This is a genomic window from Burkholderia sp. 22088, assembly GCF_052045915.1.
Classification (GTDB): domain Bacteria; phylum Pseudomonadota; class Gammaproteobacteria; order Burkholderiales; family Burkholderiaceae; genus Burkholderia; species Burkholderia cepacia.
The window spans coordinates 1-57497 of record NZ_JBQEPY010000008.1 but is presented as its reverse complement, the minus strand read 5'-3'; the positions used below and the strand labels follow the sequence as shown (position 1 = coordinate 57497).

At 67.6% G+C, this 57497-nt stretch carries 48 protein-coding genes (1 of these 48 running past the window's edge); 12 read left to right on the top strand and 36 right to left on the bottom strand.

What is annotated here, in order from left to right; all coding sequences use genetic code 11:
* Positions 1–182, bottom strand: the 5' portion of a protein-coding gene (locus ACTJLD_RS16710; protein ID WP_060067964.1) for a YceH family protein. The gene continues 526 nt to the left of window position 1, outside the view; 182 of the gene's 708 nt are visible here — the first part of the coding sequence; it begins with the start codon at positions 180–182; its stop codon lies beyond the left edge, outside the window.
* 409 nt (positions 183–591) lie between these two features.
* On the opposite strand from ACTJLD_RS16710, the gene ACTJLD_RS16705 reads away from it, so the two are divergent.
* On the top strand, positions 592–1356 hold the full coding sequence (locus ACTJLD_RS16705; protein ID WP_091920736.1) for an SDR family oxidoreductase: 765 nt from the start codon (positions 592–594) through the stop codon (positions 1354–1356).
* Between the two features lie 13 nt (positions 1357–1369).
* On the opposite strand, the gene ACTJLD_RS16700 is transcribed toward ACTJLD_RS16705, so the two are convergent.
* The 3 genes from ACTJLD_RS16700 to ACTJLD_RS16690 are packed head-to-tail and all read right to left on the bottom strand — an operon-like array spanning position 1370 to position 3803.
* Positions 1370–2077 carry an MOSC domain-containing protein gene (locus tag ACTJLD_RS16700; protein WP_176100424.1) on the bottom strand — a complete coding sequence of 236 codons (708 nt, stop codon included), beginning with the start codon at positions 2075–2077 and terminating at the stop codon, positions 1370–1372.
* A complete protein-coding gene (locus ACTJLD_RS16695; protein ID WP_440659323.1) occupies positions 2074–2970 on the bottom strand; it encodes a dihydrodipicolinate synthase family protein in 897 nt (298 codons plus the stop codon). Before ACTJLD_RS16695 ends, ACTJLD_RS16700 begins: the two co-directional genes overlap by 4 nt.
* A gap of 50 nt (positions 2971–3020) precedes the next feature.
* Positions 3021–3803 carry an aldolase gene (locus tag ACTJLD_RS16690; RefSeq protein ID WP_440659322.1) on the bottom strand — a complete coding sequence of 261 codons (783 nt, stop codon included), beginning with the start codon at positions 3801–3803 and terminating at the stop codon, positions 3021–3023.
* A gap of 133 nt (positions 3804–3936) precedes the next feature.
* Here ACTJLD_RS16690 and ACTJLD_RS16685 point away from each other — a divergent pair, with 133 nt between their 5' ends.
* Together ACTJLD_RS16685 and hutC are read left to right on the top strand one after the other, a co-directional pair.
* Positions 3937–4479, top strand: a complete 543-nt coding sequence (locus ACTJLD_RS16685; protein ID WP_021158662.1) for a helix-turn-helix domain-containing protein — start codon at positions 3937–3939, stop codon at positions 4477–4479.
* Between the two features lie 30 nt (positions 4480–4509).
* The gene (hutC, locus tag ACTJLD_RS16680) at positions 4510–5247 is read left to right on the top strand and encodes a histidine utilization repressor (protein WP_027790270.1); all 738 of its coding nucleotides are present in this window, start codon (positions 4510–4512) and stop codon (positions 5245–5247) included.
* Positions 5248–5337: 90 nt separating this feature from the next.
* On the opposite strand, the gene ACTJLD_RS16675 is transcribed toward hutC, so the two are convergent.
* The 3 genes from ACTJLD_RS16675 to ACTJLD_RS16665 all read right to left on the bottom strand — a co-directional run bounded on the left by ACTJLD_RS16675 (position 5338) and on the right by ACTJLD_RS16665 (position 8007).
* The gene (locus ACTJLD_RS16675) at positions 5338–6186 is read right to left on the bottom strand and encodes a phytanoyl-CoA dioxygenase family protein (RefSeq protein ID WP_060372935.1); all 849 of its coding nucleotides are present in this window, start codon (positions 6184–6186) and stop codon (positions 5338–5340) included.
* 39 nt (positions 6187–6225) lie between these two features.
* Positions 6226–7029 (bottom strand): ABC transporter substrate-binding protein, encoded by an 804-nt coding sequence (locus ACTJLD_RS16670; protein ID WP_027790268.1) that lies wholly within the window; start codon positions 7027–7029, stop codon positions 6226–6228.
* Between the two features lie 318 nt (positions 7030–7347).
* The gene (locus ACTJLD_RS16665) at positions 7348–8007 is read right to left on the bottom strand and encodes an ankyrin repeat domain-containing protein (RefSeq protein WP_155638859.1); all 660 of its coding nucleotides are present in this window, start codon (positions 8005–8007) and stop codon (positions 7348–7350) included.
* A 185-nt stretch (positions 8008–8192) separates the two neighbouring features.
* On the opposite strand from ACTJLD_RS16665, the gene ACTJLD_RS16660 reads away from it, so the two are divergent.
* Positions 8193–9053: a LysR family transcriptional regulator gene (locus ACTJLD_RS16660; protein ID WP_027790266.1), complete on the top strand. Its 861-nt coding sequence runs from the start codon at positions 8193–8195 to the stop codon at positions 9051–9053.
* A gap of 98 nt (positions 9054–9151) precedes the next feature.
* Here ACTJLD_RS16660 and ACTJLD_RS16655 read toward each other — a convergent pair whose 3' ends face one another.
* The 3 genes from ACTJLD_RS16655 to ACTJLD_RS16645 form a co-directional block, all read right to left on the bottom strand.
* Positions 9152–9625 (bottom strand): nuclear transport factor 2 family protein, encoded by a 474-nt coding sequence (locus ACTJLD_RS16655; RefSeq protein ID WP_059693161.1) that lies wholly within the window; start codon positions 9623–9625, stop codon positions 9152–9154.
* Positions 9626–9692: 67 nt separating this feature from the next.
* The gene (locus ACTJLD_RS16650) at positions 9693–10877 is read right to left on the bottom strand and encodes an amidohydrolase family protein (RefSeq protein ID WP_059688094.1); all 1185 of its coding nucleotides are present in this window, start codon (positions 10875–10877) and stop codon (positions 9693–9695) included.
* 93 nt (positions 10878–10970) lie between these two features.
* Positions 10971–12170, bottom strand: coding sequence for an amidohydrolase family protein (locus ACTJLD_RS16645; RefSeq protein ID WP_440659321.1), 1200 nt, complete (start codon positions 12168–12170; stop codon positions 10971–10973).
* Positions 12171–12708: 538 nt separating this feature from the next.
* On the opposite strand from ACTJLD_RS16645, the gene ACTJLD_RS16640 reads away from it, so the two are divergent.
* The 3 genes from ACTJLD_RS16640 (at position 12709) to ACTJLD_RS16630 (ending at position 14835) form a co-directional block, all read left to right on the top strand.
* Complete coding sequence (locus tag ACTJLD_RS16640) at positions 12709–13356, top strand: glycine zipper 2TM domain-containing protein (protein WP_440659320.1); 648 nt, start codon at positions 12709–12711, stop codon at positions 13354–13356.
* A 212-nt stretch (positions 13357–13568) separates the two neighbouring features.
* Positions 13569–14177 carry a helix-turn-helix domain-containing protein gene (locus tag ACTJLD_RS16635; protein WP_440659389.1) on the top strand — a complete coding sequence of 203 codons (609 nt, stop codon included), beginning with the start codon at positions 13569–13571 and terminating at the stop codon, positions 14175–14177.
* Positions 14178–14325: 148 nt separating this feature from the next.
* Positions 14326–14835: a GNAT family N-acetyltransferase gene (locus ACTJLD_RS16630; protein ID WP_027790260.1), complete on the top strand. Its 510-nt coding sequence runs from the start codon at positions 14326–14328 to the stop codon at positions 14833–14835.
* Positions 14836–15050: 215 nt separating this feature from the next.
* Here the strand turns inward: ACTJLD_RS16630 and ACTJLD_RS16625 are convergent, their stop codons facing one another.
* The gene (locus tag ACTJLD_RS16625; RefSeq protein ID WP_321967788.1) at positions 15051–15665 is read right to left on the bottom strand and encodes a hypothetical protein; all 615 of its coding nucleotides are present in this window, start codon (positions 15663–15665) and stop codon (positions 15051–15053) included.
* Positions 15666–16077: 412 nt separating this feature from the next.
* Here ACTJLD_RS16625 and ACTJLD_RS16620 point away from each other — a divergent pair, with 412 nt between their 5' ends.
* Positions 16078–17436: an aspartate aminotransferase family protein gene (locus ACTJLD_RS16620; RefSeq protein WP_440659319.1), complete on the top strand. Its 1359-nt coding sequence runs from the start codon at positions 16078–16080 to the stop codon at positions 17434–17436.
* A 132-nt stretch (positions 17437–17568) separates the two neighbouring features.
* Here ACTJLD_RS16620 and ACTJLD_RS16615 read toward each other — a convergent pair whose 3' ends face one another.
* The 5 genes from ACTJLD_RS16615 to ACTJLD_RS16595 form a co-directional block, all read right to left on the bottom strand.
* Entirely contained in the window at positions 17569–18786 is a 1218-nt protein-coding gene (locus ACTJLD_RS16615; RefSeq protein ID WP_440659388.1) for a serine hydrolase domain-containing protein, read from the bottom strand.
* A 77-nt stretch (positions 18787–18863) separates the two neighbouring features.
* Positions 18864–20060 (bottom strand): serine hydrolase domain-containing protein, encoded by a 1197-nt coding sequence (locus ACTJLD_RS16610; protein WP_175863623.1) that lies wholly within the window; start codon positions 20058–20060, stop codon positions 18864–18866.
* 58 nt (positions 20061–20118) lie between these two features.
* Complete coding sequence (gene hydA / locus ACTJLD_RS16605) at positions 20119–21531, bottom strand: dihydropyrimidinase (protein WP_091920753.1); 1413 nt, start codon at positions 21529–21531, stop codon at positions 20119–20121.
* 10 nt (positions 21532–21541) lie between these two features.
* Entirely contained in the window at positions 21542–22270 is a 729-nt protein-coding gene (locus ACTJLD_RS16600) for a maleate cis-trans isomerase family protein (protein WP_440659318.1), read from the bottom strand.
* A 51-nt stretch (positions 22271–22321) separates the two neighbouring features.
* Positions 22322–23620 (bottom strand): MFS transporter, encoded by a 1299-nt coding sequence (locus ACTJLD_RS16595; protein WP_440659317.1) that lies wholly within the window; start codon positions 23618–23620, stop codon positions 22322–22324.
* 172 nt (positions 23621–23792) lie between these two features.
* Here ACTJLD_RS16595 and ACTJLD_RS16590 point away from each other — a divergent pair, with 172 nt between their 5' ends.
* On the top strand, positions 23793–24521 hold the full coding sequence (locus ACTJLD_RS16590) for a GntR family transcriptional regulator (RefSeq protein ID WP_060315860.1): 729 nt from the start codon (positions 23793–23795) through the stop codon (positions 24519–24521).
* 7 nt (positions 24522–24528) lie between these two features.
* Here the strand turns inward: ACTJLD_RS16590 and ACTJLD_RS16585 are convergent, their stop codons facing one another.
* Complete coding sequence (locus tag ACTJLD_RS16585; RefSeq protein WP_440659316.1) at positions 24529–25713, bottom strand: M20 aminoacylase family protein; 1185 nt, start codon at positions 25711–25713, stop codon at positions 24529–24531.
* A 49-nt stretch (positions 25714–25762) separates the two neighbouring features.
* Positions 25763–26995 (bottom strand): diaminopropionate ammonia-lyase, encoded by a 1233-nt coding sequence (locus tag ACTJLD_RS16580; protein ID WP_440659315.1) that lies wholly within the window; start codon positions 26993–26995, stop codon positions 25763–25765.
* Between the two features lie 180 nt (positions 26996–27175).
* On the opposite strand from ACTJLD_RS16580, the gene ACTJLD_RS16575 reads away from it, so the two are divergent.
* Positions 27176–27652 carry an Lrp/AsnC family transcriptional regulator gene (locus tag ACTJLD_RS16575; protein ID WP_027790255.1) on the top strand — a complete coding sequence of 159 codons (477 nt, stop codon included), beginning with the start codon at positions 27176–27178 and terminating at the stop codon, positions 27650–27652.
* 83 nt (positions 27653–27735) lie between these two features.
* Here ACTJLD_RS16575 and ACTJLD_RS16570 read toward each other — a convergent pair whose 3' ends face one another.
* The 8 genes from ACTJLD_RS16570 to ACTJLD_RS16535 form a co-directional block, all read right to left on the bottom strand.
* Positions 27736–29460, bottom strand: a complete 1725-nt coding sequence (locus tag ACTJLD_RS16570) for a tannase/feruloyl esterase family alpha/beta hydrolase (RefSeq protein WP_440659314.1) — start codon at positions 29458–29460, stop codon at positions 27736–27738.
* Positions 29461–29488: 28 nt separating this feature from the next.
* Positions 29489–30628 (bottom strand): porin, encoded by a 1140-nt coding sequence (locus ACTJLD_RS16565; RefSeq protein WP_027790253.1) that lies wholly within the window; start codon positions 30626–30628, stop codon positions 29489–29491.
* Between the two features lie 67 nt (positions 30629–30695).
* Positions 30696–31901, bottom strand: coding sequence for a 3-(3-hydroxy-phenyl)propionate transporter MhpT (mhpT, locus tag ACTJLD_RS16560; protein WP_059651509.1), 1206 nt, complete (start codon positions 31899–31901; stop codon positions 30696–30698).
* Between the two features lie 273 nt (positions 31902–32174).
* Positions 32175–32669 carry a MarR family winged helix-turn-helix transcriptional regulator gene (locus tag ACTJLD_RS16555; RefSeq protein ID WP_027790251.1) on the bottom strand — a complete coding sequence of 165 codons (495 nt, stop codon included), beginning with the start codon at positions 32667–32669 and terminating at the stop codon, positions 32175–32177.
* 169 nt (positions 32670–32838) lie between these two features.
* A complete protein-coding gene (locus ACTJLD_RS16550; protein ID WP_440659313.1) occupies positions 32839–34590 on the bottom strand; it encodes an acyl-CoA dehydrogenase in 1752 nt (583 codons plus the stop codon).
* Between the two features lie 10 nt (positions 34591–34600).
* Positions 34601–36505 (bottom strand): feruloyl-CoA synthase, encoded by a 1905-nt coding sequence (locus ACTJLD_RS16545; RefSeq protein WP_333974396.1) that lies wholly within the window; start codon positions 36503–36505, stop codon positions 34601–34603.
* Between the two features lie 101 nt (positions 36506–36606).
* Positions 36607–38058, bottom strand: a complete 1452-nt coding sequence (locus tag ACTJLD_RS16540; RefSeq protein WP_059688106.1) for an aldehyde dehydrogenase — start codon at positions 38056–38058, stop codon at positions 36607–36609.
* Positions 38059–38101: 43 nt separating this feature from the next.
* On the bottom strand, positions 38102–38929 hold the full coding sequence (locus ACTJLD_RS16535; protein WP_021163522.1) for a p-hydroxycinnamoyl CoA hydratase/lyase: 828 nt from the start codon (positions 38927–38929) through the stop codon (positions 38102–38104).
* 169 nt (positions 38930–39098) lie between these two features.
* Between ACTJLD_RS16535 and ACTJLD_RS16530 the strand changes: the two genes are divergently transcribed.
* On the top strand, positions 39099–39989 hold the full coding sequence (locus ACTJLD_RS16530; protein ID WP_060174072.1) for an amidohydrolase family protein: 891 nt from the start codon (positions 39099–39101) through the stop codon (positions 39987–39989).
* A gap of 52 nt (positions 39990–40041) precedes the next feature.
* Here ACTJLD_RS16530 and ACTJLD_RS16525 read toward each other — a convergent pair whose 3' ends face one another.
* The 7 genes from ACTJLD_RS16525 to ACTJLD_RS16495 all read right to left on the bottom strand — a co-directional run bounded on the left by ACTJLD_RS16525 (position 40042) and on the right by ACTJLD_RS16495 (position 48491).
* Positions 40042–40941 (bottom strand): SMP-30/gluconolactonase/LRE family protein, encoded by a 900-nt coding sequence (locus tag ACTJLD_RS16525; protein WP_440659312.1) that lies wholly within the window; start codon positions 40939–40941, stop codon positions 40042–40044.
* A gap of 51 nt (positions 40942–40992) precedes the next feature.
* Positions 40993–42018 (bottom strand): L-arabinose ABC transporter permease AraH, encoded by a 1026-nt coding sequence (araH, locus tag ACTJLD_RS16520; RefSeq protein ID WP_059693195.1) that lies wholly within the window; start codon positions 42016–42018, stop codon positions 40993–40995.
* A gap of 30 nt (positions 42019–42048) precedes the next feature.
* Positions 42049–43608, bottom strand: coding sequence for an L-arabinose ABC transporter ATP-binding protein AraG (araG, locus tag ACTJLD_RS16515; protein WP_440659311.1), 1560 nt, complete (start codon positions 43606–43608; stop codon positions 42049–42051).
* 20 nt (positions 43609–43628) lie between these two features.
* A complete protein-coding gene (locus tag ACTJLD_RS16510; RefSeq protein ID WP_027790243.1) occupies positions 43629–44642 on the bottom strand; it encodes an arabinose ABC transporter substrate-binding protein in 1014 nt (337 codons plus the stop codon).
* 74 nt (positions 44643–44716) lie between these two features.
* A complete protein-coding gene (locus tag ACTJLD_RS16505; RefSeq protein WP_440659310.1) occupies positions 44717–45646 on the bottom strand; it encodes a Gfo/Idh/MocA family protein in 930 nt (309 codons plus the stop codon).
* Positions 45647–45682: 36 nt separating this feature from the next.
* A complete protein-coding gene (locus ACTJLD_RS16500) occupies positions 45683–46612 on the bottom strand; it encodes a dihydrodipicolinate synthase family protein (RefSeq protein ID WP_440659309.1) in 930 nt (309 codons plus the stop codon).
* 127 nt (positions 46613–46739) lie between these two features.
* Positions 46740–48491, bottom strand: a complete 1752-nt coding sequence (locus tag ACTJLD_RS16495; RefSeq protein ID WP_027790240.1) for an IlvD/Edd family dehydratase — start codon at positions 48489–48491, stop codon at positions 46740–46742.
* A 114-nt stretch (positions 48492–48605) separates the two neighbouring features.
* On the opposite strand from ACTJLD_RS16495, the gene ACTJLD_RS16490 reads away from it, so the two are divergent.
* On the top strand, positions 48606–49556 hold the full coding sequence (locus tag ACTJLD_RS16490; protein WP_060194152.1) for a LysR family transcriptional regulator: 951 nt from the start codon (positions 48606–48608) through the stop codon (positions 49554–49556).
* Between the two features lie 167 nt (positions 49557–49723).
* Here the strand turns inward: ACTJLD_RS16490 and ACTJLD_RS16485 are convergent, their stop codons facing one another.
* From ACTJLD_RS16485 to ACTJLD_RS16475, 3 genes are all read right to left on the bottom strand, one after another.
* Positions 49724–51463, bottom strand: a complete 1740-nt coding sequence (locus ACTJLD_RS16485) for a ShlB/FhaC/HecB family hemolysin secretion/activation protein (protein ID WP_440659308.1) — start codon at positions 51461–51463, stop codon at positions 49724–49726.
* A gap of 548 nt (positions 51464–52011) precedes the next feature.
* Positions 52012–52296: a hypothetical protein gene (locus ACTJLD_RS16480; RefSeq protein ID WP_440659307.1), complete on the bottom strand. Its 285-nt coding sequence runs from the start codon at positions 52294–52296 to the stop codon at positions 52012–52014.
* 9 nt (positions 52297–52305) lie between these two features.
* Positions 52306–57497, bottom strand: a 5192-nt coding sequence (locus tag ACTJLD_RS16475) for a hemagglutinin repeat-containing protein (protein ID WP_440659306.1), incomplete at its 5' end; no start/stop codon positions are given.

Sequence of the window (57497 nt, the reverse complement as noted above, 5' to 3'; positions counted from 1 at the left end):
ACGTTCATCACCGGCGAGCGCGCGGTTTTCTGGTTGCAGCCCGCGGTCAGCGCATTCAGCGACAGCGGATAGGTGTCCGGCACCGTGTGCTGTTTCTCGACGAGCACACCGAGAATGCGGGCCTCGAGGGGCGTGAGTTCGCGAAGGGCGCGTGGCGTGGGCGTATCCGGCGTGGTGGTCATGAGTGGCGTCGCAGCGTGCAGCAGGTGAAGGGAAACAGTCGCGGCCCGTCCGGCATCGCGCACGGGCGAGCCATATGATAGCTCGCGTCGCTCGGCCCGGCGCCACTCGCCAGCCGCCGCGCGCACTTGCCGCAGCCGGCTTTCGTCCGGCCTGCCTGCCGGCCGGTGCCGCGCGGCGACGGATGCGCGCCGTGCCGGCGATTCCGCCGCCTCGCACGCGGCGGCGTTTGCGCGACACGCATGCCGGCGCTACGATATGCGTCACCCCGACGTCCGCGGCGCGGCGCGAGCGCTCTCGCACGCATCACCACGCATCGCCCGTCCCGCACGCCATGCCGCCACGCATGCGCGTCGCCCGTCGACGCCGCTCATCCGTTCATCCATTCACCCCTTCGACCCGCTCACCGCCATGACCGCATCCTCTTCCGCACCGCACGTGCGCGCCATCGTCACCGGACACACGCGCGGCCTCGGCGCGTCGCTCGCCGAACAGCTGCTGCTGGAAGGCATCGCCGTGCTGGGCGTGTCGCGCAGCCGTCATCCGACGCTCGCGTCGCAAGCCGGCGACCGATTCTCCGAAATCGAACTCGACCTGTCGGACACGCCGGCCGTCGCGGCGTGGCTGGCCGGCGACACGCTGCGCCGCTTTGTCGACGGCGCGTCGATCGTGCTGCTGTTCAACAACGCGGGCATCGTCGATCCGATCGGCCCGCTCGCCGCGCAGGATCCGGCGATCGTCGCACGCGCGGTCGGCGTGAACGTCGCGGCGCCGCTGATGCTGTCGGCCGCGCTCGCGCAAGCGGCATCGGCCACGACCGAATGCCGGATCCTGCACGTGTCGAGCGGCGCGGCGCGCAACGCGTACGCGGGCTGGAGCGTCTACTGCGCGACCAAGGCCGCGCTCGATCACCATGCGCGCGCGGTCGCGCTCGACGCAAACCGCGCGTTGCGGATCTGCAGCGTCGCGCCGGGCGTCGTCGACACGGGCATGCAGGCAACGATCCGCTCGACCAGCGAAGACAACTTCCCGATGCGCGAGAAATTCGACCAGTTGAAGTCGAGCGGCGCGCTCGCAACGCCCGAGGCAGCCGCGCGACAGCTGATCGGCTATGCGCTGAGCGATGCGTTCGGCTCGGTTCCGACCGCCGACGTGCGGGAACTGCCGAGCCACTGAGCCACGCCGGACGTCAACGTCCTTCGAGCCGCTTGGTCCAGTCTTCGACCTGCCGCTCCGCCCGGCGCTTGTCGAGCATCCTGCGCCAGCCGGCCGGCAGTATCGGGACCTCGCACAGCGCGTCGAGCGCGGCCATGTCGAGCGTGCGCCGGTACAGCACGTCGAGCACCGCCGACAGCGTCCATTGCGGATAGGCGCGCCGGTGCAGCGCCAGCACGTCGCCCGGCGCCACCCAGCCCGCCTGCAGCACGCGGTAATACCAGCCGGTCCGGCCGCTTTGCTGCACGAGCGCGGCCATCCGCGGATGATCGAAGCGCGCGTTGAGCTTCCAGCACGGCTGCCGCGACTGCGACACCTGAAGCACGGCGCCGCCGAGCGTGAACTCATCGCCGAGACACACGTCGTGCTCGGTCACGCCGTGCGTCGACAGGTTCTCGCCGAACGCACCCGGTTGCGCGAGCACGTCGCGTGCGCCGATCTGCGCGGCCCACCACGCGTAGTGATCGTGCGCATAGTGGTGCACCGCCTTGTCGGGGCCGCCGTGATGCCGCGCATCGGCCTGCTCGTCGCCGGCAAAGCCGAGTGCGCCCAGCCACAAGCGCGATCCGACCGGCTGCTTGTCGATCGCGCTGGCGTGCGGCGTGCCGGCCAGCGGCCGGCTCGTGCCGATCCGCACCGCGCCGATAGAGGCCGAGATCGCCGGCCATGCCACGTCGCTCATGTCGTCACACCGTCAGGCAATGCCGCGAGCAGGCGTTCGAGTTCGCGCGTGCGCGCGTCGCCGAGCGGCATCAGCGGCTTTCTCGGTTCGCCCGCATCGAAGCCGCACAGGCGCAGCCCGGCCTTCACGGTCACCGGCAAGCCGCCGTTGACGATGAATTGCAGCAGCGGCAGCTGCGCCTGAAAGACCGCCCGGGCGCGCGTCAGGTCGCCCGCGCGCATCGCGTCGAACAGCGCCAGCGGCAACGCCGCATTCAGGTTCGGCGCGGCCGTGCACCATCCGGCCGCGCCGGCCGCGAGCGCGGCGAGCGCCATCGGGTTGCTGCCGTTGTAGAACGGAATCGCGCCGTCGCTCAGTTGCGCGAGACGGTGCATCCGCCCGATGTCGCCCGTGCTCTCCTTCACCATCGTCACGTTGTCGACGGTCCGGCAGATCGTCGCGATCAGGTCGGGCGACATGTCGACGCCGCTCGTCGCGGGGTTGTTGTACAGCATGATCGGGATGCCGATGGCGGCGCCGATCGCGCGATAGTGCGCGACGATCTCGTCGTGACCGAGCTTCCAGTACGACACCGGCAGCACCATCACCGCATCGGCGCCGGCCTGCTCGGCGAAGCGCGCGCGGCGCACCGCGCCCGCCGTGGTGAGATCGGAAATGCCGACGACGGTCGGCACGCGCCGTCGCACCGCGCGGATCGACGCGGTGGCGACCGCCTCCCATTCCGCGTCGGACAGGTACGCGCTCTCGCCGGTACTGCCCAGCGGCGCGATCGCGTGGACGCCGTCGGCAATCAGGCGCTCGATCAGCGCGTCGAGCGCCGTGAGGTAGACGCCGCCGTCGGCGGAGAACGGTGTAACCGGGTAGGCAATGATGCCTTTCAGCAGGATGGACACGATAGGTAATCCTCAGTGATGATCGGACACGGCAGCGGCGAATCGCCCGCTCACGCGACGCAGTCCCGATGCGTGCGCAATGCCCTGCGCGCGTAGTAGTCGAAAGTCACCGCATCGCGCTTCGGCTTCGAAATCCAGTCGTGCGCTTCGCGCGCCAGCGCCGGCGGCACCGGCCTGATCTCGCCGGCCGCCATCGCGAGCAGTTGCAGCTTCGCGGCCCGCTCGATCAGCAGCCCGAGGATGCATGCTTCCTCGATCGTCTTGCCGACCACGAGCTGGCCGTGATGCGACAGCAGGATCGCGCGCTTGCTGCCGAGCGCCTTCGAGATGATCTCGCCCTCCTCGTTGCCGACCGGCACGCCGGGCCAGTCCTTCAGGAACGCGCAATCGTCGTACAGCGGGCAGGTATCCATGTGCGACACGACGAGCGGCTGCTCGAGCATCGACAGCGCCGCGATGTGCGCCGGATGCGTATGGATGATGCAGTTCACGTCCGGGCGCTCGCGATAGATCCACGTATGGAACCGGTTGGCCGGATTCGGGATGCCTTCGCCGTCGACGACGTCGAGATCCTCGTTCACGCGCAGCAGGTTCGCGGCCGAGATCTCGTCGAAACCGAGCCCGAGCCGCTGCGTGTAGTACGTGCCGGCGTCGCCCGCGCGGCAGGTGATCTGCCCGGCCAGGCCGGAATCGTGGCCGGCATCGAACAGGATCCGGCACGTGAGCGCGAGCTTCTGCCGCGCGGACCAGCCGCTGTCGCCCACCTCGTTGTCGAGACGGCGCTCCGCCAGTGCGACCAGCGCCTCCTTCGTCAGATTCAGCGTTTCCGCCATGTTCACCTCCTGAATGGGCCGGGTCGGTCGCGCCGTTCGCGCCGCTTTCCCGGGAATACGTGACACACGATACACCACAGGACACTTTGTGTCATGCGTTACAATCCGTTTTTCGAAGGACACCTGGCGCCCCATGACGATTCGCCTGAAGCTGCTCAGAAAACAGAAGGGCTGGACGCTCGACGTGCTGGCCGACGAGACGGGCCTCACCAAGAGCTACCTGTCGAAAGTCGAGCGCGGCCTGAGCGTGCCGTCGATCGCGGTCGCGCTGAAGCTGTCGAAGGCACTGAATGTCGATGTCGAACAGTTGTTCTCGGAAAGCCGCAACCGCGAGCTGATCACGGTCACGCGCGCCGGCGAGCGCACGGCGATGGGCGCGGCGGCCGACAGCCACGCGCACCGCTTCGAGAGCATCGCGGCCGGCGTCGCGCCGAAGAAGATGCTGCCGTTCGTCGTGCATCCGCCGCACGAATTCGTCGCATCGACGTTCCGCGAGCACGAAGGCGAGGAATTCCTGTTCGTGCACAAGGGGCGCGTCGAAATCGAATTCCCGAACGAGACGGTGCAACTCAAGACCGGTGATTCAGTCTATTTCAACGCACTCATCCCGCACCGCACGCGCAGCCTCGGCGCCGCGCAGGCGGAGATTCTGGTCATCGTCAGTCACGACGACTAGCCTCGCCACCTCTTCGCGCAAGGATCCCCGATGGTCACGAAGGCCACCGCACCGTTCCAGCAGATCAAGACGCTCGTTCGCCAGAACGTCGACTCGGGCGACTGGCGCCCCGGCGACCGCATTCCGTCCGAGCTCGATCTCGCCGCGCAGTTCGGCGTTGCACGCATGACGGTCAACCGCGCGCTGCGCGAGCTGACCGAGGAAGGCGTACTGAAACGCATCGCGGGCGTCGGCACGTTCGTCGCCGAGGCGAAGCCGCAGTCGAACCTGCTGATGATCGCGCACATCCGCGACGAAATCCGCGCGCGCGGGCACGAATACCGCTGCCGCGTGCTGAGCCAGTCGAGCGAGCCCGCGTCGTTCGACGTCGCGGCCGCATTCGGCCTGCCGGTCAATACGCCGGTTTTTCACGTGGTGTGCGTGCACGAGGAAAACGGCCGCCCGATCCAGCTCGAGGATCGCTACGTGAACCCGGCCGCCGCGCCCGGTTTCATCGACCAGGATTTCCAGGTCGAGCCGCCGTCCGAGTACCTGTACAACAACGTGTCGCACTACGAACTGGAAATCGAGCACGTGGTCGATGCGTCGCTGCCGACCGGCGAACAGGCGCGGCTGCTCGACATGCGCGCCGACGAGCCGTGCCTCACGCTCACGCGCCGCACCTGGACGAACGGGCTGCCCGTCACGTTCGTGCATTTCCTGCATCCGGGCAACCGCTACCGGCTCGGCTCGCGCTTCAAGCCGGGCGCCGGGCGCCACCCGACCTGATCCTTCGTCACGCACCGGCACGCACAAATGCGCGCGGCGGCCGTTTCATCGAGAAACGGCCGCCGCGTCCTTCACGCCCGCCCGCCGGCGTCAGAGCACGCCGGCCTGCCCCGCGCCACGCGACCACACGACCGGAAACAGCGGGTGGTCGAGCGGCGCGCCGTCGGGCAGTTGCTCCGCGAGCCCGGGGAAATCGGGCGACGTCTTCCAGCGGCGCGGCGCGTGACGGATATCGTCGCCGACGAAGCGGATCGAGAACGCGCGCCGACGGTTCTGCGTACCGCCCGACGCGTGCAGCGTGAGCATCCGGAAGCACACCATGTCGCCGGGCTCGAGCGCCCAATGGCGGATCGGGAAGGCCGCGCGGTCGCCTTCGATGTCGGGCAGGTCCGCGAGGCTGCCTTCCGGAAACCACTTCGCTTCCTTGTCCATGAACGTGCGCGGCATCAGCCACGGCCCGCGATGCGAGCCCGCGACGAACTCCAGCGTCGATTCGAGCGGCACCGGATCGACCGGAATCCACATGCTGACGTTGTCGTCGCCCTCGATGTTGTAGTACGGCTGGTCCTGATGCCACGGCGTGCGCTGCCGCGTGCCGGGCTCCTTCACGAGCAGGTGGTCGTGATGGAGCCGCACGTTCTCCGTGCCCATCAGCGCGGCGGCCACCGACGGCGCCGGCGAGCGCACGATGAAGTCGCGATACGCGTCGTTGTGCTGCCAGTTGCAGAAATCCTCGAAGAACCAGCCCGGATCGTCGGGCCGGCTCGCGACTTTCGCGCGCGGGCTCGGCTGCGCGAGATTCGCGTCGATGCCGGCGCGCAGCGCGGCGACTTCGTCGGGCGAGAAGATCCCCTTGATGCAGACCGCACCTTCCTCGCGGAACGCGGCGATCAGTTCGGGCGTCACGGCTTGCGCGACGCGATCCTCGATACTCGTCATGGTGTGCCTGTCGATTGAATGAATTGCGGAATCACCGCATCACGGTGCCGAAGTCAGCTGCTGCTTCGCACCGTAGATGTCGAAGTCGAAATATTTCGCGGCGATCTTCTGGTACGTACCGTTCGCGCGGATCGCGACGATCGCGTCGTTCAGCCGCTTCTTCATCGCGTCGTCGCCCTTGCGCACGCCCATCGCGACGCCGTAGCCGGTGATCCGCACGTCGGTCACGTCGGGGCCCGCGAACGCATAGCCCTTGCCGCGCGGCGTCTTCAGGAACGAGTAGCCGGCCTGCGTCTTGTCCTGGAAGGTCGCGTCGAGGCGGCCGTTGACGAGATCCTGGTACACCTGGTCCTGGTTCTGATACGAGACGATCGTCACGCCCCTGGTCGCCCATTCGGCCTTCGCGTACGCCTCCTGCGTCGTGCCCTGGTCGATCCCGACGCGCTTGCCCGCGAGCGACGCGGCGGTCGGCAGCAGCTTCGAGCCGACCGGCGCGACGAGCGCGCCCGGCGACGCATACAGCTTGTTCGAGAAGTCGATCTGCTTGAGCCGCTCGTCGGTGGCCGTCATCGCGGACATGATCACGTCGAACTTGCGTGCGCGCAGCGCCGGAATCATCCCGTCGAAGCCCTGCTCGACCCAGACGCACTTCGCACGCAGCTGCTCGCAGATCGCATTGCGCAGGTCGATGTCGAAGCCGGCGAGCGAGCCGTCGGGCTGCTTCGCCTCGAACGGCGGATACGTGGGGTCGATGCCCCAGCGGATCGTCGACGTGTCCTGCGCGAACGACACGAGCGGCGCGAACGCCAGCGCGGTAACGAGAAGCCTTGCAGTGCGATTCATGGCGTGTCCTTGATGGTCTCGACGCGGCGCGCAAGCGCCGGCGTCCGGTGGGTGGCGTTGCGCCGGAACGCCCGGCGCGGGGCACGAAAGACTGGGACTTCGATGAAACTGCGATGCAGTCTAGACCGCTCAAATTTTGAGCGCAAGCGGGGGGAAGGCAGAATGCGCGGATTAAGGTCGGGAGACTGCGAGAGGCCGGAAATGACGCCCTGAACACACGCGCATAGCGTGGATTTACGAGATTTTCGGGTGTTTACCCTACGAGACGCGCGCCCACCACAGGGCGCGTTTTTCCGGATTTCCGTGAAATAACGATGTCTATACAGGCACCCGCTCGATCGCCGCATACCCGCGCCGCCGCGCATGCCGCAGCGGCGTCTCGCCGTTCGAATCCGCGAGATCGACGTTCGCGTGCCCGTCGACGAGCAGCTGCACGATCCGCACATAACGCTCGCTGCCGTCGCCGAGCATGATCGCCTCCAGCAGTGCGGTCCAGCCGAGCCGGTTCACGTGGTCGACGTTCACGCCCGCGTCGATCAGCGTGTGCACCGTCTCCACATGGCCGCGCGCCGCTGCCGGAATCAGCGCGGTGCCGCGATACCGGTTCGTGCTGCTCAGGTCGGCGCCGTGCGCAAGCGTCATCCGCAGGATGTCGAGATGGCCGCGCGCACCGGCGTACAAATACGGGCTGTCCTGGATCGCATCCTTCGCGTTGACGTCCGCACCCGCGTCGATCAGCACGCGCGCCGCCTCAACGTGATTGCCGTGCGTCGCGAGCAGCAGCGCCGTGCGGCCCTGCCCGTCGCGCGAATCGATCGGCGCGCCGCGTTCGAGCAGCGTGCGCACTTCGCCCGCGTCGCCACGGTCGGCCGCGCTGCGCAACCGGCCCTCGAGCGCGCCGCCGTCGGCGGCGGCCACGGCCGACGTGAGCGTGGTCAGCGCAAACGAGCCGATGATCGCGATCAGTTTGCAAAACATCCGGTGTCCTCCGTGCGTGCGGCGCACGCCGCTGCCCGGTCGATGCGTTCCGTCAGGCGCCCCCGCGACACCACCCGACGCCGCGCCGGGTCCGGCGAAACCGCGATTGCCCACGGCATCCGGCCATGTTAAAAGTCGTCGCACGCATTTGAAAACGAAATGTTCGAATCCACAGAAGTGCAGAAATGAATAGACCCCTGTTCGACATCGACCTGCTGCGCGCGCTCGTGATGGTCGCCGACTGCGGCAGCTTCACGACGGCGTCCGCGCGCCTGCACTCGACGCAGTCGACGGTCAGCCAGAAGGTGCGCCGGCTCGAGGAAATCGCCGGGCACCGCCTGCTCGACCGCGGCACGCGCGACGTGCGGCCGACCGACGCGGGCGTGACGGTGCTCAGCTATGCGCGGCGCATGCTCGCGTTGAACGACGAGATGCTGGAAGCGCTGTCGGGTGCGACGGTCGCGCTGACGATCCGGCTCGGCGTGCCCGACGATTTCGCGGCGGGCCGCACGACGCATGCGCTCGCCGCGTTCAAGCGCGAGCATCCGCAGGTGAAGCTCGAGGTGATGTGCGGGCTGAGCCGCGACATCAGCGCCGCATACGACCGCGGCGAACTCGATCTCGTACTGATCAAGCAGCGCCGCGACAGCCGCGAGGCCGTCGTGCGCTGGCCCGAGAAGCTGCGCTGGATCGACAGCGCCGCGCATCCGTCGATCGATCTCGACCCGGTGCCGATCGTCGTGTTTCCGCCGCGCGGGCTCTATCGCGACGACATGATCAAGGCGATCGAGGAGCGCGGCCGCCGCTGGCGGATCAGCTTCACGACGTCGAGCCTGAGCGGCATCCAGGCCGCCGTCGCCGACGGGCTCGGCATCAGCGTGCTGCCCGCGCGCGTGGTGACGGACGAGCACGTCGTGCTGACCGCGAAGCAGGGTTTCGCGCCGATCGAACACATGGACATCGCGATCCTGCATCGGCCGACGGCCGACCCGATGGTCAGCGAACTGACGAAGGCGCTCGCGGCCATGCTGGAGCACGAGGAGTAGTAGGAAAGAAAACGCCGGATGCGGCAAGCAAGCAAGCGAACGAACGCCGCGACACCGCCGGCACGGCCGATGCGACGCGATCGCGCGCCCGATCCCCGTCAGAACATCGTGTTCCCGTTCGCGGCCTGCTCGGGCACGGGTTGATTGACGTCCCAGTGCTCGACGATCTTGCCGTTCTCGAGCCGGAAGATGTCCATGATCGCGCTGCCGCGCGTGCCGGGTTCGCGCACCGCGTGCACGTGCAGGATCACGTAGTCGCCGTCGACGAACGAGCGCTTGATCTCGCTGTGCGACCGCGGATACCTGTCGCGCAGGAACGCGACGAATTGGCGGAAGCCGTCGCGGCCGTCGGCCGCGTTCGGGTTGTGCTGCACGTAACGATCGCCGACATACGCGAGTGCGGCGTCGGCATCCTTCTCGTTCAGGCCTTTTTCATAGAACGCGAGCACCGTGCGCCGGTTCGCTTCCTGCTGCGCGTCCGTCGGCCCGGCCGCCACCGCATGCGCGGCGCTCACGGCGAACAGGGCCGCCGCCATCCATCGTGCGGCCCGTGCCGCGATCGTGCATCGCATCGTCTTCTCCCGGGAAATCCGGCTGAAAACCGGATCATACCGGGGCGATGCTTCACCCGGGTTTCACTCAGACCAGCGCGCCGTTACGCGCCACGATCTTCCCCGACGACACGACGAGCCGCCGCACCGGCCGTGCGACGACGGCCTCGGCGAACGTCAGCGCGTCGACCAGCACGACGTCCGCGCGGCTGCCCGGCTGCAGCCCGTAACCGTCGAAGCCGCAACCGCGCGCCGCGCCGTGCGTCACGCAGTCGAGCGCGACCTCGAGCGCGTCGTCGCGGCGGAAATCGTTGCGCATGCCGATCAGCATCGCGCGTTCGAGCATGTCGGGCGACCCGTACGGCGTCCACGTATCGCGCACGCCGTCGTTGCCGCCGATGACCGTCACGCCCGCCGCACGGCACGCGGCCACCGGCGGCACGGGCACCGCCGCCGGCGCGGTCGTGACGAGCCCGACGCCGAGTTCCGCCATCCGGGCAAGCAGCGCATCGCGCTCGCGTTCGGCGATATCGCCCAGACAGAACCCGTGGCTGATCGTCACCTTGCCCTGCATGCCGTGCGCCGCCGTGCGCTGCAGGATCAGGTCGAGCGAATACGCGCCCATCGAGCCGCGCTCGTGCAGGTGGAGGTCGAGCCCGCGGCCGTGGCGTTCGGCGATCGCGAACAGCACGTCCACCGCCTCGACCGGATCGCCTTCGATCGCGCACGGGTCGAGCCCGCCGAGCAGATCGGCGCCGGCGGCGAGCGCGTCGGACAGCAGTGCGTCGGTGCCCGGCCGCTTGAGCACGCCCGATTGAGGAAACGCGACGATCTGGATTTCAACCTGCCCGCGCAGCGTCTCGCGCGTCGCGAGCACGCCGTGCAGATGCCGCAGCCCGGCTTCGGTATCGATATCGACGTGGGTGCGGATACGCGTCGTGCCGGCCGCGAGGAATGCGCGCGCCAGCGCGAGCGACGCGACGCCGGCGTCGTGGCCGCTCGTCGCGCGATAGTGGCGCTCGTTCTCGATCCGGTCGACGAGGCGCGGGCCGACCTGGTTGCGATACCACGGCATCCCCCAGTGCGTCTTGTCGAGGTGCGTGTGGCCTTCGACGAGGCCGGGCAGCGCGAGCGCCCCCGCGCCGTCCTCGATCGCGCAGCCGGCGGGCGCGTCGAGCGACGGGCCGATGCGCGCGATGCGGTCGCCTTCGATCAGGATGTCGAGCGCGGCGTCGGCGCTCGGGCGGACGTTGCGGATCAGCAGGTTCGTCATGTCGGTTCCGGTGTGGTCAGTCAGTGCAGTCAGTGCGATCGGTACAGTCAGTGCAACGGAGCACGGCGCGTGCCGTGCCGCCGGCCGGGTCGGTCAGCGCGTGAAGCGCAGCGCAGGGGCGAACGGCGCGCCCGTGTCGCTTTCGCCGCGGCGGAATACCCAGCGCTCGGCCGGCACGCCCGCGACGGCCGCCGCCGCATTCGGCGCACGCACCGCGACGAACGTCGCGTCGCAGCCGACTGCGATTCCATAGTTCTCCTTGCCGATCACGCGCGCGCCGGCATGCGTCGCCATGTCCAGCGCGATGCCGAGCGCTTCGTCGGTGTAGAAGCCCGACCGATAGCCGACCATCATCGCGCGCTGCAGCATGTCGCCGTTGCCGTACGGCCACCATGCGTCGCGGATGTTGTCGTTGCCCGCGAACACGCGCACGCCCGCGTCGCGCAGCGGCTGTACCGGCGGAAACGCGCAGTCGCCCGGCGCATTCGTCAGGATCGACACGCCGGCTTCGGCCAGTGCCGCCGCGGTGCGCCGCACGTCGTCGTCGCGCACCTGGCCGAGCGCGTATGCATGGCTCACGTTCACGCGCCCGCCGAGCCCCGCCGCGCGCGTGCGCGCCGCGATCCGCAGCAGTTGCGCGATGCCCGTCTCGCCCGGCTCGTGCAGGTGGATGTCGATCTTCGCGCCGCGCTTCTCGGCGATGCCGAACACGATGTCGAGCTGGCCGTCCGCGTCGCCGTCGAGTGTCGTCGGGTCGATCCCGCCGACCACGTCCGCGCCTTCGCGCACCGCTGCGTCGAGGATCTCCGCGGTGCCGGGGCACGTGACGACGCCGGCCTGCGGGAACGCGACGAGTTCGATATCGACGATGCCGCGCCATTGCTCGCGCGCGGCCATCACGGCCTGCAGGTTCGACAGGCCCGTCGTCGCATCGACGTCGACGTGGCTGCGCATCGCGACCGTGCCGAACGCGGCGGCCTGCGCGATCAGCGCATTCGCGCGCTCGACGATCGGCGGCGCGGCCGCGAGCTGGCGCTTCTCGACCGCGAGCCGCTCGCGCAGCGTGCCGACCGTTTCGTGCGGCACCCAGCGATCGCCGACGAAGCTCTTGTCGAGGTGGATGTGGCCATCGACGAAACCGGGCAGCACGACGCGGCCGTCGAGGTCGATCGTTTCCGCGCCGGGCGCGGCCGCACGATCGGCGCCGATCGCGGTAAAGCGGCCGTCACGGACGACGAGGTTGACGGGCTGGCCGCCGGCGTCGACGGCGTTGATGAAGATACGATCGGTCATGGCTCGGAATGTGGGGCCGTCGCGGCACGTCACCGGCGCGGACAGGGGAAGGAACCGCAACCGGCACGGCGCGACCGTTGGCAGGGAGTCCGGCCACGATATCGGACGGCGCCGGCCGAGGCCAATTAAATGTCGCGATGCCGCGCATTCGATTTCGCGATGCGCGGCGCAAACGCCGTGCCAGCCACGTGCGGCTGCGGGGTCCGATCTCGTCGGCGACGGCCCGCATGCCGATGGCGCGTCGGGTGAGTCGCCGAAGCCGAAGTTTCGCGCGCCGGCATCGAGGGGCCGACTGCCTCGCAGGATAAGCCGCCGGACCGCTGTCGATCCGCGTCATCGCAGTTGCCGAACGGGCGCCGCCGCCCTCGCCGGGCATTGCGCGATTGCCCTGCCCGGGCGGCGATTTACGCGGCAACAGACTTTACACGTTGTTACCCGGCCGCACCGGACGCGCCACCTGCCATTCCTTATACTCACGCCGAGTTCGCCACCCGTCCTGGAATTCGTCGGCGAACCCGTTGCCGATGCAGGAATCATCATGATGCGCATGCCTTCCACGAAGACCGTTCTGTTCGCCTCGCTCGTCGCCGTCGCGGCGCTTCCGCTGACCGCCTGCGTCGCGCCGGGTTACTACGGCGCGCAGCCGGGATATCCGCAGCAACAGCAATACGCGACGCCCGGCTACGCGCAGCCCGCGTATTCGCAACCGGGCTACGTGCAGCAGCAACAGCCGTATCCGAACCAGGCGCCGCAACCGTACGATCAGTACGGCAACCAGCAGCAATACGGGGCGCAGCCGTATGACCAGTACGGCAATCAGCAGCAATACGGCAACGGCTACGGCACGCAGTACGGCACGGTCTCGAACATCCAGCCGGTCAACGGTTCGGTCGGCCCGTCGGGCGTGGCCGGCACCGTCGTCGGTGCGCTGGTCGGCGGCCTGGTGGGCAACCAGTTCGGCCGCGGCCATGGCCGCGATGCGGCGACCGTGATCGGTGCGCTCGGCGGCGCGGTGGCCGGCAACCAGATCGGCCAGCAGATGGGCGCCGCGCAAGGCCCGAGCAGCTACCGGATCGACGTGCAGGTCAGCGACGGCACGATGCGCTCGTTCGACGTGCAGTCGCCGGGCAACCTCCGGCCGGGCGATCGCGTGCAGATCAACGGCAACCAGCTGGCGCGGTATTGATTCGGACGCGGTGCGCCTGACCTGATCGGGCGCATCTTCGCGCGTTTGACGTCGGGGCCGGTTCGGCGCGACGGCGTACCTGCTTCACCCCATCCTTATCCTTCGTGCCGGCGCGGCGCACATGATGCGCCGCCGACATTGCCGCGACACCGTCGCCCTCAACGCCCCCGTCGCGCGATCGCTCACCCGCATCAACGCCCGCGCTCCCGCGCCTGGCCGTCACACCCGCTCGATGCCGAGCCCGACGCGCGTCGACCGCGCGGCTGCGCGACGCGCGCAAGTCACGCGGCCTGACGCTCGCGCAACTGTCCGAGCGTTCCGGTATCGCGATGTCGACGATTTCGAAGGCCGAGCGCGGCGACATTGCGCTCACCTACGACAAGTTCGCGGCGCTCACCCATGCGCTCGCGCTCGACTTCGACACGATGTTCGGCCGGCCCGCGCCCGCCGGCGCGATGACGCCGTCGTTCACGCCGGCCGGCCAGCAGATGGTCTACGACACGCCGAACCATGCGTACGGGATGCTCGCGAACGACCTGACCGGCAAGCGGATGGTGCCCGTGCGCGGGCGGATCCATGCGCGCAAGCTGTCGGACTTCGCCGACTACATCCGGCACAGCGGCGAGGAGTTCGTGTTCGTGCTGAGCGGCGAGCTGGAGCTGCGCTTCGAGAACGGCCACGCGTACCGGCTCGGCGCCGGCGACAGCCTGTACTTCGACAGCGCTGTCGGGCACGTGTACCTGAGCCTCGGCGACACCGATGCCGAGGTGCTCGCGTGCTGCGTCGACGGCGACGCGCGGCGGCCGCGCGACGCGATCTGAACGCAACGGCGCGGCCACGGCGAGCGGTGCGCCGAACGCCGACACGCGCGATCCGGATTCCCGTTAGGATCAGTACGATGCATCCCGCGGTCGTATCGGCCATATCGGCCCGCGCCGGCATGCACGACCCTCAACCGGAATCCCCTCGATGACGATCACGACTCGCCTGCTCGACGCGGCCGACGCCGCCCGTTTCCAGACCGTTCGCCTGCGTGCGGTCGACACCGCGCCCACTTCTTTCCTGCCGACGCCCGACGAAGAATCGCAGGTGCCGGTCGACGAATTCGCGATACGCATCACGCCGACCCACGAACGTGCCGTGTTCGGCGCATTCGACGGCGATACGCTCGTCGGCATCACCGGCGTGCGCCGCGATGCGCGCGCGAAGATCGCGCACAAGGCGACGATCTGGGGCGTGTTCGTCGATCCCGCCTATCGCGGGCAGGGCATCGCGCAGACGCTGCTCGAAAACGCGACCGCGCATGCGGCGCAGGCGTGGGGCTGCAAGCAACTGATGCTGTGCGTGAACGAGGTCAACGCCAACGCGGAGCGGTTGTACGCCTCGCAAGGGTTCGTCCGGTTCGGCACGGAACCGCGCTCGCTGTTCGTCGACGGGCGGTTCTACGACGAACACCACATGATCAAGACGCTGGCTTGACGCGTCCGGTCTGGCGATCGCGTTTGCCGGCCGCGCCCGGACGCAAACGCTCGCCCCCTCTCGCCCATGCGCATGCCGGCATGCCTGCCCGGCAATCGCCTCGTTCGTCGGCGCCGACTACTGGCGGCGCCTCCCCGACGAGCTGTTGTGAATATTTATGCGCAAAAACTTTTATTGAAAAACGCGCGCCAAGCGATCCCCACCGGGTCGATTGCTCACTCACCCGTCGCCGCGATCGTTCCCGTCGCCGGCTCGCGCCCTGCGGAGGCGGCCGGCTCGAAGATCAGCACCATGTCGCCACGGTAACGTCCATTGGCTGGCGCCGCGTCGCCGGCAGCCCGCGCTTGCGCGCTGACCTTCACCTGACGGGTTTCGTCATAACCGTCGAAGCCGTCGTGCCCACGCTTTCCCAGCGTGAGCACGCGAGCGGCGTCGACAGTAATTTCGGCGTCGGCCGCGCTGCCCGCCAGCACGACCTTCGCGTTGGTCAGGTCGTCGCGGCCATTCGACAGCCTTAGCGGCTGCAGCAATGTGACGTTGATGTCTGGATTCGTCGTCCGTACGCGGATCGGCAGCGTTGCGCCGAGGGCCCGCTGGTCGCGATCCGTCGCGGTCAGTTCGACCACGTCGTATGCGGCGTTGTCCGGCCTCGAAACGAACAGGCTGTCACCAATGTGCGCGGTCAACGTGATCCGCTTGACGACGGCTTGCGGCGACGTCGGGCCGGCGTGGGCAATGCCGGCCAATACGCCGCATGCGACGAGTGCGGTGAGATGTGTTCCGATCTTCATTGAAGTGCTCCGTTTTCCGGATGGTTGTCGTTCGGGCACCTGATTCCGTCATCGCAGGAAAATCCGGGATTCATTTATCCCAAAATTAGCCGGCAATATCCCCGTGGAATTCGATATACCCAGCCGCATACGCGAACGCGCCGAGTCGGCGGATGCCATCTCGTACGCCGCCAGGATACGATCGCCAGCCTTTACCGGCAGGCTCCGACGCGCTCCTCTCGTCACGGCATGCAATAACGATAGGTCACGGAACGTCCACTAAAAATCCATGGAAACCTGCACGGTTCTTTCAGGATTCCATTCACCAATGCCATCTCGGAATCAAATAGGACACGGGAGTCGATCGCACCAATTTCCGCCCGCCCCCAACCCGCCTCGGTAATTCCGCCTCTGTTCAGCCCCCTGCCGGCCGCGCTATCGTTTCTCCTTCTTCACAGCCCAGGAGCTGCCTTTGCCTTCCCGCCACGGAGTCGACCTCATCCGCGCCCGCGCGCTGTTCGATCGCGAGCGCCAAGCGTTCACCGAAGCCATGCCGGTCTCCCGCGCCCTGTCCGCGGAAGCGTCCGAGCACTTGCTGTTCGGCGTGCCGTTGCACTGGATGCAGGACTGGTCGACGCCGTTCTCGCTGTATGTGAAGGAGGCGCGCGGCGCGACGTTCACCGACGTCGACGGCCATCGCTATGTCGATTTCTGCCTCGGCGATACGGGCGCGATGTTCGGTCACGCGCCCGAACCGGTCGCGCGCGCGCTCGTCGAACAGGCCACGCGCGGTTATACGACGATGCTGCCGAGCGAAGACGCCGCATGGGTGCCGCGCGAACTCGCACGCCGCTTCAAGCTGCCGGTCTGGCAATTCGCATTGAGCGCGAGCGACGCGAACCGCTTCGTGCTGCGCTGGGCGCGCGCGGCCACCGGCCGCAACACGATCGTCGTGTTCAACGGCTGTTATCACGGCACGGTCGACGACGTATTCGTCGATCTCGTCGACGGCCGCCCGGTGCAGCGCGACAGCCTGCTCGGGCAATCCTACGACCTGCTCGCGAACACGCGCGTCGTCGAATTCAACGACCTGGCCGCGCTCGAAGCCGCGCTGAAGGATGGCGACGTGGCATGCGTGCTGGCCGAGCCCGCGATGACGAACATCGGGATGGTGCTGCCCGACCCGGGCTTCTGGGCGGCCGCGCGCGAGCTGACGCGCCGCTACGGCACGCTGCTCGTGATCGACGAGACGCACACGATCAGCAGCGGCCCGGGCGGCTACGCGGTCGCGCACGATCTCGACGCGGACATGCTGGTGGTCGGCAAGCCGATCGCGGGCGGCGTGCCGTGCGCGGTGTACGGGTTCAGCGCCGAATTCGCGGAACGCGCGAAGCAGGCGAAGCTGAACGCGCCGCCCGGCCATTCGGGCATCGGCACGACGCTCACCGCGAACATGCTCGCGATGCATGCGATGCGTGCGACGCTCGCCGAAGTCGCGACCGACGCCGCGTATGCGCACATGTTCGAACTCGCCGCGCGGCTGGCGACGGGGCTCGAACAGGCGATCGCGAAACACGGGCTGCCGTGGTGCGTGACGCGTATCGGCGCGCGCACCGAGTTCCAGTTCGCACCCGTGCCGCCGCGCAACGGCACGATCGCGGGCGCGCAACTCGACAGCGAACTCGAGCACATCGTGCACCTGTACCTGCTGAATCGCGGCGTGCTGATCACGCCGTTCCACAACATGATGCTCGTGTGTCCGCAAACGACGGCCGACGATGTCGACCGGCTCGTCACGCAATTCGACGCGTGCCTGGGCGAACTGGCGTGATGTGATGCATCGCGCGTCCGGCCCGCCCGCAGCGGCGCGGCCGGACGCACGCCCGGCGCGACTTCCGCAGATCAGTCGGCGCGCGCACTCGCTTCCGGTTCCACACGCTGCGCCTCACGCGTATCGCCGTGGCTACTTCGGCAGATCCGTCGGATCGACCTGCGTGCCGGGCACGCCTGCGGAGCGCGCACTCACTTCAAGCTCGTCGCGCAGCGCCGCACGCGTATCGGCGCCGCCCGAGCCCGGCCCCGACGCCCGCCCGCCATCGAGCGCCGGCAGGATGTAGCCGTTCACCATCCGGCGGAACAGCTTCACGTTCTCCGCATCGCGCAGGCCACCGTCAATCGGCAGCACGCCCGTCATCACGATCACCGTGTTGCGCTTCGGCAGCACCGTGATGAATTGCCCCTTGAAGCCCATCGCGTCGAATTCGGGCTCGCTCTCGACGATGTTGTTGATCCACCAGTAGTAGCCGAAATGCGCCGACACACGCGGCGACGTCATCTGCGCGATCCACGCCTGCGGCACCACCTGCCGCTCCTGCCAGCGCCCACCGTCGAGCACGAGCATGCCGATCTTCGCCATGTCGACCGCGCGCAGCCGCAGCCCCCAGCCGGCCGACACGAGCCCCGTGCGATCCGCGCGCTCCCATGTCGCGCGCTTCATGTCGAGCGGGGCGAACAGACGCGCCTGCGCATAGCGCTCGACGGGTTCGCCGGCCGCCGCGCTCAACATCGCCGACGCGAGGATCGGGTTCACGTCGGTGTAGTCGAACGCGGTGCCGGGCGCGACCTTCGGCGCGGCCGAGACAGCAAGCTTCAGCCGGTCGGGCGCGGTGTAGTAGATCGGATCGTCCTTCGGGCTGAAGTCGTAATGCAGTCCGCTCGACATCGACAGCACGTGCTTCAGCTCGATGCCTCGCTTGTCCGCGAGCGCGCCGCCGAGGTCGGGGCGCCACGCGGCGAGCCGCGCGGCCACCGGCTCGTCAAGATGCACGGCGCCCTGATCGACCAGGATGCCCGCGACGAGCGACGTCACGGCCTTCGTCACCGAGTACAGCTCGTAGGTCGAATCGCGCGACGCGTTCGCACCGTAGCGCTCGAAGATCAGCTTGCCGTCCTTCACGACGAGCAGGCTGTAGACGTCGAGCTTCTGCTCGCGGATCCAGCGCGACAGCTCGACGAGCTTGCGCGAATCGACGCCGGCGTCCTCCGGCGCAGCGGCTTCGATACCGGTTTCATGCAGCGGCGGCAGTGCATCGGCCGCATGCGCTGCCGCCAGCGTCGGCACCGGCGCGAGCGCACCGCTGCCGATCAGCAGCGTCGCAAGCCGCGCGAGCAGCCGGCGCATGAAAGGCGCGGCACGCGATGCGGGCCGCCGCGAATCGGGCCATGCATCCGGATTGGCGATCATGTTCGTCATCTTTATCAAATCTCCGGCGCATCGTTGAATGCGGCGGCCGTGCCGGGCACGCCCTTCGTCTCGCGGCTGCGCGCCAGCTCGTCGCGCAGCGCCTGCGTCGTTTCCGCGCGCTCGACCGGCGGCTGCGCCGGCGTCAGCGCGGGCAGGATGTAGTCGTTCACCATCCGTCGATACAGGTTCAGGTAGGTTGCGTCGCGCAAGCCGCCGTCGGTCGGCAGCAGGCTCGTCATGACAACGACCGCGCGCTGCGCGGGCAGCACCGTGATGAACTGCCCCTTGAAGCCCATCGCGCCGAATTCCGGCGTGCCGTGTTCGACGACGTGACTGATCCAGCAGTAGTAGCCGTAATCGGCCGCGGCCGGCGACGGCGTCGTCATCTGCCGGATCCAGCCGGCCGGCACGATCTGCTTGCCGTTCCAGCGGCCGTTGTCGAGCAGCAGCATGCCGATCTTGGCCATGTCGACCGCACGCAGCCGCAGTCCCCAGCCGCCCGCCACCGCGCCGGTGCCGTCGGCGCCACTCCAGCGGTAGTGCGCGAAACCGAGCGGCTCGAACAGCCGCGAACGCGCGAACGCGTCCTCGCGCTCGCGCGCGGCGATCGACACGGCCGTGCCGACCAGCACCGGGTTCACGTCGATGTAGTCGAACTGCGTGCCGGGCGGCTGCGCCGCGCGGCTCGTCACCGCGACTTTCAGCCGGTCGGGCGCTTCGTAGTACAGCGGATCGGTGCCTTCGCGCGTCGTGTAGCGCAGCCCGCTCGACATCGACATCAGGTGGCGCAGCTCGATGTCCCGCTTGTCCGCGAGTTCGCTCGCGAGATCGGGCCGCGCGGCCGCGATCAGCGGCGTGACCTTCGTCGACGGGGCGAGCTTGCCCTCGCCGTCGAGGATGCCGGCGAGCAGCGCGGTGATCGTCTTCGTCACCGAATACAGCTCGTAGTTGTGATCGCGCGTGAGGCCGTCACCGTAGCGCTCGAACACGATCTTGCCGTCCTTCACGACGACGAGGCTGCGCACGTCCATCCGGTCGCGGCGCAGCCATTCGGACAGCCGCACGAGCGGCGCCGAATCGACGCCGGCCGATTCGGGTACGACGCTCGGCATGTCCTGCGGCGCGCCGCCGGCGGCCAGCGCCGGCCCGCCGCATGAACCGGCGACGATCGCTGCGGCCGCGATGCCGCGCATTGCGTTGGAAATACTCATCCTTGCTCCTGCTTAAACCGCGCCAGCCGCGTGGAACGGGCGCTCACATCGATGGACGTCAATCGAGGCACGGCTTGCCGGCCGGCACGAACTGCCCGCGCCCCGGCTCGGCCGCGAGCAGGCGGCCATCCTCGACGAGCAGCTCGCCGCGCGACAGGCAATGACGCGGCCAGCCCGTCACCTCGATCCCTTCGTAGGGCGTGTAGTCGACCGCATGATGCAGCGACGCATTCGCGATCCGCACGCGCTTGTCCGGATCCCACACGACGATGTCCGCATCGGCGCCGACCGCGATCGTCCCCTTGCGCGGATAAAGCCCGTACAGCTTCGCGGGGCGCAGCGACGTGAGCTCGACGAACTGGTGCAGCGACAGCCGCCCGCGACGCACGCCGTCGAACAGCAGCGGCAGCCGCGTCTCGAGCCCCGGAATCCCGTTCGGGATATGGTCGAACGAAACGGCCTGCCCGCCCGGATGCTTGCCGCACGGATCGTCGTAGCTGAACGGCGCATGGTCGGACGAGAACACCGAGAATACGCCCTGCTTCAACGCCTTCCACACGGCCTGCTGGTTCGCCGGATCGCGCGGCGGCGGGCTGCATACGCACTTTGCGCCTTCATAACCGTGATCGTCATGGCCGAGATCGGCGGCCGTCAGATACAGGTATTGCGGGCACGTTTCGGCGAGAATCGGCAGCCCGCGCGACTGCCCCCAGCGGATCTGCTCGATCGCCTCCGCGCCCGACACGTGCACGATCAGGATCGGCACGTCGACGAGTTCCGCGAACGCGATCGCACGATGCGTCGCTTCGCGCTCGACCACGGCCGGCCGCGCATGCGCATGGAAACGCGGTGCGACGTGGCCGTCGCCGAGCAGCCGCTCGGTGAGCCAGCCGATGCAGTCCGAATTCTCCGCATGCACCATCACGAGCGCGCCGTGCTCGCGCGCGACCGACAGCACGTCGAGCATCTGGCGGTCGTTCAGCTTCAGGTCGTCGTAGGTCATGTACACCTTGAACGACGTGTAGCCGTTCGCGATCAGCCGCGGCAATTCTTCCGCCAGCACGTGCGGCGTCGGATCGGCGACGATCAGGTGAAAGCCGTAGTCGACCAGCGCACGCCCTTCGGCGCGCCGGTGATAGTCGTCGACGGCCGCCTGCAGCGACTGCCCCTTCGCCTGCGCGGCGAACGGGATCACGGTCGTCGTGCCGCCGCACAGCGCCGAGCGCGTGCCGGACAGGAAATCGTCGGCCATCCGCAGCCCGTCGGGCATCGGTTGATCGAGATGGCAGTGCGCATCGACGCCGCCCGGCATCACGAGCATGCCGCTCGCATCGAGCTCGCGCGGCGCGCGCGGCAGCCCGTGACCGAGCATGGCCACGCGCCCCGCGCGGATGCCGATGTCGCACGAGAACCGGTCCGCCGCCGTGACGACGTCGGCGTGCCGGATCACGAAATCGAGATCGTTCGACATGGCGCCCGCCTCAGATCACTTCGCTGAAGAGACGGCCCCAGCCCTTCACCTGCCGCGTGTCGTAGTCGGCAAGCTGCAGCGCCTTCCACACGACGGTCGAGATCGTGTCGTAGATCGGGATGCCCGTTTCCTCCTCGAGCGCCGGCACCAGGTGCGCGGCGTTCAGGTTCGTGCAGAAGATCGAGATCGCGCGCGGGCCGGCCGCCGCGACTTCGCGCACCATGTTGCCGATCTCGTCGCCCGTCACTTCGGAGAACGAGAAATTGACCTTCAGGTTCAGGTGACGCTCGGCGATGCAGTTCAGCCCCGAACGGCGATAGTTGTCGACGATCTTCGTCTGCACGTCGTCGAGATACGGCGTGACGAGGCCGAACTCGTGCGCGTTCGTCTTCTTCAGGATCTCGTTGAGCGCGAGCACCGACGTGGTGGCCGGAATGCCGGTCGCCGCGGTGATGCGCTCGCACAGCCGCTCGTCGGCTTCGAAGCCGAGCCAGCCCGACGACGTGCCGTTCCACGCGATCACGTCGACCTTCGCGTCGGCGAGCAGCAGCGCGGCCTGGATGATCTTGTCATCGTCGAACTGGCCGAGCGCCTGGCCCGTCAGCGAGATCTCGGTGACCGGAAAGCGCGCGAAGTGCGCGGACACGCCCGGCAGGCCGGCGACCATCGCGCTCGTCAGCGGTTCGAGCGACGTGTTGGAGGACGGGGTGAGCATGCCGAGCAGGGTACGTTTTTTCATGACGGGTTTCTCTCTACCAGTGAATGCAGTCGATGCAGTGAAAGGGGTCGGTCAGACGGGGAGCTTGTTTTCGTAGTCGATCGCGCTGGAGCACACGAGCAGGCCGACGCCGGCCGCCGCGAACACCATCAGCGCAAGGAAATAGGAACCGGTGAACTGCACGATCGCGCCGACGACGATCGGCACGGTGACGCCGCCGATGTTGCCGCCGAGGTTCATCAGGCCGCCGAGGAAGCCGATCTTGTTGCGCGTGCCGAGCGACGACGGGATGCACCAGTACAGCCCGCACCAGCGCAGGAAGAACAGCGTCGACGACAGCAGCGCGACGCACACGACGGCGTCCTTCACATACGCGACCGAGAAGATCGACACCGTGGCGATCACCGCCGCGATGCCGAACAGCGTGCGCATCACGACGTTCGGGCGGCCGCCCGCGGCCTTCCACTTGTCGGCGATCCAGCCGCCGAGCAGTTCGCCGACGAAGCCGCTGAAAAAGATGATGAAGGTCGAGCCGCCCATCTGCTTGATGTCGAAGCCGTGCACCTTGTGCAGGTAGTTCGGCATCCACGTGAGCAGCCCGTAGAACACGCTGTTGAAGCACATCCAGCCGAAGAACATGCACCACACCGAGCGGTACTTGAAGAAGTCGCGCGAACGGCCCGACGCGCCGGCCGGCTCGGCCGCGAGATCGCTCGCATGCGACGCCTCGATGTATTCGGCTTCGAGGTCGTTGACGCCCGCATGCTCGCGCGGCGAGTTGCGGATGTAGTGCCACGCGAGCAGCCCGGCCAGCACGGTGCCGATGCCGGCCACCGCGAACGCGAGCCGCCACGAGCCGAGCACCGCGATCAGCCCGGCGATCAGCACCGCGCCCAGGGCCGCACCGAGCGGCGCGCCGCCGTCGAGCAGCGTGGCGCCGCGGCCGCGCTCGGTCTGCGTCATCCAGATCGCGTTGAGCTTGCCGCCGGCCGGGTAGATCGGCGCTTCGGCCGCGCCGAGGCCGAGGCGCGTGAGCAGCAGCGACGGTGCATTCGTGCACAACGCGGCGATCGCCTGGAAGAAGCCCCAGAACACGGTCGCCGTCGCGATCACGATACGCGGCTTGAACCGGTCGGCCAGCATCCCGCCCGGGATCTGCATCACGGCATAGGTCCAGAAGAACGAGCTGAGGATCAGACCCTCTATCGCGGGCCCGATATTGAACTCCTGCGAGATGTAAGGCATGGCGACGGACAGCGATGCGCGATCGACGTAGTTGATCGCGATGAGGCTCAGCATCACGACGAATATCTTCCAGCGAACAGCGGATTTGCCGACCGTCATGGCGGCGACACCGGAGGTTGAAGACATGGACGGACTCCAGGAGTGAACGAGGATGATCAGGACGTCGCGCAACGTGGAGTCGAGTATAGGATTAGAAATTTATAATTACCGTTAGCGTAAACGCTTGGTTTAATTGAGATTCTTTTATCACGATGTTGGTGCAGGGTAAGCCCCGATATCGTGATAAGCTCGCACCATCATGAGCCAGACACCCCGCAATCCCCTGCTTCTGCGCACGCGCGGCATGGCCGCCGAGATCGCCGCGCGCCTGCGCGTGATGATCGACGAGGGCGAATTGCCGCCCGGCGCGCGGATCGACGAAAAGGAACTCAGCCTCGCGTTCGACGTGTCGAAAACGCCGCTGCGCGAAGCGCTGAAGGTGCTCGTCGCGGAAGGCGCCGTCACGCATCGCCAGTACATCGGCTATCGCGTCGCGTCGATCGACCTCGACGACCTGGTCTCGACGTTCGAGCTGCTGCACGGGCTCGAGGCGATGGCGGGCGAGTTGCTGCGCAAGCGGATCGGCACGGCGACGCTCGCCGCGCTGCAGGCGAAGCACCGGAAGATGGTGGAGTGTCATGAAGCCGGCAAGCGCATCGAGTATTTCCGGCTGAACCAGCAGATTCATCAGATGATCGTCGACGCGGCCGGCAACCCCGTGCTGTCGGGCATCTATGCGTCGCTGATGTCGAAGGTGCACCGCGCACGCGGCGCCGCGAACACGGACACGCTGCGCTGGGCCGAGTCGCTGCACGAGCACGAGGACATCATGGCCGCGCTCGCCGACCCCGACCATGCGGTGCTGCCGCAGGTATTGCGCAGCCATTCGGAAAACACCGCGCGCGAGGTGCTCGCGATCCTCGATCGCACGCGCACGGCCGACGCGCCGGAACAGCGCTCGGCCGGGCGCGTGAAGGCTGCCGGCTGACGATCCGCTAGGCCGCCTGCAACGCCCGCCGCGCCACTTCCGCGAAATACCGCGCGCCCACCGGCAGGATCGCGTCGTTGAAGTCGTACGTCGCGTTATGCAGCGGCACGCCGCCGAGGCCACCCGCTTCACCGTTGCCGATGAACACGAAATTGCCGGGCACCGCCTGCAGGAACGCGCCGAAATCCTCGGAGATCATCATCGGCTGCACGTCGGCATTCACCGCCTCCGCGCCCGCGACCTGCGCCGCGGCCCGCACCGCCGTGTCGACCCACTCCGGCGAATTCACCGTCGGCGCGAACTCGTGCGTGTACTCGAACGTGCACGCCGCGCCGTGCGTGCGGCAGATCCCTTCGCTGATCTCGCGCATCCGCGTTTCCAGCAGCGCCTGCACGTCGCGCGAATAGCTGCGCGTGTCGCCCTTGATCGTCACCGTCGACGGCAGCACGTTGCGCAGCCCGTCGGTGATGAACTCCGTGCACGAGATCACCGCCTGCTGACCCGGATCGAGATTGCGCGACACGATCGTCTGCAGCGCGAGCACGACCTGCGCGCCGATCACGATCGGATCGATGCCCATGTGCGGGCGCGCCGCATGCGTGCCGCGCCCGTCGATCCGGATCACGAAGTTGTCCTCGCTCGCCATGATGCCGCCCGCGCGCGTCAAGAAGGTGCCCGCGCGCATGCCCGGCATGTTGTGCGCGCCGAAGATCGCGTCGACCGGGAAGCGCTCGAACAGCCCGTCGGCCATCATCGCCTTCGCGCCGCGGCCATGCTCCTCGGCCGGCTGGAAAATGAAACGCACCGTCCCGTCGAAATCCTTGCGCTCGGCCAGCAGTCGTGCCGCACCGAGCACCATCGACATGTGGCCGTCGTGCCCGCACGCGTGCATCTTGCCCGGCGTGCGCGACGCATGTTCGCGGCCCGGCGCGTGCTCGGCGATGTTCAGCGCGTCCATGTCCGCGCGGATGCCGATCGCGCGCTTGCCGGTACCGGCCGTCAGGTTCGCGACGAGCCCCGTGCCGCCGATCCCGCGATGCACGTCGAGCCCGAGCGTCGTCAGGATGCGCGCGACGTAGTCCGACGTGTTCACCTCCTCGAAACCCGTCTCCGGATGCTGGTGCAGGTGGCGGCGCCAGGTCTTCAGTTGCCCCTGCAGCGTGCTTTCGTCGATTGTGTCGATTGCGTCCATTGCGTTTGCCTCGTCGGTCGTAGTCGGTCGTCGTCGGTCGTGATGTCGTTCAGGCCGCCACCGTCGCGCGGGCCAGCCAGTCGCGCTGCCGCGCGAGCACGGCGTCGGCCGACTCGCCGACGCAGCTCCGGTACACGGACGGCGCCGTCGCGCCTTCCGTATTGATCGCCAGCACACGCGAACGCGCGTCGAGCCCCACCTGCCGCGCGCGTGCCGGGTCGCGCATCAGCACGTCCAGCCCCGCGACGCCGGCCGCGCCCGATTCGCCGGCCACGACCGGCACGTCGCGTTCGCTGCCGGCCGCGAGGCCGCGCATCGCCTGCACCGCGTCTTCGTCGTCGATCAGCATGAAATGGTCGATGCACATCTCGAGGAAATCCCACGCCAGCGGCGACGCCTCGCCGCACGCGAGCCCGGCCATCACCGAATCGACGCTGCCGGTCGCCTTGGTGGCGCGCCCGGCCAGTGCACTCTGGTACAGGCAGTCGGCCTGGCGCGGCTCGACGACGATGAAATGCGGCCGCTCCACGCCGTCGCGCTCCCACAGATAACTCGCGACACCCGCGGCGAGGCCGCCCACGCCGCCCTGCAGCAGCACATGCGTGAACGGCCGCCCGCCGTCCGGCGCCGCCTGCGCGGCGGCCTCGGCGGCGATCACGCCGTAGCCCTGCATCACGTCGCGCGGAATCGCCTCGTAGCCGTCGTACGACGTATCCGATACGACATACCAGCCGTTCGCCTGCGCGAGCTGTGCCGCGCAGACCACCGATTCGTCGTAGTTCCCCGCGATGCGCACGATCCGCGCGCCGTACGCGGAGATCGCGCGCTCACGCTCCGCGTCGACGTTCGCGTGCAGCACGATCACGCACCCGCAGCCGATCGCGCGCGCGGCGGCGGCGAGCGCGCGGCCGTGATTGCCGTCGGTCGCGCTGATCACCGTCAGGTCGGCCAGTTCGGACGCATAGCGGCCGGTGACGAGCCCTTGCGGATCGAGATCCTGCTGGCGGCGCAGCCGCTTCACGAGCCGCACCAGCGCGATCGGCGCGCCGAGCGCCTTGAAGCTGCCGAGCGGCGAGCGGCACGACTCGTCCTTCACGCTGACGCTCGCGACGCCGAGCCGCGCGGCGAGATCCGGCAGCATGCGAAGCGGCGTGTGCGCGTGGCCGACGAGCGGCCAGTGCGACAGCCACGCGCCGCTTTCGTCGGCCGACGCGATGTTCATCACGCGTCGCAGCGCGTGGGGATAGGCAGCGCGCGATGCGCGGGGGTTGGCGATCAGCATGGCGAAAGGCTCGGGAACAGGGCCGCGCCGGCGGCCCGTCGGGTGGATCGGATCGGGCAAGCGCGGGTTGCGCTCGCCGTCGGTCCGAAAAATAATATTGCGCATCCCGGTCAATAAAATCGCCGAATCGACCGTCCATACGCAAAAATTTCTCATTCTTTCGAGGTTTCACGCACCATCATGACCACCCCACTCGATGCGTTCGATCGCAAGCTGCTGATGGAAATCCAGCGCGACGCGCAGACGCCGCAGAGCGAACTCGGCGCGCGCGTCAACCTGTCGACCGCGGCCGTGAACCGGCGCCTGAAACGTCTCGCGGACGACGGCGTGATCGAGCGCTACACCGCCGTCGTCGCACCGGACAAGGTCGATCATCCGCTGACGATCGTCGTCAACGTCGAGGTCGAAAGCGAGCAGATCGACCAGCTCGACGCGATGAAACGTGCGTTCGAGCGCTGCCCGCAGATCCAGCAGTGCTACTACGTGACGGGGGAATGGGATTTCGTGCTGATCGTCGCGGTGCGCAACATGGATCAGTACAACGCGCTCACGCGCGAGCTGTTCTTCGCGAACAACAACGTGAAGCGGTTCAAGACGCTGGTGAGCATGAGCCGCGTGAAGGTCGGGCTCGAGGTGCCGGTCGATCCGGGCGAATGAGTAAGTGAACGAGTGAGCGATTGCACACATGAAGCGGCCGGCACCCGATCGCGCGCACCGGCCGTTTCCCATCGACGGCTACGTCAGCGGCAACTGAAGCTCGCCGCCGAATTCACGTCGCCTGAACCGTTGTAGCGCGCCACCTGCGGATACGGGCACAGCGGGCGCGTACGACCCGCGCCCCATGACGCCGGCACATCCGCACTCGGCACCGCGTTCGTCGCGTCGCGCGCGGCGGCCACCACCGTAGCGGGCGCCTGCCCCTGCTCGACCCACGCGACGAGCGGCGTCAGCAGGTCGAACTGGTCGGCCGCCGGCCCGCCCGAACAGTGGTTCATCCCCGGCACCGGATAAAGGCGCGCGAAATCCGACGCATCGCCGCCGTTTGCCTGTGCGAGCCGCGCATACCAGTCACGCGTGTCGTCGAACGAGAACACCGGGTCGCCGGTGCCGTGATAGACGAGCAGCTTCGCGCCGCGCGCCTTCAGCGCGGACAGGTTCGTCTCGTCGGGCGGCGTCATGAACGTCCACGCGGATTGCGTGTACGTGCCGTTCGTCGCGAAGATCGCCGGTGCGTCGTTGTCCATGTCGAAGCCGAGCGCGAAACCGGGCAGGTTCGCGAGCGTCGCGGCGCTTTTCGGCGGCGTCGTGAACGTGAACGCCATCGCGGCCGGATCGAGCGTGATCGAATTCGACTGCTTCCACGCGGCCCAGCCGCCACCGGCGATGCCCGGGTCGTACGGAAAGCCCGCGTAGAGTGCCGTGCCCGCGCTGTTGCGTGCGCCCGTGAACACGTTCTCGAGCGCGGTCTTCTGTGCGGGCGTCAGGCAGGCGCCCGTGCGCGTGCCGTTCGCGCAAGTCGGGACGTCCGACTCGACGCTGAAGTGCGCCTGGCACGCGGCGACGTCCTGCACCATCCCGTCGGCCGTGCCGTCGAGTGCATCGCATTTCTCGAGGATCTTCGCGCCGACGAACTGCCGCTCCGCGTCGGTGAAGCCGCTGCGGATGTCCGGCAGCCCGTTCGTCCCGGTCGCCGAGGCGATCTTCGCGAACTGCTGCGCGCCGTACATCTCGCCGATCGCCGCCTTCGGCAGATGAAAACCCGGATCGCCCGCGATGATGCCGTCGTAGTCGGCCGGGTTGCGCACGGCGGTAACCATCGCGTGACGGCCGCCGTTCGAGCAGCCGCCGAAATAGCTGCGGTCGGGCGCCTTGCCGTATGCGAGCCGGATCACCTGCTTCGCCATCGGCGTGAGCGCGTCGACCGCACCGTAGCCGTAGTCGATGCGCGCCTGCGGATCGAGGCCGAACAGCGGATTCTGCGCGGCACTGTGCCCGGAATCCGAACTGATCACGGCGAACCCCATGTTCAGCGCATCGTTCAACGGCCCGCCGCCGCCGATCTCGCCGGTCGCGGTCACGACATTGCCGTCGAGCCCGCCGTTCGCCTGGTAGAAGAAGCGGCCGTTCCACGCCTTCGGCAAGCGCATCTCGAAGCCGATTGCGTAGGTCTTGCCGTCCACCGCGCTCACGCGCTCGTTCATCTTCCCTTCGATCACGCAGTGCTCGGCGACCGGCTTGCCGGCCACCTTCAGCGTACCCGCGGCCGCGGTCGTCACCGACGTGAACGACGTGTTCGCATACGCGAGCTTCGCGGCGAGCGCGTCGCAGGTCTGCGCCATCGCGGCCGGCGTCGCGGCGCTCATATGTGTCGGCGTGGCGTTGACCGAATCGTCGCCGCCGCACCCGGCGAGCATCGCCGCCGCGGACAGCGGCGCAATGCAAAGGAATGCAGATTTTCTGTTCAAGATATCCCTCGTTCGTCAGGCTGCCGAATCAGAACATGTGCCGCACGCCGACCATCGCGCCGAGCTGCCCCATCCCTTCGCCGGGCGTCGTGCCGGGCCCGCCGCCGCTGACCGCGTAGCGTGCATGCGCGCTGTTCCACAGATACGACGACTGCGCGTAGACGGCCGTGCGCTTGGTCAGCAGATAGGTCGCGCGCAGCGTGGCCATCGTCGCGCGCGTGTCGTGCGCGCTGTTGACGATCCGGTAGCCTTCGCCGTCGACGACGAAATCCGGCTTCACCGCATACGACGCGCCGACGAAGAACAGGTCGGAATGCGCGCCCGGCGCGGCCGGCGAACCGGTCGACACGCGCCGCCCGATCCAGCCCGCGCCGATCCGCGCGCCGGCCGCCTGCGCATACGCGCTCACGTGCGTGCGCGCATCCTTGCCGCCGCTGCTCGTGAAAGGAACGGGCGCCACGCCGTCGAAGAAGTTGGCGGCCGCGCCGGTGCCGCCGCGCTGCTCCTCGTACGACGCCGCCGCGCCGAAATACGCGCTGTCGTACTTGAGCATCACCGACCAGTTGCGGCACTGCGTGGCGTCGCCCGGCACCTGGCCCGCGCACGTGCCCTGCCCCGGCGAGTTGCCGGTGCCCGCGCCGTCGCGGCCGAACGAGTACGCGGCGCCGAGCGTCACGCCGCGATACGTGCCGACGTAGGTCACCGCATTGTCGGAGCGGCCGTTCGGCACGTACGCGTCGAACGAGCCGAGCCCGTAGATGTCGGGGCCGATGATGTCCGCGCCCTGCAGCGCGAGATAGGTCATCGTGTACTGGCGGCCAAACGCGAGCGTGCCGAAGCCGCCCTTCAGCCCGACGAACGCCTGCCGCCCGAACAGCCGGCCGCCCTGCCCGAGATCGCCGCCGCGCACGTTGAAGCCGCTTTCGAGCGTGAACACCGCCTGGTAGCCGCCGCCGAGATCCTCGGTGCCGCGCAGGCCCCAGCGCGACGGCAGCTCGCCCGTCACGCCCGGCATGCGTACCACGTGGTCGCCGGCCGCGTTCGCGTGCGACACGAACTCGACGCCCGTGTCGATGATCCCGTACAGCGTCACGCTCGACTGCGCGTGCGCGCCGGTCGCGGCCAGCGCGCATGCGCCGGCCGCCAGCAAGGCTTTGGTGTGCTTCATGGTGTTCGTCTCCAGACCTGTGTCGTAATCGCGCTCTACCGGCGCTCGTGGTTGAAATGGGAAGAAATCAGTCGTGCGCCTGCGGGCGCCGGATCAGCATCAGCGCAGCGACGGCGGCGACGAGCGTGACGGGAATGCTCGCGCCGATCACGACCGACGCGCTGCGGCCCATGGCGAGCAGTTCGGCGGCGGCGAGCGGCCCGACCACCGAGCCGAGGCGGCCGACGGCAACGGCGGAGCCGACGCCGGTGCCGCGCATCGCGGTCGGGTAATAGATCGCGGCCAGCGCATACAGCACCGACTGGCCGCCGACGACGAACATCCCGGCCGCGAACGCGGCGGCGGACAGCCACAGGAGGCCGGGCGCGATCGCCAGCGCGGCGAGCGACAGCACGATCCCCGCGTACATGCCGCCGACCACGCGCGACGGACGCAAGCGGTCCATCGACATGCCGATGCCGAGCACGCCGAGGCCGCTGCCGATGTTGAAGAAGATCTGCACGATCCCGGCCTGGCTGCGCGCGAGCCCCTTCGCGGCCATCAGCGACGGCAGCCAGTTCAGCAGGAAATACAGCACGATCAGCGTGCAGAAGTAGCTGAGCCACAACGCCAGCGTCGTGCCGGTGCGCGAGCCGCCGAACAGCGTCTGTCCGACGCTGGGGCGCGCCGCGCCCGATGCGCTGACGTCGAGGAACGCACGCGATTCGGGCAGCAGTGCGAGCAGCAGCGGCGCGAGCAGCAGCGGGCCGACGCCCCCGACATAGAAAATGTGCCGCCATTCGGTGTCGCCTGCGAGCAGCACGCCGATCAGCGACGCGATCACGCCGCCGAACGGAATCCCGCAGTACATCACGGCCACCGCGCTGCTGCGCGAGCGTGCGTCGACCGCTTCCGACGACAAGGCAATGAGGTTCGGCATCGCGCCGCCGAGGCCGAGGCCGGTCAGCGCGCGAACGGCGACCAGCATCGCGAAGCTCGACACCTGCGCGGTCGCGATCGACAGCAGCCCGAACAGGCAGACCGACGCGATCAGCACGTGCTTGCGGCCGACCCGGTCGGCCAGCCAGCCGCCGAGCATCGCGCCCGGCAGCAGGCCGAACGTGCCCGCGCTGAACGCGAGCCCCATCTGTGAAACCGAGAGCCCGAATTCGTGGGCCATGCGCGGTGCCGCGACGCCGACCGACTGCAGGTCGAGCCCCTCGAGCAATGCGATCGCGAAACACAGGCCGAGCGTCGTCGCGACGGCCGGCCTTGCGGCAACGGAAGTGTCCATGTCGTCTCCTAACCGTGACTCGCGCGGCATACGCGGAACGCATGCGCGGTGTCCTTGCTTTATCGTGATCGGGTCTCGTCTATTTATCAGGTAACCTGATTAAGAACCCGAAAGAAAATCCCGTCGAGGGACGGGATGATTTAATAACAGGTAACCTGATATTTCAAGTGTCGCGAGCGCGGTGTTAACCCGCAACCCGTTCGTGGCCCGCGCCATGCCGCGGCATGGCGCGGCGCGGCCGGAGAAACCGGAACGAAAGACGCGGCGGCGTGCTCAGTCGCGCAGGTTGCGTACGAACAGCTCGAGCGTGCGGTGAACCTGCGCGACGTCGTCGGCGCTCACGTCGTCGCCGAGCATCCGGCGTTCGAGCGGCCGCAGCACCTGCTCGCATTCGCGCAGGATTGCCGAGCCCTCGTCGGTCAGGCGCAGCAGGATCACGCGGCCATGGCTGGGATCGGCCTCGCGCGTCACGAAGCCGCGGGCGGCCATCGCAACCATCACTTCGTTCGCGGATTGCGGCGTGATGAACGAGCGCACCGCGAGTTGCGCATTGGACAGCGCGCCGCGCGCCTCGAGCACCGACAGCGCCGTGTACTGCGCGAGCGTCACACCGAGCGGCGCGAGCGCATCGCTCATCTGGCGGCGCAGCAGCCGGTCGAGATTGCCGATCAGGTAGGTAAGCCGCTGCTGCGAACGCATGCGCGGCCTGGCTTCGCTGGCGCGGGCCGTGCGTTTCGTGCCGGCCGGTTTGACGGGTGTCGAACTCATGAACGTGTCGGAAGGAGGATCGCGGGCCATCTTACCTCACGCGGTCCGTATATCAGGCCGTAATCAGCCCGTATATCGGCCCGTAATCGGCCCGTAATCGGCCCGCACGGCGGCTCGCGCCGGCCGGCGAGCCGCCCAGGGGGCCGTCCACGCCCGGCTCGGACGAACCTTATGCCGCGGCAACCGGCAACGCCGCGCGGCAGCCCGCGTCCACCAGCGCGAGCCGGTGTGCGAATGCCGCGAGCGGATAGTCGAAGAAGTAGGTGCCGACCGCGCGTTTGCCCGCACGGAACGAATCGTCTCCCGGCGCATCGCCGACGATGCGCAGCGTGCGCGCCCACGCGAACGCGAGCAGCAGCCAGCCGACCAGCGCGAGATAGTCGTCCGCGACCCGGTAGGGCAGATCCGGATCGTGCTCGCTCGCGCGGATCACGCCGGCCGTCACGCGCTCGAGGTCCGCGCACAGCGTGGCGACGCGCGCCCCGGCGTCCGCCGCCCGCTCGTCCGCTGCCGCCTGGACGCTCTGCGCGGCTTCCGCGCGAATCAACTCGAGCAGCGCATGCAGCGCCTCGCCGCGATCCCCCAGCACCTTGCGCACCAGCAGATCGATCGCCTGGATCTCGTTGGTCCCTTCGTACAGCATCGACACGCGGCAATCGCGCACCGTCTGTTCGATCCCGTATTCGTGAACGTAGCCGTAGCCGCCGAATACCTGCAGCGCGTTCGACGCGGCCGCGAAGCCGTTCGCGGTGAAGAACGCCTTGGCAACCGGCGTGAGCAACGATGCCAGCCGCGACGCCGCAAGCCGTGCCGGCGGCTGCGGATCGTGCGCGGCGACGTCGAGCCAGTGCGCGATCCAGTAGCCGATCGCGCGCTCGCCTTCGACGATCGCCTGCGCATCGAGCAGGATGCGGCGAATCGCGGCGTGTTGCGCGATCGGCGCCGCCCTGCCCTGCACGCGCTCACGCGCATAGGCCGACGCGGCCTGCCAAGCGCTCTGCGCATGCCCGACGCCCTGCATGGCGACCTGCAGGCGCGCCGCGTTCATCATCACGAACATCGACGCGAGCCCGCGATGCGGCTCGCCGACGAGCCAGCCCGCGGCCGCGTCGAAACGCATCGTGCAGGTCGGGCTCGCCTTCAGCCCCATCTTCTTCTCGATGCCGTCGCACCAGACGCCGTTGCGCACGCGGCCGCCCGGCGCGTCGAGCCACTTCGGCACGACGAACAACGACAGCCCCTTCGTTCCCGCCGGCGCATCGGGCAGCCGCGCGAGCACGAGGTGCACGATGTTGTCGGTCAGGTCGTGCTCGCCGCCGGTGATGAACAGCTTGCTGCCGCTGATCCGGTAGCCGTCGGCGGCCGGGTCCGGCACTGCCTGCGTGCGCAGCAGGCCGAGATCGCTGCCCGCCTGCGGCTCGGTGATGCACATCGTCGTCAGCCACTCGCCGCTCGCGATCTTCGGCAGCACGTCGCGCTTCAGGCGCTCGCCGCCGTGCGCGCGCAGGCACGCCACCGCGCCGTGCGTGAGCCCCGGCGACATCAGCCACGCATGGTTCGCCCCCGCGAGCATCTCCTGCAGCGCGACGTCGAGCAGATGCGGCAGCCCCTGGCCGCCGCAATCGGCGTCGAGCGCCAGCGTCGGCCAGCCGGCGTCGACGTAGTCGCGGTACGCATCGCGAAAGCCCGCCGGCATCGTCACGCCGGCACCATCGAACCGGCAGCCCTCGAGATCGCCGGCCGAATCGAGCGGCGCGATGCGTTCAACGACGAAGCGGGCGGCTTCGTCGAGCACCTGCCCGGCGGTCGACAGGTCGAGCTCCGCCCAGTCGGGCACGCGGCGCCACAGCGCCGGCGCATCGAGCCATTCACCGATCACGAACAGCATGTCGCGCAACGGCGCGCAATACGCGTTGCTCATCGCGCGCGCCTCATGCGCGGCGCGCCGTGCCGGCGACGATCACGCCGGCGTCGGCCGCGCCCGGTTCGTACATCGCGTCGACCACCGCCGCACGGTGCATGAGCACCGCACGCTGGTTGATCGAACCCTTGTCGGTGACTTCGCCGAGATCGAGCGAAGGCGGCGTATCGAGCACGCACAGCCGCGTGACGAACGTCGCGCTGCCGGTCGCATCGCGGTTCAGGCGCTCGAGCAGGTCCGCGAAGAACGCCCGCACCGCGGGCGCCCGCAGGACGGTGCGCACGTCGGCATCCGGTGCCGCGCCGGCCAGGCGACGGCAATCGTCGACGCGCGGGAAGATCATCACGCCGACGTCGTCGCGGTTCATCCCCGTGACGACCGCGTCCTGCACGTATGGCGCGCCGTTCGACACGATCCGCGCGCGCATGGGCCCGACGCTCACGAAGGTGCCCGACGACAGCTTGAAATCCTCCGCGATGCGCCCGTCGAACATCAGGCCGATCTCCGGCCGCGCGGGATCGACGAAACGCACCGCATCGCCGCTGCGGTAGTAGCCCTCCTCGTCGAATACCTCGCGCGCGTCGTCGCCGCTCGCGCGCCAATAACCGGCCATCACGTTCGGCCCGCGAAAGCGCGCCTCGAGCTTGCCGTCGACCGGCACCAGCTTCGCGTCGCAGCCGGGCGCGGGCAGGCCGATGTAGCCGGCTCCCGACATCGGCCCGGTGGTGAACATGCACGATGGCGCGGCCTCGGTCATCCCGAGGCCCGCCATGATCCGGATGCGCTCGCCGCAGTGCGCGAGCGTCACGCGCTCGAGCCGGTCCCACGCGGCCTGCGACAGCCCGGCGCCCGCGAAGAAATACATCTTCACGCGCGAGAAGAAGGTTTCGCGCAGCGCGGCATCCGTTTCGAGCGCCGCGGTCAGCTCTTCCCAGCCCTTCGGCACGTTGAAATACACGGTGGGCGCGATCTCGCGCAGGTTGCGCAGCGTCTCGCCGAACTTGCCGGCGACCGGCTTGCCGTCGTCGATGTACAGCGTGCCGCCGTTGTACAGCGCGATGCCGACGTTATGGCTGCCGCCGAACGTGTGATTCCACGGCAGCCAGTCGACCAGCACCGGCGGCTCCAGACCGAACTGCGGAAACGTCTCGAGCAGCATCTGCTGGTTGCTGCACAGCATCCGGTGCGTGGTCGGCACCGCCTTGGGCAGCCGTGTCGACCCCGACGTGAACAGGAATTTCGCGATCGTGTCGCCGGTGATCGCACCGTGCGCGGCATCGACGCTGCCCGGTGTCGTGTCGAGCAGCGACGAGAAACGCGTGACGCCATCCATCCCGTCGGGTGCCGACACGACCACGCGCTCGACATCAGGCGGCACCGACGCATCGAGCGCGGCACGAAACGCCGCGCCGTCCGACGCGAAGACCAGCCCCGGCGTGAGCACGGCGAGCGCGTGGCGCAGCTTGCCGTAATCGCTCGACACGAGCGAATACGCGGGCGACAGCGGCGCATGCGGAATGCCGGCCCACATCGCGCCGAAGGCAAGTTGCAGATGTTCGAGGTCGTTGCCCGACAGGATCGCGACGGGCCGCTCGGCCGACAGCCCGCGATCGAGCAGCGCCTGGCCGATCGCGCGGGCGCGCTCGAGCATCTGCGCATACGTGATGCCGATCCACGTACCGTCGGGCCCGCGCCGCGCGACCAGCCAGCGGTCCGGATGCGCGCGCGCGCCGCTCGCGAGCCGGTCGGTCAGCCGGCGTGGGTACGCGCCGAGCGGGGTCGTCGCGCGCAAGGTCCAGCAGCCGTCGCGTTGCACGATCTCCGGCGGTGCCGTGCCGATCGCCACGGGGCGATAGCCGGCGGGAACGCGCTGCGCGGCAGCCGCGTCGCGCAGTTGGGTCGGATCCGCATCCAAGTTCTGTCTCCGGTCGGTTCCGCCCCGCGCGCGTGCGCGCGCCGGGCGGGGACTTCATTGTGTCGTTGTCTCAACTGGGGCGCCGCGGCGCCCGGGACTGCTCAGATCGGGTAGTGACGCGGCGTGGTCTGGACCGTGATCCAGCGCAGGTCGGTAAACTCGGCAATCGACGCCTTGCTGCCGAACCGGCCGTAGCCGCTTGCCTTCACGCCGCCGAACGGCATCTGCGCCTCGTCGTGCACCGTCGGCCCGTTGATGTGGCAGATGCCCGATTCGATCTGCTTCGCGACCTGCATCGCGCGCGCGATATCGCGGCTGAACACCGCCGCCGACAGCCCGTACTCGCTGTCGTTCGCGGCCGCGAGCGCGGCGGCGTCGCCGTCGACGCGCTGCACGGTCACCACCGGCCCGAACGATTCGTCCGCATACAGCTGCATGTCGCGCGTGACACCGTCGACGATCGTCGGCTGCATCACCGCGCCGTCGACTTCACAGCCGAGCGGCAGCGCGGCGCCGTGCGTGCGCGCGTCGTCCACCATCGCCGCGATCCGCTGCGCGGCGGCCGCGCTTTCGAGCGTGCCCAGCACGACGCCCGGCGCGGCCGGGTTGCCGGCCTTCAGCGTGCGCGCCTTCGCGACGAGCCGTTCGACGAACGCATCGGCGACCTTGCGATCGACGATCACGCGCTCGGTCGACATGCAGATCTGCCCCTGGTTGAAGAACGCGCCGAATGCGACCGCCTCGACCGCCGCGTCGAGATCGGCGTCGTCGAGCACGAGCACCGGCGCCTTGCCGCCGAGTTCAAGCAGCGCCGGCTTCAGGTGCTGCGCGGCGAGCGTCGCGACGATGCGGCCGACGCGGGTCGAACCGGTGAAGTTCACGCGGCGCACCGCCGGGTTCGCGATCAGCCGCTCGACGATCGCCGGCGCGTCCTGCGGCGCATGCGTGATCACGTTGACCACGCCGTCGCCGAGCCCTGCGTCGTGCAGCACGCTGCCGATCAGCCGGTGCACGCCCGGACAACCCTCGGACGCCTTCAGCACCACCGTGTTGCCGCATGCGAGCGGCATCGCGAGCGCACGGGTCGCGAGAATCACCGGCGCATTCCACGGCGCGATCCCGAGCACGACACCGCACGGCTGGCGCACGGCCATCGCGAGGCTGCCGGGCACGTCCGACGGGATCACCGCGCCGTCGATCTGCGTGGTCATCGCGGCCGCCTCGCGCAGCATGTTCGCCGCGAGCATCACGTTGAAGCCGTACCAGTTCGCCATCGCACCGGTTTCCGCGCGGCCGGTTTCGATGAATTCGCCCGCGCGCGCGTCCATCCGGTCGGCCGCCGCGAGCAGCCGCCGACGGCGCTCGGTCGGCGCGAGCGCGGCCCACGCGGGGAATGCGCGCGCCGCTGCCGCGACCGCGGCGTCCGCGTCTGCAAGCGTCGCCGCGGCGGCGCGCGACGCCACCCGTCCCGTCGCCGGATCGATCCGGTCGAAGGTCCCGCCGTCCGACGCGCCGCGCGACACGCCGTCGATCAACAAACTCACTTCGTGCATTTCCGTGTCTCCACTCGGATCCGGTTGCGTGCGGCGGCGCGCGTCAGCGCTTGTACGCCTGCAGGCCCGGCTTGATGCTCTTGTCGTCGAGGAACTGCTTGAGGCCCTGCTCGCGCCCGCCTTCCGGATCGCGGTAGTTCGCCTGGTCGAGCTTCGCGTACAGGTAGTCCTCGTTCTGCTCCCAGGTCAGCTCGCGGCAACGCTTGAAGCCGTGCTTCGCGTTACGGATCACGACCGGGTTCTTGTCGAGCAGCTTCGCGGCCAGCGCGCGCACCTCGTCGCGCAGCTGCGCGCGCGGCACGCTCTTGTTGACGAGCCCCATCTGCGCGGCCTGCGGGCCGGTGAAGGTGTCGCCGGTCATGATGTAGTAGAGCGCCTGGCGATGGCCCACGGTGTCGGCCATCGCCTTGCTGACGAGGTTGCCCGGCGGGATGCCCCAGTTGATTTCCGACAGGCCGAACACCGCTTCGTCGGCCGCGATCGCGAGGTCGCACGCGACGAGCGGCGAGAAGCCGCCGCCGAAGCACCAGCCGTTGACCATCGCGATCGTCGGCTTCGCATACATGCGCAGCAATTGCCACTGCCAGCGGCTCGCGTCGCGGCGAATCTTTTCCTGCAGGATTTCCGGGCCCGCGTCGACTTCGCGGAAATATTCCTTCAGGTCCATCCCGGCCGTCCAGGCGTCGCCCTCGCCGGTCAGCACGAGCACCTGCGCCTCGGCATCGAGTTCGATCGCCTCCAGCACGTCGATCATCTCCGCGTTCAGCGTCGGGCTCATCGCGTTGCGCTTGTCCGGACGGTTCAGCGTCACCCATGCGATCCCGCCCTCGACCTCGACCTTCACCGTTTTCCAGCGCCCTTCGTAACCCATTTTCGTTCTCCAATGACGATGCCGCCCTGTGCGACTCGCGACCAATTTACTATCAGGTAACCTGATATGTAAAGTAGAATGGAAGCGGCTCCGGACAAACCCCTAAACGGGCCCGGACAGCCGATTTCGCGCCGTGCCGGCCGACGCATCACGACATGAGGAGACACGCTTGGACATCGACAACCTGATCGCCATCGACACGCACGTGCACGCGGAAGTGTCGTGCTGCCAGCCGCCGGACCTGTTCGCGAAGGCATTCGACGACGCGGCCGACAAGTACTTCGGCACCGTGCTGAAGCAGGGCCGTCGGCCGACCATTCCGGAGACGATCGCGCATTACCGCGAGCGCCGGATCGGCTTCGTGATGTTCACCGTCGACTGCGAGACGAACATCGGCCGGCGGCGCATTCCGAACGAGGAAATCGCGCAATTCGCGCAGGACAACGCCGACGTGATGATCGCGTTCGCGAGCATCGACCCGCACAAGGGCCGCTTCGGCGCGCGCGAGGCGCGCCGCCTGATCGACGAGCACGGCGTGAAGGGCTTCAAGTTCCACCCGACGATGCAGGGATGCTTCCCGAACGACAGGCTCGCCTATCCGATCTACGAGGTGATCGCGGAATACGGGTTGCCGGCCGTCTTCCACAGCGGGCATTCGGGGATGGGGTCGGGGATGCGCGGCGGCGGCGGGCTGCGTCTGAAGTATTCCGAACCGATTCACCTCGACGACGTCGCGGCCGACTTCCCGGACATGAAGATCGTGATCGCGCATCCTTCATGGCCGTGGCAGGAGCAGGCGCTGTCGATCGCGCTGCACAAGCCGAACGTCTACATCGACCTGTCGGGATGGTCGCCGAAGTACTTCTCGCCCGAGCTGGTGAAATACGCGAACACGCTGCTCAGGCACAAGGTGCTGTTCGCGTCCGATTTTCCGCTGATCCGGCCGGACCGCTGGCTCGAGGATTTTCAGGGCGCCGGGTTCCGGCCCGACGTGCATTCGCTGATTCTGAAAGACAACGCGGTCGCGTTGCTGGGGCTGCAGGCCGCGCGGCAGTCGTGACCCGTCCGGCCGTGACGGCGCCGGCAGCGCGCCGCCGCACGCACCGGCGCGCTCAGTTCGCGGGCTTGCCCGCGAACCGCGCGGTCGGCAGCCCCGCGTAGCGCGTGCGGGCGACGAACACGCCGCCGGCGTCGGCATCGCTCGCCAGCGCGTTGTCGCTCAGCCCGACGCGCGCGCTCGTCACGTACAGCCGGCCTTCGCCGTCGAGCGCCACGCAGCTCGGCTGCGCGGTCGGCACTTCGACGCGTTCCGTTTCAACGCCGTCCGGCCCGTAGCGCACCACCCGCCGGCCGCCCCACTGCGCATTCCACAGGCCGCCGTCGCGATCGACCGTCGAGCCGTCCGGGTCGCCGTCCGCATCGGTCAGCCGCGCGAACGGCCGCACATTCGCGACATCGCCGCCCGCGCGGTAATCGCACACGAAAATCTCGCGCACCAGCGAATCGCAGAAATACATCTTCGACCCATCCGGCGAGAACGCGATGCTGTTCGCGATCGCGGCCGGCGGCAGCGCGAGCCGCTCGAGCGTGAGATCCGGGTTGAGCCGATAGAAACCGCCGACCGCTTGCGGCGGCTCGCTGCCTTCGTCCTTCATCCCGAACACGAATGCGCCGGCCCCATCGCAGCGCCCGTCGTTCAGCCGCGTCGGCAGGTCGGGTTCGACGTCGACGATCCGCGTGAACGCACCGCTGCGCAGGTCGAAGAACGCGAGATGCGTCGCGAGCCCGACGAGCAGCACGTCCGGATCATGCGTCAGCGCGAAGCACGCGAGCCGTTCCGGCATCGGCCACTGCGCGAGGCCCGAGCCGTCCGCGCGGCAGCGCCACAGCCGCGCCCCTTCGATGTCCGTCCAGTACAGCGCGTGCGCCGCGTCGCACCACGTCGCGCCTTCGCCGAGCGTGTTGCGGCTGTCCACGAGCAGCGCCGCCGCGCCCGGATGAATCTGTTGCATGCCGTCTCCCGATGTCTGTCGCCTTCGCAGGCGGCCGCGCGTTCGTCAGGGTCAGATCTTCATCGCGCGCCGCTGGTTGCGACGATACTGGTCGAACAGCACCGCGAGCAACAGAATTCCGCCGCGTATCAGATATTGGTAAAACGTCGGCACGTTCAAGAGGCTCATCGCGTCCTGCACGGAGCCCATGATCAGCACGCCGACGAGCACGCCGGAGATCGTCGCGACGCCGCCCGTCAGCGACACGCCGCCGAGCACGCACGCGGAGATCACGCCGAGCTCGAGGCCGACCGAGGTTTTCGGATCGCCGAGGCTCATCCGCGACGCGAGCATCACGCCGGCGAAGCCGGTCACGAGCCCCTGCAGCACGAACACGGTGATCTTGATGCGCATCACCGGCAGCCCCGCGAGCAGCGCCGCCTCGCCGTTGCCGCCGACGGCCAGCACGTTCTTGCCGAACACCGTCCGGCGCAGCAGGAAGCCGAACACGACGAAGCCGACGATGTTGCTCCAGATCGGATACGAGATGCCGAGGAACGACCCGCCGCCGAGATCGAAGAAGCGTTCCTCGGAGATCATCACCGCGTCGCCGTTCGACGTGATGAACGCGAGCCCGCGCACGACTTCCATCATCGCGAGCGTGACGATCAGCGAGTTGATCCGCCAGCGCGCGATCAGCACGCCGTTGACGAGCCCGACCGCGCCGCCCGCGAGCACGCCGCCGGCGATGCCGAGCACGACGCTGTGCGTCGCGGTGATCAGCGTCGACGCGACGACGCCCGAGAACGCGACGATCGACGCGACCGACAGGTCGACCTCGCCGAGCGCGAGCACGAACATCATCGTCACCGCGATCGAGCCGATCAGCGTGACCGACAGCAGCAGGCCCTGGATGTTGCGCGGCGTGAGGAAGTCCGGCACCGTCAGCGACAGCGTCGCGAACAGCACGAGAAACACCATCACGATGCCGGAACGGTTGATCAGTTGCCACACGCCGCCGCGCGCGCGCGCGGGCGCGGCCGTGGCCGCGGCATCGGGGGACGGGGAAGTGCGTTGGGGTTGCATTGCCTGGCTCATATCAGTTGCTTTCCGGTTGACTGCAGGCCGCTAGCGCGGCAGCGCGAGCTTGATCAGCGCGTCGGGCGTCGCCTGCGCCTTCGCGACCTCGCCCGCGATCCGTCCTTCCTTCATCACGATGATCCGGTCCGACACGCCGATCACCTCGGCGAGGTCGCTCGACACGAGGATCACCGTGCGGCCCGCTTCCGCGAGTTCGTAGAACAGGTTGTAGATTTCCGCGCGCGCGCCGACGTCGATGCCGCGCGTCGGCTCGTCCATCAGGAACACGTCGATGCGCTCGGCCAGCCAGCGCGCGAGCACGACCTTCTGCTGGTTGCCGCCCGACAGCGCGCCGATCGGCGTGTCGCCGTCGCGGGTCTTGATCGCGAGCCGCTCGATATAGCGCTGCGCGAGTTCACGCTCGCGCCGCCCGTCGAGCAGCATGCGCGCCGGGCTGAAATGCCGGCGCGCGCTGATGTTCAGGTTGTCGGCCACCGACGCGATCGCGACGATGCCTTCCTGCTTGCGGTCTTCCGGGCACAGCGCGAGGCCCGCGCGCACCGCGTCGCGCGGGCTCCCGAACGCGACCCGCCGCCCGTTCAGCTCGACGTGCCCCGCGCTCGGGCGCGCGGCGCCGTACAGCAGCTTCATCAGCTCCGAGCGGCCCGCGCCGACCAGCCCGAAGAAGCCGACGATCTCGCCGCGCCGCGCGGTGAACGACACGGGCTCGGACAATCCGGGCCCGACGAGTCCCTTCGCCTCGATCAGCACGTCGCCGGGCGTGCGCGGCCGGTAGCCGTACACGTCCTCGATCGAGCGGCCGACCATGCAGCCGATCAGCCGGTCGCGGTCGAGATCGGTCACGGATTCGAACGTCTCGATGCGACGGCCGTCGCGGAACACGGTCACGCGGTCGCACAGTTCATACACTTCCTCCATCCGGTGCGTGACGTAGATGATCGCGCGGCCTTCCGCGCGCAGTGCGCGGATGATCCGGAACAGTTGCGCGGTCTCGCGCGCGGACAGCGAGCTCGTCGGTTCGTCGAACGCGATCACGCGCGCATCGCGCATCAGCGCCTTGCCGATCTCGATCATCTGGCGCTGGCCGATCGACAGATACTTCACCGGAATGCCCGGATCGATATGCTCGCCGAGCCGCTCCAGCGCATCGAGCGCGCGCACGGCAAGCGCGCGTTCGTCGACCACGCCGAGCCTGCTCGGCAGCTGCCCGAGCATCAGGTTTTCCGCGACCGTCAGCTCGGGCACGAGATGCAGTTCCTGGTAGATGATCGCGATGCCGGCCTCCAGCGCCGCGCGCGTCGACGCGAAGTGCTGCACCGCGCCGTTCAGCGTCAGCGTGCCGGCCTGCGGCTGGTTCACGCCGGACAGCACCTTCAGCAGCGTCGACTTCCCCGCGCCGTTCTCGCCCATCAGCCCGTGCACTTCGCCCGCGCGCACCGACAGCGACACGGCGTCGAGCGCGCGCACGCCCGGGAACGTCACCGTGATGCCGTCGAGCGCGAGCAGCGCCGCGTCCGGCCTCGCCACGCCGGCTGCGCCGGCGGCCGTGCTGCCGGCGGATACGGTCGTCATCGTCTGCGTCGTCATCGCTTGCTCGCCCCGCACGCTCAGATGCCGAGTTCGGCGCGCACGGCCTGCCAGTTCGCGCGCGTCATCAGCTTGCCGCTCGTCTGCGTGTCGGCCGGCGGCGTCTTGCCGTTGCGAATCCAGTCGACGAGGTTCTGCGTGCTGTCCTTGCCGTGGTTCGTCGAGCTGACGGCGATCGTCCCGTAGAAGCCGGTCGGCTCCTTCTTCTGGAATTCGGCGAACGCCTCGCCGGCACCGTTGATGCCGACGCCGATCACGTCGGCGGCCGGAATATGCAGCTGTTCGGTCGCGCGCACCGCGCCGAGCACGGTTTCCTCGTTCAGCGCGTAGACCACCCACTTCTTGATGTTCGGATGCCGCGCGAGCACCGGCGCGGCCGCGCTGAAGCCGCCTTCGTCGTCGGTCGTCTTCTGCGGCGCATCGAAGATGTTCTCCTGGCGGAAGCCGTTCGCGAGCAGCGCCTGCGTCGCGCCGTCGGTGCGCAGCTTCGCGGTCGGCAGCTCGTAGTTCGTGATCCGCAGCGCGCCGACTTCCTCGGGCTTCCAGCCGCGTCGCTTCATCTCGTCGGAAATCGCCTGGCCGACCTGGTTGCCGATCTTGGTCGCCGACATCCCGAGGTGCGGCACGTTCGACAGCGGCTTGCCGGTCGAATCGACGAGCTGGTCGTCGACGGTCACGAACTTCATGTTGTAGCGCTTCGCACGCGCGGCGATCGCCGGCCCGAGGCGCACGTCGGGCGCGCAGATCACGAAGCCCTGCGCGCCTTGCGAGCCGAGGTTGTCGATCGCGGCCAGCACCTTCTCGCCGTCGGGCGTGCCGATCTTCACGACCGAGAAATTCTCCTTCTGGCCGAGCGCGGACGCCGCGTTCTGCTCGTTGATGAACCAAGCCTGCTCGGGCATCTTCACCAGGAAGCCGATCTTCAGCGGCGCGTCGGCGCGCGCGGCGCCCTGCATGCCGAGCGGCGCGATGCACAGCGCGGCGAGCAGCGCGCGCAGGGTGTGTCGGCGAATCGTTTGGGTCGTGCGGTTCATGCGGTGTCTCCTTGATGTCGGCTTGTGCCGTAATGATTCGTCGTGCGCGATCGCGCCGCAGCGCGCCCGCGTAGTCAGCGTCCGAACGCGTCGGTCTGCACGCGCCGGCCGAACAGGAACGCATCGGCGACGAGCCGCAGCGGCCGCACGTCGACGTCGCTTTCACCCCGCGCGATCAGCGCATGGAAGTGCGCATACAGCGCCGGATACTCGCGTTCGGGCCCGATCTCGACCGGCTCGCCCGCGATCGACAGTTGCGCGCCGCCGCGGCTGATCGCGAGCACGCCGTCGGCCGTATCGACCGCGATTTCCCATTGCTCGACCGGGCCGTGCCGCCAGTCGAATTCCGCGCGCACGGGCACGCCATCGGTATCCGTGCAATCGAGTTCGGCGGCGATCGGCGTCTGCACGTCGCTCGGCACGATGAGCGTCGCCTCGCGCAGCACGAGCTCGCGCGGCAGGATCCGCGTGACGATCGACAGCGCGTTGATGCCCGGATCGAACACGCCGAGGCCGCCCGGTTCCCAGATCCATTGCTGCCCCGGGTGCCAGCGCCGCACGTCCTCCTTCCAGCGCACCTGCACCGCGCGGATCGTGCGGGCCGCGAGCCACGCGCGCGCGGGCTCCACCGCGCTCGCGCAGCGCGAATGCCATGTTGCGAACAACGTGAGCCCGCGCTCGCGCGCGAGCGCCTCCAGCACGGCCACTTCGCCGAGCGTCGCGCCCGGCGGCTTTTCGAGCATCACGTGCTTGCCGGCCTCGAGCGCGGCGCGCGCCTGCGCGTAGCGCACCTGCGGCGGCGCGCACAGCGACACGGCGTCGAGCTCGCGCTCGGTGGCCAGCAGCGCGCGCAGGTCGCGATAGTTGCGCACGCCGGCGACTTCCGCATGGCGGCTCGCGCACGCGGTCAGCTTGAAGCCCGGTTCGGCGTCGATCGCCGGCAGATGCTGGTCGCGCGCGATCTTGCCGACGCCGACGATACCCAGCGAAACCTGATCACTCATCGTGCATGCCTCCTTCGCGAATCGTTCGGTGGTCGTTCAGTGCGCCCAGCGCAGCACGAGCGGATCGAGCCGGCGCGCGATCGCGAGCAGTTCCGCGCGCGTGTCCGGATGCAGTTCCGGCATCGGATGCCGTGGCCGCTCGCACGCGATCACGCCGCCTTCGCGCATCAGCGCCTTCGCGGTGAGGATCCCGGACTGGCGGTTCTCGTGATTGATCAGCGGCAGCCACGCCTGATAGCGCTCGAAAGCGTCGTCGTGGCGCCCTTCGCGCCAGGCTTCGAGAATCGGCCGGATGCCGTCCGGAAACCCGCCGCCCGTCATCGCGCCGGTCGCGCCGGCATGGAGGTCGGCGAGCAGCGTGATCGCCTCCTCGCCGTCCCACGGCCCCTCGATCGCGTCGCCGCCGAGCCGGATCAGTTCGCGCAGCTTGTTCGCCGCCCCGGGCGTCTCGATCTTGAAGTACGCGACCTGCTCGATCTCGCGCGCCATCCGTGCGAGGAACGGGGCGGACAGCACCGTGCCGCTCGCCGGCGCATCCTGGATCATGATCGGGATGTCGATCGCGTCCGAAACGCGTGCAAAGAAATCGAAGATCTTCGCTTCCGGCACGCGGAACGTCGCGCCGTGATAAGGCGGCATCGCCATCACCATCGCCGCGCCGAGCTGCTGCGCGCGCAGGCTGCGCGCCGCGCACACCTGCGTGCCGTAGTGCGACGTCGTGACGATCACCGGCACGCGGCCCGCGACGTGTTCGAGGATCGTGCGCGTGAGCACGTCGCGTTCGTCGTCGGTGATCGCGAACTGCTCGGAGAAATTCGCGAGGATGCACAGCCCGTCGGAACCCGCGTCGATCATGAAATCGACCGCGCGTTTCTGGCTCGCGAGGTCGAGCTCGCCGGTGTCGGTGAAGGTCGTCGGGACGACGGGGAAGATGCCGCGATAGCGCGGCGTGCTGCTCGATGTCATGGTTCGCGTCCTGCTTCGGCGTCGTTGGCGACCGCCGTCATGCGTTCACGGTTTCACGAAGCGGGCCCGGGCGGGCCCGCAACCGGCTGCGGCGCGCGTTTGTGGCACCTCTCGCGCCGCCTGCCGCTCAATGCGAATGGCTCGGCACGTCCGCGCCGCGCGTGCCGACCAGGAAGTCGAGGTCGCACCCCTCGTCGGCCTGCAGCACGTGATCGATGTACAGCCGTGCGTAGCCGCCCTTGCCGAGCTGCCCCGCCACGCCCGGCGCCGCGGTCGGATCGACGTCCGACAGGCGGCGCTGCAGTTCGTCATCCGGAATGTCGAGATGCAGCGTGCCGGCCTCGCAGTCGAGCTCGATCCAGTCGCCGTTGCGCACGGCCGCGAGCGGCCCGCCGGCGGCGGCCTCCGGCGCCACGTGCAGCACGACCGTGCCGTACGCGGTGCCGCTCATCCGCGCGTCGGAAATCCGCACCATGTCCTTCACGCCCTGGCGCAGCAGCTTCGGCGGCAGCCCCATGTTGCCGACCTCGGCCATCCCCGGATAACCGCGCGGCCCGCAGTTCTTCAGCACGAGCACCGAGCTGGCGTCGACGTCGAGCGCCTCGTCGTTGATCGTCGCCTTGTAGTGGTCGAGGTTCTCGAACACGACCGCGCGGCCGCGATGCTTCAGCAGCTCGGGGCTCGCCGCCGACGGCTTCAGCACCGCGCCGCGCGGCGCGAGATTGCCGCGCAGGATGCAGATGCCGCCGTCCGCGATCAGCGGCCGGTCGAGCGGGCGAATCACTTCGTCGTCGTAGTTCGGCGCTTCGCGCACGTTGTCCCACAGCGACTTGCCGTTCACCGTCAGCGCGTCCGGGTGCGGCAGCAGCCCGCCTTCGCCGAGCCGGCGCAGCACGGCCGGCAGCCCGCCCGCGTAATAGAACTCTTCCATCAGGAAGCGCCCCGACGGCATCAGGTCGACGATCGTCGGCGTGTCGCGGCCGATGCGCATCCAGTCCTCCAGTTCGAGCGGCACGCCGATGCGTCCGGCGATCGCCTTCAGGTGGATCACCGCATTCGTCGAGCCGCCGATCGCCGCATTCGCGCGGATCGCGTTCTCGAACGCCGCGCGCGTGAGGACCTTCGACAGCACCAGCCCTTCGAGCGCCATCTCGACGATGCGGATGCCGGACATGTGCGCGAGCACGTAGCGGCGCGAATCGACGGCCGGGATCGCCGCGTTGTGCGGCAGCGCGACGCCGAGCGCCTCGGCCATGCACGCCATCGTCGACGCGGTGCCCATCGTGTTGCAGGTGCCCGCCGAGCGCGACATCCCGGCTTCGGCCGACAGGAAGTGATGCAGGTCGATCTCGCCGGCCTTCAGTGATTCATGCAGCTGCCACACGGCCGTGCCGGAGCCGATGTTCCTGCCTTCGAGCTTGCCGTTCAGCATCGGCCCGCCCGACACGACGATCGCCGGCACGTCGCAGCTCGCCGCGCCCATCAGCAGCGCGGGCGTCGTCTTGTCGCAGCCGGCGAGCAGCACGACCGCGTCGATCGGATTGCCGCGAATTGCTTCCTCGACGTCCATCGACGCGAGGTTGCGCGTGAGCATCGCCGACGGGCGCAGGTTCGATTCGCCGTTCGAGAACACCGGGAACTCGACCGGGAAGCCGCCCGCTTCGAAGATCCCGCGCTTCACGTGCTCGGCGAGCTTGCGGAAGTGCGCGTTGCACGGCGTCAGTTCGGACCACGTGTTGCAGATGCCGATGATCGGACGGCCATCGAACTCGTGATCGGGAATGCCCTGATTCTTCATCCAGCTCCGGTACATGAAGCCGTTCTTGTCGTTCGTGCCGAACCATTGGGCGGAGCGCAGCCTGGGTTTTGTTGCCGACATCGTCAGTCCTGTGGTGACGGGATACCGGCGCAGTCTAGGCAGAATTTTGATAACTGGCTAATGACGTTTTTGGCGATTACGATATCGATTTCGATATCGATATAAACCCGTACGATGCCCGAAGCCAGCCCGTGGGGAAACCGCGGCCGCCTGAAGACGCGCCAGCTTCTGCTGGTCGTCGCGCTTGCCGACGAAGGCAGCATTCACCGCGCGGCGGCCGCGCTGAACATGACGCAGCCGGCCGCGTCGAAGCTGCTGCGCGAACTCGAGGAATCGATCGGCGCGGTGCTGTTCGAACGCCTGCCGCGCGGGATGCGGCCGACGCTGTACGGCGACGCGCTGATCCGTCACGCGCGCGCGGCGCTCGGCAGCCTCGACCAGGCGCACGAGGAACTGGCCGCGCTGAAGGCCGGCCATCTCGGCCACGTGGCGGTGGGGGCGATCACGTCGCCGGGCTTGCGGCTCGTGCCGCCGGCCGTGGCCGCGGTGAAGGGCACGCATGCGGGCCTGCACGTATCGGTCGAGATCGACACCAGCAACGTGCTGCTCGAACATCTCGCGCAGGACAAGATCGACATCGTGGTCGGCCGGCTTTCCGCCGAACACGACAAGCTGCGGCTGCGCTACGAGCCGCTGACCGGCGAGTCGGTGGCGGCCGTCGTGCGGACCGGCCATCCGCTGCTCGCGCAGGCGCCGCTGGCGCTCGCGGACGTGCAGCGCGCCGCGTGGGTCGTGCCGCCGGCCGGCAGCGTGCTGCGCCATCGCTTCGAGCTCGTGTTCCAGCGCGCGAGCCTCGCGCCGCCGGCGAACCTCGTCGAGACGTCCGCGCTGCTGTTCATCACGCAACTGCTCGAACAGAGCGACATGATCGCGGTGCTGGCCGAGGACGTCGCGCGCTACTACGCGCGGCACGGGATCGTCACGGTGCTGCCGCTGGAGATGGATTGCCGGATGGACGATTTCGGGATCATCACGCGCACCGACCGGCTGCATTCACCGGCCGTCGCGGTGATGGTGGATGCGATTCGGGTGGCGGCGCGGGGGGTTTATGGCGTCGTGCTGTGAGATAGCGGTAGGGTAGGGTTCCGCCGCCGGACGTGGAGAGCAAGGTCGCCGTTCGGGGCTTTCCGACAACAGTACCCCGCTCTATACGATCGAAGTCGTCAGCTCTCGAGCCTCGCCACCACCCTCTCCGACGACGGCGGGCCGGGTGCCGCATTACGCTCGCTTCATTAGAACTGTGCCGTGACCTGAAAACCCACCGTCACGCGTGCCGTTGGGAATCCGGATGGTTTGTAGATCGGTGTGCCGGCAAACAGGTCGTAACCGTAGGCGCCCAATCGAGTCGCGACGCTACCCTTTACGCCGATCACGGCGCCTGCCAGTTGCGTGCCGACCAGCGCGACCGGCTGCGGGCCCCACACTCGACCGTAGTCGAGGCCCGCGTAGACCGCCATACCCGTCTGCCCGATCGGCGCCTGCAATTCGTTGCGCCAGTAGAAACCGCGAGAAGCCGCCAGCATCGTCTCTCCGTCAAAGCCGCGTACCGTATAGCGGCTGCCGATCGTCAGGTCGTCGATGTAGTACAGCGTGTTGCCCGTGTACTGGCCGTGGAACGTCGTCACGTAACGTAACGGCTGCTGCGCGATCACAAACGGCACCGACAGGTTCGCGTCGAGCACCGCCATCCTGTAGCGGTACGTCGGACCGCCGTCGGCAGCCAAGCTGTCGTCCTGCGCGCCGAATGCGCCGATGCCCTGCCGGTACGCGAGCGTGCCGTCGAACTGCGCGTTGCCGAAGTAATGGCGATCGGTCAGGCCAAACTCGACGAACGTGTTGTTGCGGCGCTGCTGCGGGATCTCGGTGTCTTCGATGAAGCTTTGCCCGAAGCGGCGCGACAGCCGGAACTGCGCGCCGAACACGTCGTCCTGGCTGCGCGACAGCACGCGGTTCAGCTTGAGATCGACCGTCTTCGAATTGCCGCTCGCGATGAACGTCTGGTTCACGCCGGCGATCTGCTGGTAGTACGTGCTTGTGTATGCGGAGAGCGTTGCGGTCCAGTAGCCCCACGGGATCGAATAAAAGCCGTTCCAGCCGTGCGAGCCGAGCCGCTTGTCGCCGAACTCGAGATCCTGGCTCACGCCGATGTTGAAGATGTCGTTCAGGCCGAGCGGATTGTCGATGCCGAGCGACAGGTTGCCCTGCAGGCGGCCGGTCGCCCGCGTGCCCGAGTTGTCGATCGAGGCGACGACGGTCCACGGCTTGCCGCGCTTCACGTCGAGCACGACGTCGCTCTCGCCGGGCACGTCGGCCGGCACGATCTGCATCGACACGTCCTGGCTCGACACGCGCTTCATCTGCTCCAAACCTTGCTCAAGGTCGCGCAGGTTGAGCAGTTCGCCGTCGCCGGTCGGGAAGGCTGTTTTCCAGGTGCCGCGGAGCTTTTCGTCGGCGAAACGCACGTGACGGATTACGCCGGGGATCAGCGAAAACTTGAGGGTGCCGGTCGACAGATCCTGTTCGGGAAGCAGCACGCGCGTCGTGACGTATCCGCGCGCAAGGATCACTTGCGACAGGCCCTTGACGAGCACGTCGAGCCCCTGTTTGCCAACGCACTGGCCGGTGTAGTGCTCGAGCCATTCACGCGCGAAGGCGAAGCGATCCATCGGCAACGTCGATGCGCCTTGCGCTTTCACGGAAGTCGGCAGCGCATCGGGTACGTCGAGTGTGAAACGCTCAATCCGAAAGCAGGGCGTTTCAGAAGGTAACGTTGGATACTCTGCACTTGCCATCACTTCCGATCGCACCCCGGGCGCGGAGACTGCCCGTGCGCGCTCACGCGCCTCTTCCTGCTGTCGGGTTTGCTGGTCGTTGCCCGGAACGATCAGGCGGGGAACTTCTTGCGCCGGCACACTGGTCACGATAAACAGCAGTGCTGCGGCAGCCGAATTCCCTCGGCGAATAATTTTCATGTGTTTTTCGAATGTTTTATCGTGGATCACACAGTGTCACTCGCGCTATCGTTGCATCACTTCGAAACGATCAGATCGATCTGCGTTCGCAGCTCGCGGCGCCACCATCGCAGCACTTTCTCGCCCCGTGTGGATATCCTTCTTTTCGTTCGGCTGCAAATTCTGCTTGAAGTGAGAATGTGGAGGCGAAAAAAAAACATTATCCAATTAAGCTGTCGATTGTAGGCGGATCGCATAGGTAGCGCCGATCAAGATTGCAATAACGACGACCAGAAGCAGGAATACTCTAAATCGTGCTCGTCTTGTGGTTGGCCAAGCACCGCTACAGTCCGCGCCACCAGAGAGAACGGCCAGCACAAGCGCAATAAGTATCGCAACCGCCAGCGTTGCCTTTGCGATTCCCGTGAATAAAATTTCTACAGATATGCGCAACCAAGTCTGACGGAACGGACTTTTGATCGGATCTCGTAGATTTGGCCCACCATCAAACAAACCTCCACCTCTCTTTCATGAATTTTTATAATCAAATCAGCAGCCCTGAAAGGAAGTCAGCTCTCTCTATTTCTGCGTGCAGAGCGCCCTAAAAACGCAACGAGAGTGATGGCAGCAGACAAGCCAACAAATACAAGCAGCGCAAAAGGGGTGAAGAATTCACCAAACCTAGATGCTGTAGCCTTAAAGCCAACGACCACAAGACCCACCACAAACAACCCTAGATAGATAATTACTATCGATGCAATGAAAACCTTCCAAAGGCGAAATTTTCCGAGAATCTTTCCGAAAACTGGCCCAAAGAATCCGCCTATAAGGCCGCTTATGGATTCAATTGACATGTCTGCTCCTTACTGCTTATGAGGCTCACCTGACTTCACAATTGCCTGCGCTGCTTTGCCTGCCGTTTGGCTTAGCGCAAGCCCGATTCCACGGATTACGACCCCCGGAATAGTCGTGATATTCATGATCGAATTCTGAATCCCCGCCCAGCCCAACATCGATGTAGTAAACATAGAGTTATAAGCTCCAAATGTCGTCGCAGTCGCCAGCCCGGCTAGTGAAAAATTCTGATTAAAACTATCGTAGAAGTTGTTCCCTTTCAGGGTTGCTACGCCAGCACCGGCCACTGCCCCGCCCGTATACATCGCACCGGAGACTGCTGCTCCAGTTGCTGCCGCTGTCGTCAGCGAGTACCCGGCCTGTGCGGCCTTATAGGCAGCAAACAGGTCTTGCGCATACGATACGCCTGCCGACCCGCCAGCAATAAGTTCTGGTGCAAGACCTGCAGTAGCAAGGCCACCAACGATTACCAGGCCCGCTGCCGGGTTCGCCACTGATCCCGGTAAAGCACGCTGCTCCGGCGTCAACGTGCCGTCCTTGTTCCCAGACAAGAACGGGCTGTTGTACTCCGACGCCGTCGCCTGGAACAGCCCGCCCCCGTTCTGACTGATATACGCCACCGCCGTGGCGTCTCCTCCCGGTCCCTTGCTTGCCGCCGAATCCACCAAACGATAGCCGTTCGCCAGCAGCATATTCTGCGCCTGCTCCGCAGTGAGTGACTTGCCGGTCTTTTCTTCATAGAACTTCGCGAAGTCCTTCGCCTTATCCTTCGCCCACTGTCTTTCGTCAGGGTGGAGCTGCCGATTGAACCGATCAACGTTGTACCCAGAGAACGCCCCCGATTCACCGCCCACCGCCGCACCCGCCCCGGTCGCAAGCGCGTTCGTCACGATGTTGCCCAGCGCCTGATTCATATTGGCGTTGCCGGTCGGATCGCTGCCTGCGATCGCGCTGCTCAGCTCGTTCAGCTTGCCCGACGCGATCGACGCAATCGCCGCACCGGCTGCGCCGCCTACCGCGTTGCCCCCCGCCAACCCTGTTACCAATGCCGCACCGGCGCCTTGCATCAGCGCCCGGTTCGCTCCGCCTTCCTTCCACGCGTCGACACCGGCCTGATCGCCATTCTTCTCGGCTTGCCGTTTCATTTCGTCCGCGTAGTCTCCGATCCGGCGCGACACCGCTTCACCGGCCGCGCTGGCCGCAGCCATCATGTCCGACTGATTGGCCAGGAGGTTCTGCATGTCCGGAAGTTTGGCGACCGTACCGTTGGTATTCGTCGTATCGCGGTTCAAGCTGGCCACATCCTGCTTCTGGTTTGCCGAATCCGTAATCGTAACGGTCCCCGCACTCACGCCGCTCTTCGTCGTCGCGCTATCACTGCCGCTGTCGTTCTGGCCAAGCATGGGTGCAGCGCCACCCGTATTCTTGCCCGACGTGCTGCCATGCGTGCTGTAGTTCATTCCGCCGTCGCCGGTCGTCGCACCCGCACTGAAGCCGCTCGAACTCGCATCGTAGTGCGACTGGTTCTGGACGTCCGAGAAGGACAGCGAACCCGTCGTCAGCGAATTCTTCGACGCATCCGCGCCGCTCGCGATCAGTCCGCCCTTCAGGTCGGTATTGCCGGTGACGTTGATATTGAAGCCGCCGTCACCCGCGTGAATTCCGGCTTGCTCGTTGACGCCCGCATAACTACCCGACGCATTGCCCTTGCTCTGGCTGAAGCTCGCGCTGGCGCCGCCTTGGCTGATGCTGAAGCCGCCGCCCGAACTCGACTGATGCGCCGCGCTCGTCAGCGTATCCTGCACGCTGACGATGTTCAGGTTCCCGCCCACATCGGCGTTCACTTGATTGCCCTTCACGTTCGAGCCGATGATGTTCGTATCGCCGCCCGAGATAATCGTCACGCCGTTTGCAGCATTCACATGGCTGTTGTTCTGCGTGGCCAGATCGCTGTTACCATCGCCGTTGGCCTTCGACATTGCCGCGGAAACACCGAACCCGCCCGTGCCGACCGACACGCCCACGCTCGCGCTCTTCGACTCGTTCGTGCTGCGAGTCGAATCCGTATCCGTCGTATTGACGATATTGACCTGATTTTTCGCCGCCAGGATCACATCGTTTGCGGTCACGTTCGAGCCGGCGATCGTCACATTGCCGCTGCCAGCCTGACCGTTGCCGGTCGCCGCGAACGCCACCGTTCCGCCCGCGTTCACATTCGAACCGCGATTCATCACGCTGTCTTCGGAGAACGCGCTCTTGCTATGACTGCTGCCGACGCTGACCTCGACCTTGAACTGAGGCGTTTCGCCCGCCCCCAGCGCTCGAACCACATCGCCCGCGGCCACGTTCGCATCCCATGCGGCGCTGGCCGCCGCCATCCCGTGCAGCGCTGCCGCGCGACCATCCTGGCTATTGCCGGACGCGCGCGATTGACCCACGGCATTCGATACCGCGTCGATCACCGGTGCCTTCAGCGCCAGCGTCAGGCCGCTCTTCGAGACTTCCTGCGTTTCACCGCGGTGGTTCTTGTCCTGCGCCGCGTCAATCGTCACGTTCGCGCCTGTCCCGCTGAGATTCTTCGCGGCGATCAGGTCGCTGCCCGTCACGTGCAGGTCGTTTCCAGCCGTGATGCTCAAGTTGCCCTTCAGCGAACCGATCGAACTGGCGTTGTTCGACACCTCGGTCGTCTGACTGGTCGTCTTCAGCGAGCTGCTGCCCACTGACACCGACAGTCCGCCGCCCGACATCAGCCCGGATTCCTTCTTGTCGTAGTAGCTCGACGACTGCAAGGTATCCTGCGACGTCGTAACCGTCACGTTGCGCGCTGCCGTGAGCGTCACGTCGTTCGTTCCGACGATGGTGCTGCCCTGAACATTGACATCCTTTCCGCTGATAATGTTCACTCCGTCCGCCGACACCAGACTGCCGCGATTGAGCGTCATCGTCTGGTCGATCCCGCTCGCAACCTTCACGCCGCTCACCACATTGCTATGGCTGTGCGCTTCGTGTGAATTCAGCTCGTGCGTCTCGGTTGCCGCACCGACGTTCACATCGCCGGCAGCAAGCAGGTTCGCGTTGCCCTTGTCGAGGCTGATCGCGCTGCCGGAGAGCGTAATGTCCTTGCCCGACACGATGTTCACCGTGTCGCCGCCCTTGAGCGTCGTGCCGGTCAGCGCCTGATCGGACGTATGCAGCGTCTCGGCGTAGCTGCCGTGACTGTCGCTACCGGAACTGTTGCTGTTCACCGTCGACGTCGTGCTCGCCGCGCCGAGCGTCACGTTGCCCTTGGCCGCAAGCGTGCCGCCCTTGCCGAGGTCGATTTGTGCGCCTTTGGCCGTCAGATCACCGCCCACGACGACGTTCGACTGCCCACCAACCGTCACCGAGCTGCCGGTGACCTTGTTGATGTCGGTATTCGACACGCCGTTCGCCCGCTGCACGATCTTGTGCTCGCCCGTCTGCACCGCATCGAGATCCCAATTGCCGCCGACGTTCATCCCGAGATTGCCGCCGACCGACAGGTTGCCCGCGTTCTGCTGGAAGTTGCCGCCGGTGACGATCGATGCATTGCCCGCGACGTCCAGTTTGGCGGTTGGCCCGAGCGTAGTGACCACGCTCGTCGCACCGTCCCGGCTCACGCGTGTATTCGTCTTCGTCGCCGTATCAAGGATCAGGTCCTTCCCGGCATCCAGTTGCAAACTGCCGGCTTTCACGTTCGCCGACGTCAGGTCGATGTTGTTCTCGATCTTCAGCGCCATCAGCCCGCCGCTTTGCAGCGCGCCGAACGCGTTGTCGATCTGCTTGCCCTGGATCGCCAGCGTATTGTCCGCCTTGATCGTGCCGCTGTTCGTGAACGTCTGTGCGTTCTGGAAATCGATGTTCGTTGCGGAAATCAGCGGGCCGTTGACATTCTGCTGGTTCGCCTGCGCGAGATACACGACCGGCACCAGCACCGACTGGCCATCCACCACGCGCGTCTCCATCACGATCACGTTGCTGGTCAGCTTCGACACCTGCTCGGCCGACAGGCTCGCGCCCATCGGCAGATCGAGCGACTTCGACAGATCCGCGCCCGCCGTCATCAACGACTGATACATCGTTTGCAGATCCGCGTACGGCCCCAGCACCGCCTTGCCGGTCAGCGCCGTCACCTGATTGCGCACGAGCTGCTGCTCATAGAAACCGTCGCCGAGACGCTTCGGAATATGCGTGAGATCGACGCCGAGCTGCCCGAAGAAGTAGTCGCTCGAAATGAAATTCTTCTGATTCGTGAACGCCGGATTCGTCTCGATCACGTAGTTCGCATTCGGCGCGGTAGTCGGCCGGTACAGCCCGCCCTGCGGAATCGTGAGGTTGTTCAGCACATTCAGCGCCGTCGCGCTGGCGATGATCGGATCGACCGGCGCCGGCGGACCGCCGTGCACCGATGATGCGCCCGATTTCGCGCCGCTCGCGTTACCGCTCAGGTTGGTGGGCGTGAGGCCCGGCACCGACTGTCCCGGCAACAAGCCGAGCGACGGAATCGATGTGTTGCCCGCCGTATTGCTGACGCTGACGCCCGTCCCCGAGATCGTGCCGTTGGAACTCATCGTCGAGAAGTAGCCCGGCAGCGTGTAATCCTTGATCGACGCCGGTGCCGCCTGCGTGTAACCGCCCGGACGACCCGTCACGAACGGCGCGTTGCCGAATGGCAGTTGCCAGTCGTGTTCGGAATTGTCGTAGTTGTTGTAGTGATACTGCCCCGAGTAGGAGACCGACACGCCCGGCAGTTTCTGGCCGGACGCCGCCCAGCCGTCGGCGTCGTAGCGGGCTGGCATCTTGATGTCGCCGACCGCCGCGATGTTGCTCCAGTAGTTCTGCAGCGTACCGACCGAAGAGGCGTCGATCTTGCCGCCCGACACGATCTGGGCAGCCGGGCTGATGTCCGTTACGGTCGTCGCCGTCGCGCTGTCCGCATAGTAGGTCGTGAACTGATACGTGCTGTTCCACTGACCGCCGTGAGGTGGCTCGGTGTAGACGCCGCCGATGCTGTACGGATCCTTCACGCCGACCTGGCCCGTGCGTCCGCTGATCGGAATGCGGAACTGCGCGAGAGAAGCCGGATCGATCTGGCTGGTGGAAGTTTTCATCACGCGGCGCGTGCTTGTCACCTTGTCAGCATGCAATTCCATGTCGCCGCCGGACTGGATCAAGGCAGACA

Excerpts from the sequence above, each read along its gene's own strand:
- ACTJLD_RS16705 (WP_091920736.1), top strand. The coding sequence starts at position 592 with ATGACCGCATCCTCTTCCGCACCGCACGTGCGCGCCATCGTCACCGGA.
- ACTJLD_RS16700 (WP_176100424.1), bottom strand. The coding sequence starts at position 2,077 with ATGAGCGACGTGGCATGGCCGGCGATCTCGGCCTCTATCGGCGCGGTG.
- ACTJLD_RS16690 (WP_440659322.1), bottom strand. The coding sequence starts at position 3,803 with ATGGCGGAAACGCTGAATCTGACGAAGGAGGCGCTGGTCGCACTGGCG.
- ACTJLD_RS16685 (WP_021158662.1), top strand. The coding sequence starts at position 3,937 with ATGACGATTCGCCTGAAGCTGCTCAGAAAACAGAAGGGCTGGACGCTC.
- hutC (WP_027790270.1), top strand. The coding sequence starts at position 4,510 with ATGGTCACGAAGGCCACCGCACCGTTCCAGCAGATCAAGACGCTCGTT.
- ACTJLD_RS16675 (WP_060372935.1), bottom strand. The coding sequence starts at position 6,186 with ATGACGAGTATCGAGGATCGCGTCGCGCAAGCCGTGACGCCCGAACTG.
- ACTJLD_RS16670 (WP_027790268.1), bottom strand. The coding sequence starts at position 7,029 with ATGAATCGCACTGCAAGGCTTCTCGTTACCGCGCTGGCGTTCGCGCCG.
- ACTJLD_RS16665 (WP_155638859.1), bottom strand. The coding sequence starts at position 8,007 with ATGTTTTGCAAACTGATCGCGATCATCGGCTCGTTTGCGCTGACCACG.
- ACTJLD_RS16660 (WP_027790266.1), top strand. The coding sequence starts at position 8,193 with ATGAATAGACCCCTGTTCGACATCGACCTGCTGCGCGCGCTCGTGATG.
- ACTJLD_RS16655 (WP_059693161.1), bottom strand. The coding sequence starts at position 9,625 with ATGCGATGCACGATCGCGGCACGGGCCGCACGATGGATGGCGGCGGCC.
- ACTJLD_RS16650 (WP_059688094.1), bottom strand. The coding sequence starts at position 10,877 with ATGACGAACCTGCTGATCCGCAACGTCCGCCCGAGCGCCGACGCCGCG.
- ACTJLD_RS16645 (WP_440659321.1), bottom strand. The coding sequence starts at position 12,170 with ATGACCGATCGTATCTTCATCAACGCCGTCGACGCCGGCGGCCAGCCC.
- ACTJLD_RS16640 (WP_440659320.1), top strand. The coding sequence starts at position 12,709 with ATGATGCGCATGCCTTCCACGAAGACCGTTCTGTTCGCCTCGCTCGTC.
- ACTJLD_RS16630 (WP_027790260.1), top strand. The coding sequence starts at position 14,326 with ATGACGATCACGACTCGCCTGCTCGACGCGGCCGACGCCGCCCGTTTC.
- ACTJLD_RS16615 (WP_440659388.1), bottom strand. The coding sequence starts at position 18,786 with ATGCGCCGGCTGCTCGCGCGGCTTGCGACGCTGCTGATCGGCAGCGGT.
- ACTJLD_RS16610 (WP_175863623.1), bottom strand. The coding sequence starts at position 20,060 with ATGAGTATTTCCAACGCAATGCGCGGCATCGCGGCCGCAGCGATCGTC.
- hydA (WP_091920753.1), bottom strand. The coding sequence starts at position 21,531 with ATGTCGAACGATCTCGATTTCGTGATCCGGCACGCCGACGTCGTCACG.
- ACTJLD_RS16600 (WP_440659318.1), bottom strand. The coding sequence starts at position 22,270 with ATGAAAAAACGTACCCTGCTCGGCATGCTCACCCCGTCCTCCAACACG.
- ACTJLD_RS16595 (WP_440659317.1), bottom strand. The coding sequence starts at position 23,620 with ATGTCTTCAACCTCCGGTGTCGCCGCCATGACGGTCGGCAAATCCGCT.
- ACTJLD_RS16590 (WP_060315860.1), top strand. The coding sequence starts at position 23,793 with ATGAGCCAGACACCCCGCAATCCCCTGCTTCTGCGCACGCGCGGCATG.
- ACTJLD_RS16585 (WP_440659316.1), bottom strand. The coding sequence starts at position 25,713 with ATGGACGCAATCGACACAATCGACGAAAGCACGCTGCAGGGGCAACTG.
- ACTJLD_RS16580 (WP_440659315.1), bottom strand. The coding sequence starts at position 26,995 with ATGCTGATCGCCAACCCCCGCGCATCGCGCGCTGCCTATCCCCACGCG.
- ACTJLD_RS16575 (WP_027790255.1), top strand. The coding sequence starts at position 27,176 with ATGACCACCCCACTCGATGCGTTCGATCGCAAGCTGCTGATGGAAATC.
- ACTJLD_RS16565 (WP_027790253.1), bottom strand. The coding sequence starts at position 30,628 with ATGAAGCACACCAAAGCCTTGCTGGCGGCCGGCGCATGCGCGCTGGCC.
- mhpT (WP_059651509.1), bottom strand. The coding sequence starts at position 31,901 with ATGGACACTTCCGTTGCCGCAAGGCCGGCCGTCGCGACGACGCTCGGC.
- ACTJLD_RS16555 (WP_027790251.1), bottom strand. The coding sequence starts at position 32,669 with ATGAGTTCGACACCCGTCAAACCGGCCGGCACGAAACGCACGGCCCGC.
- ACTJLD_RS16550 (WP_440659313.1), bottom strand. The coding sequence starts at position 34,590 with ATGAGCAACGCGTATTGCGCGCCGTTGCGCGACATGCTGTTCGTGATC.
- ACTJLD_RS16540 (WP_059688106.1), bottom strand. The coding sequence starts at position 38,058 with ATGCACGAAGTGAGTTTGTTGATCGACGGCGTGTCGCGCGGCGCGTCG.
- ACTJLD_RS16535 (WP_021163522.1), bottom strand. The coding sequence starts at position 38,929 with ATGGGTTACGAAGGGCGCTGGAAAACGGTGAAGGTCGAGGTCGAGGGC.
- ACTJLD_RS16525 (WP_440659312.1), bottom strand. The coding sequence starts at position 40,941 with ATGCAACAGATTCATCCGGGCGCGGCGGCGCTGCTCGTGGACAGCCGC.
- araH (WP_059693195.1), bottom strand. The coding sequence starts at position 42,018 with ATGAGCCAGGCAATGCAACCCCAACGCACTTCCCCGTCCCCCGATGCC.
- araG (WP_440659311.1), bottom strand. The coding sequence starts at position 43,608 with ATGACGACGCAGACGATGACGACCGTATCCGCCGGCAGCACGGCCGCC.
- ACTJLD_RS16510 (WP_027790243.1), bottom strand. The coding sequence starts at position 44,642 with ATGAACCGCACGACCCAAACGATTCGCCGACACACCCTGCGCGCGCTG.
- ACTJLD_RS16505 (WP_440659310.1), bottom strand. The coding sequence starts at position 45,646 with ATGAGTGATCAGGTTTCGCTGGGTATCGTCGGCGTCGGCAAGATCGCG.
- ACTJLD_RS16500 (WP_440659309.1), bottom strand. The coding sequence starts at position 46,612 with ATGACATCGAGCAGCACGCCGCGCTATCGCGGCATCTTCCCCGTCGTC.
- ACTJLD_RS16495 (WP_027790240.1), bottom strand. The coding sequence starts at position 48,491 with ATGTCGGCAACAAAACCCAGGCTGCGCTCCGCCCAATGGTTCGGCACG.
- ACTJLD_RS16490 (WP_060194152.1), top strand. The coding sequence starts at position 48,606 with ATGCCCGAAGCCAGCCCGTGGGGAAACCGCGGCCGCCTGAAGACGCGC.
- ACTJLD_RS16485 (WP_440659308.1), bottom strand. The coding sequence starts at position 51,463 with ATGAAAATTATTCGCCGAGGGAATTCGGCTGCCGCAGCACTGCTGTTT.
- ACTJLD_RS16480 (WP_440659307.1), bottom strand. The coding sequence starts at position 52,296 with ATGTCAATTGAATCCATAAGCGGCCTTATAGGCGGATTCTTTGGGCCA.